Annotated in this window: 53 protein-coding genes (1 of these 53 running past the window's edge); 21 read left to right on the top strand and 32 right to left on the bottom strand. The window is 60.5% G+C overall.

The annotated features are described in order from the left end of the window. The 4 genes from BLU48_RS12255 to BLU48_RS12275 form a co-directional block, all read right to left on the bottom strand. On the bottom strand, positions 1 to 608 hold the start of the coding sequence (locus BLU48_RS12255; protein WP_057022553.1) for an efflux transporter outer membrane subunit. 844 nt of this gene lie to the left of the window's left edge; the window shows 608 of its 1,452 coding nt (coding positions 1–608); its start codon is at positions 606 to 608; its stop codon lies off the left edge, out of view. Beyond that, on the bottom strand, positions 605 to 3,781 hold the full coding sequence (locus BLU48_RS12260; RefSeq protein ID WP_057022554.1) for an efflux RND transporter permease subunit: 3,177 nt from the start codon (positions 3,779 to 3,781) through the stop codon (positions 605 to 607). The genes BLU48_RS12255 and BLU48_RS12260 overlap by 4 nt, the downstream gene beginning before the upstream one ends. Beyond that, complete coding sequence (locus BLU48_RS12265; RefSeq protein ID WP_057022555.1) at positions 3,778 to 4,944, bottom strand: efflux RND transporter periplasmic adaptor subunit; 1,167 nt, start codon at positions 4,942 to 4,944, stop codon at positions 3,778 to 3,780. Before BLU48_RS12265 ends, BLU48_RS12260 begins: the two co-directional genes overlap by 4 nt. A gap of 707 nt (positions 4,945 to 5,651) precedes the next feature. Next, positions 5,652 to 6,089, bottom strand: coding sequence for a DUF3995 domain-containing protein (locus BLU48_RS12275; protein ID WP_043050587.1), 438 nt, complete (start codon positions 6,087 to 6,089; stop codon positions 5,652 to 5,654). A gap of 93 nt (positions 6,090 to 6,182) precedes the next feature. Between BLU48_RS12275 and BLU48_RS12280 the strand changes: the two genes are divergently transcribed. Further along, positions 6,183 to 6,572 carry a DUF2946 domain-containing protein gene (locus BLU48_RS12280; RefSeq protein ID WP_046072293.1) on the top strand — a complete coding sequence of 130 codons (390 nt, stop codon included), beginning with the start codon at positions 6,183 to 6,185 and terminating at the stop codon, positions 6,570 to 6,572. A gap of 94 nt (positions 6,573 to 6,666) precedes the next feature. Beyond that, positions 6,667 to 8,793 (top strand): TonB-dependent receptor, encoded by a 2,127-nt coding sequence (locus BLU48_RS12285; protein WP_057022556.1) that lies wholly within the window; start codon positions 6,667 to 6,669, stop codon positions 8,791 to 8,793. A gap of 55 nt (positions 8,794 to 8,848) precedes the next feature. Here BLU48_RS12285 and BLU48_RS12290 read toward each other — a convergent pair whose 3' ends face one another. Together BLU48_RS12290 and BLU48_RS12295 are read right to left on the bottom strand one after the other, a co-directional pair. Beyond that, positions 8,849 to 9,856, bottom strand: a complete 1,008-nt coding sequence (locus BLU48_RS12290) for an ABC transporter substrate-binding protein (protein WP_057022557.1) — start codon at positions 9,854 to 9,856, stop codon at positions 8,849 to 8,851. A 130-nt stretch (positions 9,857 to 9,986) separates the two neighbouring features. Further along, positions 9,987 to 10,436, bottom strand: coding sequence for a hypothetical protein (locus tag BLU48_RS12295; protein WP_043050583.1), 450 nt, complete (start codon positions 10,434 to 10,436; stop codon positions 9,987 to 9,989). A 389-nt stretch (positions 10,437 to 10,825) separates the two neighbouring features. Here BLU48_RS12295 and BLU48_RS12300 point away from each other — a divergent pair, with 389 nt between their 5' ends. The 3 genes from BLU48_RS12300 (at position 10,826) to BLU48_RS12310 (ending at position 11,754) form a co-directional block, all read left to right on the top strand. Beyond that, the gene (locus BLU48_RS12300) at positions 10,826 to 11,101 is read left to right on the top strand and encodes a hypothetical protein (protein WP_057022558.1); all 276 of its coding nucleotides are present in this window, start codon (positions 10,826 to 10,828) and stop codon (positions 11,099 to 11,101) included. 110 nt (positions 11,102 to 11,211) lie between these two features. Beyond that, positions 11,212 to 11,442, top strand: coding sequence for a hypothetical protein (locus BLU48_RS12305; protein ID WP_057022696.1), 231 nt, complete (start codon positions 11,212 to 11,214; stop codon positions 11,440 to 11,442). Positions 11,443 to 11,511: 69 nt separating this feature from the next. Beyond that, entirely contained in the window at positions 11,512 to 11,754 is a 243-nt protein-coding gene (locus BLU48_RS12310) for a DUF2789 domain-containing protein (protein WP_034120024.1), read from the top strand. Between the two features lies 1 nt (position 11,755). Here BLU48_RS12310 and BLU48_RS12315 read toward each other — a convergent pair whose 3' ends face one another. From BLU48_RS12315 to BLU48_RS12370, 13 genes are all read right to left on the bottom strand, one after another. Then, positions 11,756 to 11,959 carry a hypothetical protein gene (locus tag BLU48_RS12315; RefSeq protein WP_057011180.1) on the bottom strand — a complete coding sequence of 68 codons (204 nt, stop codon included), beginning with the start codon at positions 11,957 to 11,959 and terminating at the stop codon, positions 11,756 to 11,758. Between the two features lie 199 nt (positions 11,960 to 12,158). Further along, a complete protein-coding gene (locus BLU48_RS12320) occupies positions 12,159 to 12,563 on the bottom strand; it encodes a TraR/DksA family transcriptional regulator (protein WP_003191666.1) in 405 nt (134 codons plus the stop codon). 422 nt (positions 12,564 to 12,985) lie between these two features. Beyond that, positions 12,986 to 14,008, bottom strand: a complete 1,023-nt coding sequence (locus BLU48_RS12325; protein ID WP_003191668.1) for an ABC transporter permease — start codon at positions 14,006 to 14,008, stop codon at positions 12,986 to 12,988. A 26-nt stretch (positions 14,009 to 14,034) separates the two neighbouring features. Beyond that, positions 14,035 to 15,588, bottom strand: a complete 1,554-nt coding sequence (locus tag BLU48_RS12330) for a sugar ABC transporter ATP-binding protein (RefSeq protein ID WP_057022559.1) — start codon at positions 15,586 to 15,588, stop codon at positions 14,035 to 14,037. Between the two features lie 65 nt (positions 15,589 to 15,653). Further along, entirely contained in the window at positions 15,654 to 16,589 is a 936-nt protein-coding gene (locus tag BLU48_RS12335; protein WP_057022560.1) for a sugar ABC transporter substrate-binding protein, read from the bottom strand. A 49-nt stretch (positions 16,590 to 16,638) separates the two neighbouring features. After that, positions 16,639 to 16,815: a hypothetical protein gene (locus BLU48_RS32010; protein WP_164484820.1), complete on the bottom strand. Its 177-nt coding sequence runs from the start codon at positions 16,813 to 16,815 to the stop codon at positions 16,639 to 16,641. A 128-nt stretch (positions 16,816 to 16,943) separates the two neighbouring features. Continuing rightward, a complete protein-coding gene (locus BLU48_RS12340; protein WP_057022561.1) occupies positions 16,944 to 17,972 on the bottom strand; it encodes a Gfo/Idh/MocA family protein in 1,029 nt (342 codons plus the stop codon). 94 nt (positions 17,973 to 18,066) lie between these two features. Further along, positions 18,067 to 19,092, bottom strand: coding sequence for a bifunctional inositol 2-dehydrogenase/D-chiro-inositol 1-dehydrogenase (gene iolG / locus BLU48_RS12345; protein ID WP_057022562.1), 1,026 nt, complete (start codon positions 19,090 to 19,092; stop codon positions 18,067 to 18,069). Between the two features lie 19 nt (positions 19,093 to 19,111). Next, complete coding sequence (gene iolD, locus BLU48_RS12350; protein ID WP_057022563.1) at positions 19,112 to 21,043, bottom strand: 3D-(3,5/4)-trihydroxycyclohexane-1,2-dione acylhydrolase (decyclizing); 1,932 nt, start codon at positions 21,041 to 21,043, stop codon at positions 19,112 to 19,114. Between the two features lie 10 nt (positions 21,044 to 21,053). Beyond that, positions 21,054 to 21,869 (bottom strand): TIM barrel protein, encoded by an 816-nt coding sequence (locus BLU48_RS12355; protein ID WP_057022564.1) that lies wholly within the window; start codon positions 21,867 to 21,869, stop codon positions 21,054 to 21,056. A gap of 25 nt (positions 21,870 to 21,894) precedes the next feature. Next, complete coding sequence (iolB, locus tag BLU48_RS12360; RefSeq protein WP_057022565.1) at positions 21,895 to 22,683, bottom strand: 5-deoxy-glucuronate isomerase; 789 nt, start codon at positions 22,681 to 22,683, stop codon at positions 21,895 to 21,897. 3 nt (positions 22,684 to 22,686) lie between these two features. Next, complete coding sequence (iolE, locus tag BLU48_RS12365) at positions 22,687 to 23,574, bottom strand: myo-inosose-2 dehydratase (protein WP_057022566.1); 888 nt, start codon at positions 23,572 to 23,574, stop codon at positions 22,687 to 22,689. 165 nt (positions 23,575 to 23,739) lie between these two features. Continuing rightward, positions 23,740 to 25,677: a bifunctional 5-dehydro-2-deoxygluconokinase/5-dehydro-2-deoxyphosphogluconate aldolase gene (locus BLU48_RS12370; protein WP_057022567.1), complete on the bottom strand. Its 1,938-nt coding sequence runs from the start codon at positions 25,675 to 25,677 to the stop codon at positions 23,740 to 23,742. Between the two features lie 284 nt (positions 25,678 to 25,961). On the opposite strand from BLU48_RS12370, the gene BLU48_RS12375 reads away from it, so the two are divergent. Continuing rightward, positions 25,962 to 26,870 (top strand): MurR/RpiR family transcriptional regulator, encoded by a 909-nt coding sequence (locus BLU48_RS12375; RefSeq protein ID WP_005787722.1) that lies wholly within the window; start codon positions 25,962 to 25,964, stop codon positions 26,868 to 26,870. Between the two features lie 106 nt (positions 26,871 to 26,976). On the opposite strand, the gene pdxR is transcribed toward BLU48_RS12375, so the two are convergent. Beyond that, complete coding sequence (gene pdxR / locus BLU48_RS12380) at positions 26,977 to 28,389, bottom strand: MocR-like pyridoxine biosynthesis transcription factor PdxR (RefSeq protein ID WP_057022697.1); 1,413 nt, start codon at positions 28,387 to 28,389, stop codon at positions 26,977 to 26,979. Positions 28,390 to 28,482: 93 nt separating this feature from the next. Here pdxR and BLU48_RS12385 point away from each other — a divergent pair, with 93 nt between their 5' ends. Further along, on the top strand, positions 28,483 to 29,718 hold the full coding sequence (locus BLU48_RS12385; protein ID WP_057022568.1) for a multidrug effflux MFS transporter: 1,236 nt from the start codon (positions 28,483 to 28,485) through the stop codon (positions 29,716 to 29,718). 102 nt (positions 29,719 to 29,820) lie between these two features. Here the strand turns inward: BLU48_RS12385 and BLU48_RS12390 are convergent, their stop codons facing one another. After that, positions 29,821 to 30,726: a hypothetical protein gene (locus tag BLU48_RS12390; RefSeq protein ID WP_057022569.1), complete on the bottom strand. Its 906-nt coding sequence runs from the start codon at positions 30,724 to 30,726 to the stop codon at positions 29,821 to 29,823. 410 nt (positions 30,727 to 31,136) lie between these two features. Here BLU48_RS12390 and BLU48_RS12395 point away from each other — a divergent pair, with 410 nt between their 5' ends. Both BLU48_RS12395 and BLU48_RS12400 read left to right on the top strand, forming a co-directional pair. Then, positions 31,137 to 31,820: a response regulator transcription factor gene (locus tag BLU48_RS12395; RefSeq protein ID WP_005787712.1), complete on the top strand. Its 684-nt coding sequence runs from the start codon at positions 31,137 to 31,139 to the stop codon at positions 31,818 to 31,820. Continuing rightward, complete coding sequence (locus BLU48_RS12400) at positions 31,798 to 33,189, top strand: sensor histidine kinase (RefSeq protein ID WP_057022570.1); 1,392 nt, start codon at positions 31,798 to 31,800, stop codon at positions 33,187 to 33,189. The genes BLU48_RS12395 and BLU48_RS12400 overlap by 23 nt, the downstream gene beginning before the upstream one ends. Before the next feature lie 73 nt (positions 33,190 to 33,262). Here the strand turns inward: BLU48_RS12400 and BLU48_RS12405 are convergent, their stop codons facing one another. After that, entirely contained in the window at positions 33,263 to 34,858 is a 1,596-nt protein-coding gene (locus BLU48_RS12405) for a L,D-transpeptidase family protein (protein WP_057022571.1), read from the bottom strand. A gap of 40 nt (positions 34,859 to 34,898) precedes the next feature. Here BLU48_RS12405 and BLU48_RS12410 point away from each other — a divergent pair, with 40 nt between their 5' ends. Further along, positions 34,899 to 35,627 (top strand): murein L,D-transpeptidase catalytic domain family protein, encoded by a 729-nt coding sequence (locus tag BLU48_RS12410; protein WP_046072276.1) that lies wholly within the window; start codon positions 34,899 to 34,901, stop codon positions 35,625 to 35,627. Between the two features lie 30 nt (positions 35,628 to 35,657). Beyond that, entirely contained in the window at positions 35,658 to 36,404 is a 747-nt protein-coding gene (locus tag BLU48_RS12415) for a creatininase family protein (protein ID WP_043050566.1), read from the top strand. Between the two features lie 137 nt (positions 36,405 to 36,541). Here BLU48_RS12415 and BLU48_RS12420 read toward each other — a convergent pair whose 3' ends face one another. Beyond that, on the bottom strand, positions 36,542 to 36,883 hold the full coding sequence (locus BLU48_RS12420; RefSeq protein ID WP_057022572.1) for a hypothetical protein: 342 nt from the start codon (positions 36,881 to 36,883) through the stop codon (positions 36,542 to 36,544). 45 nt (positions 36,884 to 36,928) lie between these two features. Continuing rightward, positions 36,929 to 37,573 carry a hypothetical protein gene (locus BLU48_RS12425; RefSeq protein ID WP_057022573.1) on the bottom strand — a complete coding sequence of 215 codons (645 nt, stop codon included), beginning with the start codon at positions 37,571 to 37,573 and terminating at the stop codon, positions 36,929 to 36,931. 137 nt (positions 37,574 to 37,710) lie between these two features. On the opposite strand from BLU48_RS12425, the gene BLU48_RS12430 reads away from it, so the two are divergent. Beyond that, complete coding sequence (locus BLU48_RS12430) at positions 37,711 to 37,995, top strand: hypothetical protein (protein WP_057022574.1); 285 nt, start codon at positions 37,711 to 37,713, stop codon at positions 37,993 to 37,995. On the opposite strand, the gene yfcF is transcribed toward BLU48_RS12430, so the two are convergent. The 3 genes from yfcF to BLU48_RS12445 form a co-directional block, all read right to left on the bottom strand. Beyond that, entirely contained in the window at positions 37,954 to 38,580 is a 627-nt protein-coding gene (gene yfcF / locus BLU48_RS12435; RefSeq protein ID WP_057022575.1) for a glutathione transferase, read from the bottom strand. The two genes, BLU48_RS12430 and yfcF, sit on opposite strands and share 42 nt — an antisense overlap. A 110-nt stretch (positions 38,581 to 38,690) precedes the next feature. Then, positions 38,691 to 39,809: an MFS transporter gene (locus BLU48_RS12440; protein ID WP_057022576.1), complete on the bottom strand. Its 1,119-nt coding sequence runs from the start codon at positions 39,807 to 39,809 to the stop codon at positions 38,691 to 38,693. A 242-nt stretch (positions 39,810 to 40,051) separates the two neighbouring features. Next, the gene (locus BLU48_RS12445; RefSeq protein ID WP_124356111.1) at positions 40,052 to 40,606 is read right to left on the bottom strand and encodes a DUF924 family protein; all 555 of its coding nucleotides are present in this window, start codon (positions 40,604 to 40,606) and stop codon (positions 40,052 to 40,054) included. Positions 40,607 to 40,662: 56 nt separating this feature from the next. On the opposite strand from BLU48_RS12445, the gene BLU48_RS12450 reads away from it, so the two are divergent. Next, on the top strand, positions 40,663 to 41,817 hold the full coding sequence (locus BLU48_RS12450; protein WP_057022578.1) for a DUF1624 domain-containing protein: 1,155 nt from the start codon (positions 40,663 to 40,665) through the stop codon (positions 41,815 to 41,817). Between the two features lie 1,141 nt (positions 41,818 to 42,958). Here BLU48_RS12450 and metE read toward each other — a convergent pair. Beyond that, positions 42,959 to 45,247, bottom strand: a complete 2,289-nt coding sequence (metE, locus tag BLU48_RS12460; protein ID WP_057022580.1) for a 5-methyltetrahydropteroyltriglutamate--homocysteine S-methyltransferase — start codon at positions 45,245 to 45,247, stop codon at positions 42,959 to 42,961. 286 nt (positions 45,248 to 45,533) lie between these two features. Between metE and BLU48_RS12465 the strand changes: the two genes are divergently transcribed. Together BLU48_RS12465 and BLU48_RS12470 are read left to right on the top strand one after the other, a co-directional pair. Further along, complete coding sequence (locus BLU48_RS12465) at positions 45,534 to 46,631, top strand: carboxynorspermidine decarboxylase (RefSeq protein WP_043050558.1); 1,098 nt, start codon at positions 45,534 to 45,536, stop codon at positions 46,629 to 46,631. A 28-nt stretch (positions 46,632 to 46,659) separates the two neighbouring features. Next, entirely contained in the window at positions 46,660 to 47,904 is a 1,245-nt protein-coding gene (locus BLU48_RS12470; protein WP_057022581.1) for a saccharopine dehydrogenase family protein, read from the top strand. An 881-nt stretch (positions 47,905 to 48,785) separates the two neighbouring features. Here the strand turns inward: BLU48_RS12470 and BLU48_RS12475 are convergent. After that, entirely contained in the window at positions 48,786 to 49,565 is a 780-nt protein-coding gene (locus BLU48_RS12475) for an IclR family transcriptional regulator (protein ID WP_057022582.1), read from the bottom strand. Between the two features lie 214 nt (positions 49,566 to 49,779). Here BLU48_RS12475 and BLU48_RS12480 point away from each other — a divergent pair, with 214 nt between their 5' ends. The 5 genes from BLU48_RS12480 to BLU48_RS12500 all read left to right on the top strand — a co-directional run bounded on the left by BLU48_RS12480 (position 49,780) and on the right by BLU48_RS12500 (position 53,852). Then, entirely contained in the window at positions 49,780 to 50,562 is a 783-nt protein-coding gene (locus BLU48_RS12480; protein ID WP_057022583.1) for an ABC transporter substrate-binding protein, read from the top strand. After that, positions 50,559 to 51,227 carry an amino acid ABC transporter permease gene (locus tag BLU48_RS12485; RefSeq protein WP_046072262.1) on the top strand — a complete coding sequence of 223 codons (669 nt, stop codon included), beginning with the start codon at positions 50,559 to 50,561 and terminating at the stop codon, positions 51,225 to 51,227. Before BLU48_RS12480 ends, BLU48_RS12485 begins: the two co-directional genes overlap by 4 nt. Beyond that, entirely contained in the window at positions 51,224 to 51,976 is a 753-nt protein-coding gene (locus tag BLU48_RS12490; protein WP_046072261.1) for an amino acid ABC transporter ATP-binding protein, read from the top strand. Before BLU48_RS12485 ends, BLU48_RS12490 begins: the two co-directional genes overlap by 4 nt. Continuing rightward, on the top strand, positions 51,973 to 53,241 hold the full coding sequence (locus tag BLU48_RS12495; RefSeq protein ID WP_057022584.1) for an NAD(P)/FAD-dependent oxidoreductase: 1,269 nt from the start codon (positions 51,973 to 51,975) through the stop codon (positions 53,239 to 53,241). The genes BLU48_RS12490 and BLU48_RS12495 overlap by 4 nt, the downstream gene beginning before the upstream one ends. A 371-nt stretch (positions 53,242 to 53,612) precedes the next feature. Next, on the top strand, positions 53,613 to 53,852 hold the full coding sequence (locus BLU48_RS12500; RefSeq protein ID WP_057022585.1) for a DUF6124 family protein: 240 nt from the start codon (positions 53,613 to 53,615) through the stop codon (positions 53,850 to 53,852). A 150-nt stretch (positions 53,853 to 54,002) separates the two neighbouring features. Here BLU48_RS12500 and glsB read toward each other — a convergent pair whose 3' ends face one another. From glsB to BLU48_RS12515, 3 genes are all read right to left on the bottom strand, one after another. Beyond that, positions 54,003 to 54,911, bottom strand: a complete 909-nt coding sequence (glsB, locus tag BLU48_RS12505) for a glutaminase B (RefSeq protein WP_057011214.1) — start codon at positions 54,909 to 54,911, stop codon at positions 54,003 to 54,005. A 55-nt stretch (positions 54,912 to 54,966) separates the two neighbouring features. Continuing rightward, the gene (locus BLU48_RS12510) at positions 54,967 to 55,311 is read right to left on the bottom strand and encodes a hypothetical protein (RefSeq protein ID WP_057022586.1); all 345 of its coding nucleotides are present in this window, start codon (positions 55,309 to 55,311) and stop codon (positions 54,967 to 54,969) included. Between the two features lie 73 nt (positions 55,312 to 55,384). Continuing rightward, on the bottom strand, positions 55,385 to 55,795 hold the full coding sequence (locus tag BLU48_RS12515) for a hypothetical protein (RefSeq protein ID WP_057022587.1): 411 nt from the start codon (positions 55,793 to 55,795) through the stop codon (positions 55,385 to 55,387). A gap of 109 nt (positions 55,796 to 55,904) precedes the next feature. On the opposite strand from BLU48_RS12515, the gene BLU48_RS12520 reads away from it, so the two are divergent. Beyond that, the gene (locus BLU48_RS12520) at positions 55,905 to 56,759 is read left to right on the top strand and encodes an AraC family transcriptional regulator (protein ID WP_057022698.1); all 855 of its coding nucleotides are present in this window, start codon (positions 55,905 to 55,907) and stop codon (positions 56,757 to 56,759) included. Positions 56,760 to 56,855: the final 96 nt, after the last annotated feature.

A 56,855-nucleotide genomic window follows, 5' to 3' on the forward strand; every position in this document is an offset into this window, starting at 1 on the left:
AAGCTGTCGCGCTGGCTCTGGCTGATGTCAGCGACCACCGCTTGTTCAGCTTCGATTCCTTGCAACTCAAACCAGGTGGCGGCAACGGTGGCCGCGACGCTCGCCTGCACACTGCGCAGCAACGCCTGGCGTGACCCGGCCTGGGCCTGCGCCACCTCAACCGAGCGTCGCACGCGGCCAAACAGGTCGATTTCCCAGGCCGCATCCAGGGCCGCACGGGTGGTTTCAATGGAGCGCTGCTCGCCAGATGGCGTCTCGACCTCACTGCGCCGTCGGTGCTCATAACCGAGGGCGGCACCGCCGCTGGGCAAGAACCCTTGGCGGCTTTCGCGCAGCATCGCCTTGGCTTCGTCCAGGCGTGCGGCGGCGATGCCGATGTCATGGTTGGCTGCCAACGCCTGCTGGATCAATTGGCTGAGAGCGGGCTCGTCGAACACCTGCCACCACTGTGCCTCGACCTCGCCGATACCGAGACCAGCGACGGGCGCGCCGAAGCTCGCCGGGCGCTGCGCGGCAGGCAACACAGGGGCGGAATAATCAGGGCCTACCGAGGCGCAGCCGGCCATCAGCAGCAACGGCAACAGCAACACTGGATAAGACAGTCTCATGATGCACGCTCCTCCAACTGCAACTTCGGACTCGACCCCTGACGCTCCACGCGCAGCGCCAGGCTGCGCATCACCACGTAGAACACCGGGGTGAGGAACAGCCCGAACAGCGTCACCCCGAGCATGCCGGCAAACACCGCGACGCCCATGGCATGGCGCATCTCGGCCCCGGCGCCGCTGGCAAATACCAGCGGCACCACGCCGGCGATAAACGCCAGTGAGGTCATCAGAATCGGCCGCAAGCGCAATTGGCAGGCGTGGATAACCGCCTCCAGCGGGCTGGCGCCTTCGGCTTCGAGACTGCGGGCAAACTCGACAATCAGGATGGCGTTCTTCGCCGCCAGCCCGACCAGCACCACCAGCCCGATCTGCACGAACACGTTGTTGTCACCCTCCACCAGCCACACGCCGATAATTGCGCTGAGCAGGCACATGGGCACGATCAGCAAGACCGCCAACGGCAGCAGCCAGCTGTTGTACTGCGCCGCGAGGATCAAATAAGCGAGCAACACACACAGCGGGAAAATAAACAGCGCCGACGACCCGGCGAGCTTTTGCTGGTAGGTCAAGTCCGTCCATTCATAGGTCACACCTTCGGGCAGCACCTCCTGCGCCAGGCGCTCCATCAGCGCGACAGCCTGCCCGGAGCTGACGCCCGGCATCGCCCCGCCGGAGATATCCGCCGAGGGATAGCCGTTGTAGTGAATCACACGGTCAGGGCCGGAACCCGGGGTGACGGTGACAAACGCCGACAACGGCAGCATGTCCCCGGCGGCATTGCGCACTTGCAGGCGGCCGATGGCTTCGGCCTGCATGCGGTGGTCCGCATCGGCCTGGGCGGTGACCTTGTAGGTGCGGCCGAAACGATTGAAGTCGTTGACATACAGCGACCCGAGGTAGACCTGCAGTGACTCGAATACATCCGCCAGGCGCACACCCTGGCTCTTGACCTGGGTGCGGTCGATATCCACATTCAGCTGCGGCGCGTTGACGTCCAGGCTGGTCATCAAGCCGGCGACCTGGCCCGACTCGGTGGCCTTGGTCATCAGCACCTGGGTCTGCTGCACCAACGCCTCAAGCCCTACTCCGCCACGGTCCTCGACCTGCAGCTTGAAACCACCGGTGACACCAAGGCCAGGCACCGGCGGCGGCGGGAACACGCCGAGGAAACCGTCGGGAATGCTCGCGAACTTCGCTTGCAGGCGCCCGGCGATGGCGACCGCGGCCATGTCCGGCGAGGTTCGCTCCTTGAACGGATCGAGCATTACGAACATCACCGCCGCATTCGGTACGTTGACGAAGCCGTTGACCGACAGTCCCGGGAACGCCACCACGCTTTCCACTCCCGGTTCGTCCAGGGCGATTTTCGACATTTGCCGCACCACCGCGTCGGTACGATCCAGCGACGCCGAGTTGGGCAATTGGGCAATGCCGACCAGGTAGTATTTGTCTTGCATCGGCACAAAACCCGCCGGCACAGCGTTGAAGCCGAACCAGGTCAGCGCGAGTAATCCGCAATAGGCCACCAGCGCCACGCCGCGACGGCCGACAACCTTGCGCACCGTGCTGCCATACGCCTGCGGCGCACGCTGGAACGGCCGGCCCAGCACCTCCAGCAGGCGCACGGCGCGACCGCGCAGGCTGCGCGGCTCATGTACCACGGCGGCACCTCGTGGGCGCAGCAACAGGCCGGCCAACGCCGGGCTGAGGGTCAACGAGTTGACCGCCGAGAGGATCGTCGAAATCGCGATGGTCAGCGCAAACTGCCGGTAGAACTCACCTTGCAATCCACTGAGGAACGCCGTGGGGATGAACACCGCAGCCAGCACCGAGGTAATCGCAATGATGGGGCCGGTGACCTCGCCCATCGCACGCCGCGCAGCTTGCGTGGGCTCCTCGCCGTTCTCGATATGCCGCTCGACGTTCTCGACCACCACGATGGCATCGTCGACCACAATGCCGATCGACAGCACCAGGCCGAACAACGACAAAGTATTCAGGGAAAAGCCCATCAGGTGCATGACCGCGAAGGTGCCGATGATCGACACCGGCACGGCCATCAACGGGATCAGCGACGCACGCCAGTTGCGCAGGAACACCACCACCACGATGACCACCAGCAGGATCGCTTCCATCAGGGTGATCGCGACTGACTCCAGCGAAGCGCGCACAAACACCGTGGGGTCATAGGCAATCCGCGACACCAGCCCTTCAGGGAAGTTGGCCTGCAGGCGCTGCATGGTATCGCGCACTGCCTGCGCTACATCGAGGGCGTTGGCGCCCGGGCTCTGGATGATCTGCAAGGCCACCGCCGGCTCGCCGTCCAACAGGCTGCGCAGCGCGTAGGCGTCGGCGCCCATTTCGATACGGGCCACATCACGCAGGCGCGTGACCTGGCCGTTATCGCCGGTGCGGATGATGATGTCGCCAAATTGCTCTTCGTCCGTCAGCCGCCCGAGGGTATTGACCGTGACTTGGAAGGCCGCGCTGGAATCCGGTGCCTGGCCGACCGAGCCGGCCGCCACTTGCACGTTCTGCTCGCGCACCGCGGCAATCACATCGCCGGCGGTCAAGCCACGGGCGGCGATCAGGTCCGGGTCGAGCCACAAGCGCATGCTGTATTCACCCGCGCCCCATACCAGCACGTCGTTGATCCCCGGCAGGCGCGACAGCTCGTCACGCACCTGGAGGTAGGCATAGTTGGAGATGTACAGCGGGTCATAACGTTTGTCGGGGGACAGCAGGTGGACCACCATGAGAATGTCCGGCGAGGTCTTTTGCGTGACCACGCCGAGGCGCTGCACCTCCTCGGGCAAGCGCGGCAAGGCCCGCGACACACGGTTCTGCACCTGGATCTGCGCCATGTCGGCGTTGGTGCCCTGGGTGAAGGTCGCAGTCAGGATCATGCGGCCATCGGTGGCCGACTGCGAGGTCATGTACAACATGCCCTCGACCCCGGTGATCACCTGTTCCAATGGCGCCGCCACCGTCTCGGCGATCACCTGCGGATTGGCCCCGGGATAGGACGCGGTGACCTGCACCGTGGGCGGCGTGACCGCGGGGTATTCACTCAGCGGCAGATGAAAGAAGGCCACAATGCCGCCGATCATCATCAACACCGACAGGACAATGGCGAAGATTGGCCGATCAATGAAAAAGCGTGGGAAGCTCATTGCACGCCCCCCACGGTCAGCGGCGCCTCAAGCGGCTTGCCCTCGATACTGGCGGCCAGTGGCGTCACCTGCATGCCGGGGCGCACCAGGCCCTTGACGACAATACGCTCACCCGGTTGCAGGCCCTGGTCGATGACGCGCAGGCCGTCGACCACCGGGCCCAATTCCACCGGACGGTATTCGGTCTTGTTGCCCTCACCGACCACCAGCACATAGCGGCGGCCCTGGTCGGTGCCGATGGATTGGTCGGCGATCAACACCCGCGGTTGCGCCGCGCCGGTGTCCAGCTTGACCTTGGCGAACAGCCCGGGGGTCAGGCGCCCATCCGGGTTGTCGACTACCGCACGCACGCGCACGGTGCCGGTCTTGCGGTCGGCCGCATTGGCCAGGAAGTCCACCCGCCCGGCCCGTGCATAGGTCGTATCGTTGAGCATGGCCACCATGACCTTGGCGGCTTTTTCGCCCTTGGACCCGGCATGTTCCCGCGTCGCGGCAAGCGAGTGCAGATACGTGCGCTCGTCGACATCGAAATACACATGCAACGGGTCGATGGAGACGATAGTCGTCAACGCCGTCACCCCTTGCGTCACGTAGTTGCCTTCGGTAACGAGGGCGCGGTCGATGCGGCCGCTGATGGGCGCGGTGACACGGGTATAGCCCAGGTCCAGTTGTGCCGCATCCAGTGCCGCCCTCGCCGCCTCGACCTGGGCCCTGCCGGCATTCAACGAAGCAATGGCGGTATCAAGACGATCACGCGCCACCACCTTCTTGGCGAACAGTTGCTCGGCTCGCCCGTGCTCGGCCTGGGCCAGCACCGCATTGGCCTCGGCCTCGCGCAAACGTGCCTTGGCCGCATTCAGCGCCGCCTGGAACACCCGCGGGTCAATCACAAACAACGGACTGCCCCTGGCCACGAACTGGCCCTCGGGCACGCTGACACTTTGCAGATAGCCGCTGACACGCGGGCGCAGTTCCACCTGATCGATGGCGGTCAACGAACCGGTGTACTCGACAAACGGCGTCACCGCCCGCGCAACCACCTCGGCCACCGGCACACCGGGCGGCTTGGCGGCCGCAGCCGGCGGCGCGTTGTCTGTGCATCCGCCCAGCGTCAACACCACGGCCATTGCCCCGGTGATCAGGCTTATTGGTTTGGCGTACATCGTTCACCCTCCTTGGAGTTTCAAGACAAATCGACACTGGAGGTTTTTATCGGGCTTGCCACATTGGGAAGGTCAAGTGCTATAAAACCGGGAGGTGTGTTTTTGTCTGAAGGGTGTTTGGAGGGAGGGCTGGGTGTGCTGTTTGGGTGATCTCGGCCTTTAGGCGCTTTGTTGTGGAAGGGGGCGGTGCGACGATTCGACTTGCCCTCGGTAGCGGAGGGTCAATCACAAGCAACCGTCAGTAACCACGATGCGAAGCGAGCCGCTCTTGATCTTGCTTTTGATCCTAGGCGCCCCGTTAAACCACGCTGGCCGGAATTCGACAGGGATTTGGGGGGTAAACCGGCAGGGATGCCGGTTTAGCCGCCCCGCGCCATGGATGGCGCGTGGCGGCGGCCCCCCAAATCCCTGGCGGATTACGGGCACACCGAGCCCAAGCGAGGTGCCGAGTGGTGGGGCAAGAGCGTTTTGGTTACTTTTGCGCTTTTAAAAATGACCCGCCGTAAGGGCGGAACCAATAGCGGCCGTCACCTAAACAATGGATATGTACTCGATCCAACCGAACATCCTGGTCGGCTGTGAGGCCGCCATCGGGGGCAAGCCCCCTCCCACATGGGCCGGCGGCGTACCAGAAGTTGTGTAGATACCCATGCTCATCCGGGGGCAAGTCGAATCATCGCACCGCCCCCACATGGGAGCTGAGACCATCAGGTCCAGGCCACCACCAACAACCCGGCACCCAACACCAGGCACAACGGCGAGTAGACGTACGTATCCAGGCGCGCAAACCGGGAGCCGCCGACCTTTTTGAAAAAGCCCACCAGCTCCGAATCGCCAATCGCCCGGGCAAAGAACAGCACCGCAATCGCACTGATGCCCCACTGCAACGCCCCATGGGACACCGGCGTGAAATACAACCCGGCGCGCAGGCAAACGAGCAAGGCAATTGCCACCAACCCCATAGCGACCAGAAAGGTGCCCAGCGCCGAGGGCTTGAACGCCGGTCGCGGCCCGCTGGCAAATTCGCCGGGCAGTTGCGGAATCGCCGCCAGGCTGCCGAATTTGCCGCCAGCGGCCCAGTAAAGATGCAGCATGCTGATAAAGGTAAAAACCCCGACAATCCATCGCGCAATGACAAAACTCATGGCGGACGCTCCCGAAAAATGTGGGAATCAGGATAGTCGCCCTGAGATTTTTTGCAGGCATTTCGTCGGCGGCTGATGGTAAAGTTCCGCCCCATGAAACTCGCCCGTGCCGACCGCTCGCTCATTGCCTGGATGCTTTACTGCTGCGTCCTGTTCAATGTGTTCGCCTGCAGCATTGGCCACGGGCAAATGGTGGGCATGCAGCTCAACGGCATCAGCGGCCAGTTCTGCACCGTAGATCCGCGTACCCAGGCGCCCCTGCAAAACAACTCTACGGATGAGAACCTGCCAACGCTGTCGAAAGCGTTCGGTTGCCCCTTGTGTTCGACCGGCGGCATGGGCCCCGCGCTCAACAGCCACCTGAACGTGGCGGTTTTGCCACAACCCCACGCGCCGCCTGCGGCGGTCGTGCTCGCCGCTGACATTCCTGCCCGCTTCACCTGGCCCACCGCTAACCCGCGCGCGCCACCTGCCCTCGCCTGATCCCTGCGTTTTCTGATCTGCATACCGACCGTTTCCGTGAGGAAGGACGGGCGGCCGTGCGTTTGTTTTCAAGCCAAGTTTTCAGGATTCAACCATGAAACATCTACCCCTGCTGGCAGGCCTGTTCGGCTGCCTGCCTGTCTGCGCCCCTGCCCTTGAGCTGGCACCGACCACCATTGAAGGCGAGCAAAGCGTTGAGCCCGGGCTGGCCCTGGACCAACCCAGCGGTATGGCCTCGCGGCTGGGACTGAGCGTACGGGAAACCCCGGCCTCGGTGGCCATCGCCAACCGCAACGATATCGAGCGCCATGGCGCCAAGACCTTCCGCGATGCGGCCAATACCCTGCCCGGCGTCAATGCCAGCGCGCCGCCCGGGTTTGGTGGGTTTGTATCGTACCGAGGGTTTACCAGCAGCCAGATTACTCAGATGTTCAACGGCATCAATGTTGCCACGGGCCTGGCGCGGCCAGTGGATGCGTGGGTATATGACCGCGTCGAGCTGGTGGGCGGCCCTTCCTCCTTGATCAACGGCGCAGGCTCCGTGGGCGGCTCGCTGAACTACGTGACCAAGCTGGCGAGCCGTGAGGAACAGGCTGTCGAAGGCCAGTTGACCTATGGCAGCTACGACACCGCAGGCATGGCGTTCGGCCTCAACCATGCGCTGACCGAGCCTGGTGCCGAGGTGCAGCACTACGCACGCCTGGACGTGAGCCGCAATACCAACCACAGCTATATCGACCGCGATCAACGAGATGCCTGGAGCGTAGCGTTTTCGCTGCTCAGCGACTTGACCCCCGATCTGTCCCACACCCTGGCCCTGGAATATCAGGACGAGCATGAAGACAGCCCCTATTGGGGCACGCCGGTGCTCAACCCCAAGGCCGGCGAACTTAAGATCGACAAGCACAATCGCTTCAACAACTACAACGTCGCCGACGGTCGTTACGAACAGCGCACGATCTGGGCACGGTCGATCATCGACTACCGGATAAACGACAGCACCACACTGAAAAACACCCTCTATCACCTCGACAGCCAGCGCGACTACCGCAACCTGGAGACCTACCAGTACAACGCCGATAACAGCGCGGTGAACCGCTCGACCGCCTATCAGGTACGGCATCAGGGCCAACAGAACGGCAACCAGTTCGAACTGCGCCATGACAACAGGATTTTCGGCCTCTCCACCACCTGGTCCGGCGGTTTTGAGTACAAGGTCAACAGCACCACCAACAGCCCCTTGAACGTGCCGGGAAAAAGTACCGTGGACCCGAACAACTATGACCCGGGACACTTCTATGACATCCCCGGCACCCGCCCTGGTTTCGTCAAGGACAAGACCAACCAGGTGACCACCAAGGCACTGTTCGTGGAAAACCGCCTGGGGCTGACGGATAAGCTCTCGCTGCTGACCGGCCTGCGGTATGACGCCATCGACATGGACGTGACCAACCACCGCTCGGTCACCGCCGCTAACCCACGGCACTTCAAGCGCAGCTGGGAACCGCTGACGGGGCGTGTGGGCCTGACTTATCAATTCATCCCGTCGGCCAATGTCTACGTGCAATACAGCACCGCCGTCGAACAGCCCTATACCACCACCCAGGTGTTCGATGTGTCCACCGGCAAGCAATGGGAGATCGGCAGCAAGTTCGACTACCTGGACGGTCGCGGTTCCGCCACGGTCGCGGCCTACAAGATTGAACGCAAAGACTTTGCCGTCACTGATCCGCTGGATCCGACCAACAGCATTCCGGTGGGCGCGCAGTCGTCCAAGGGCATCGAATTGGCCAGCTCACTGCGTATCACGCCAAGGTTGCTGGCTGAAGGCAACTTCGCCTGGGTAGACGCCGAGTACGATGAGTTCAATGAGAAAATGGCCAGTGGCGCAGTGGTGTCACGCAAGGGCAATACGCCGACCAACGTGCCCAGGCGCGTGGGCAACCTGTGGTTGACCTATGATTTTTCCGAGGATTGGCAAGGGGGTGTGGATGCGCGGTATGTCGCCCAGGTGTATGCAGATAATGCCAATACCCAGACGGTGCCGGCCTACACGCTGTTTGGCACCTTCCTGCGCTACAGGCTGGACGCCCACACCTCGGTGACCGGACGCGTGCGCAACTTGACCAATGAGGTGTATGCCGAGTTTGCCCATGTGTCGCCGGCGTATTACCTGGGTTCGCCGAGAACGTTTGAGGTAGCGGTGCAAACCAAGTTCTGAGCCTGAAATGCAGCCAACTGTGGGAGCAAGCCCCCTCCCACATCAAGACTATCGGTTACTTGAGACTCGCCTCAACCTTCTGCGCTACATCTTGCGTCAACCACGCCTTCCACACCTCAGGGTGTTCCTTCAGGAACGCTTGGGCCACGTCCCGCGGTGCCGTGTGGTTTTCGCTCATCGTCGCCAAGGCTTTGTTCAGCGGCTCGATGGGAAACTCAACCTTCTCGAAGAACTGCGCAATCTGCGGATGCTCCTGCTGGAACGGCGTCGATACGCCAATGCTCAACTTGGATGCCAACGACCGGGTAGGCTTGGGGTCTGGGTTATCCGCATCGGTCAGGGTCTTCCATGCATCCGCATCAAACGGCGGCTCTTCGAGCTGGATCAATTTATAGCGCCCCATCAACGGGGTCGGCGACCAGTAGTAGAACAACACTGGCTTGCCCCGGCGGATCGAAGACGCAATCTCTGCATCCAACGCCGCGCCCGAACCGCTGCGGAAGTTCACGTAGCTATCGTCGAGGCCATAGGCCTTGAGCTTCTGCTTGTTGACCACTTCGGAGGTCCAGCCGATGGGGCTGTTAAGAAAGCGACCTTTGCCTGGTGATTCGGGGTCCTTGAACACATCCTTGTAGCGCGCCAGGTCCTTGACGCTTTTCAGGTCCGGAGCCAGAGGCTTGAGGTTTTTCGACGGGTCACCCTTGACCACGTACTCCGGCACCCACCAGCCTTCGGTGGCGCCTTTGACTGTATCCCCCAGCCCTACCACTTTGCCTTCGGCTTCGGCCTTGACCCACACCGGACTGCGACCAGCCCATTCTTCCCCAATCACCTGGATATCGTTCTTGGCCAGGGCGGTTTCCAGGGTGATGGTGGTACCGGGCAAGGTGTCGGTAGGCAGGTCATAACCCTTCTCGACGATAAAGCGTAGTACTTCAGTGATCAGGCTGCCGCTTTCCCAGTTCAGGTCGGCAAAATGCACCGGTGCCTGGGCAGCAGAGACCGGCAATGACAGGCTCAAGGCCGTTAAGGACGCTGCCAACAGTGATTTCAATCCCTTCATGCGTTGCACCTCGCGTCTTCACAGTCATGGCGAACGGCTTTGCCGCCAATGCGCGAAGCCTCTGAATAGTTAAGTCAACGCAACTGTAGTAGAGGTTCCGGAACAGATCGGTACACGAAGTGTTTATCGGTTATTCGCTGGCCTTGAAAGTAACCAGTTCGCCCTTGCGCCATTTGGCAGCCTTGCCGGTCACGGCTTTCAGGGTCTTGGTCAGGCCTTCCTGCAATTGTTCATGGGCAGCAAATACCAGCATCACGCTGTGGCCTTCCTTGAACACAATGCCCTGGCCCTCGGCCGACGAAACAAAGGCGTAATCGCCCAACCCATACACGGTCAACTTGATATCGCGAAACTTGAGTTCGAACTTGCCACCTTCGCGGCTGGGTAACACCGCCGCACGGAAATGGTCGCCCACCTTGAGTTCCAGGCGTGGCTTGTCATCCACGACCAGCGCCGTTTCGGTATCGATCTCGGCGATATAGATACCTTCTGGCGTTTGTTCGGTGACGTAGACAAACCGCGATTGAAACTGCTTGACCAACTTTGCGCGCAAATCACCCAGCACGAATAACGCGTGCATATCCAGATTACTGACTGCCAAGGAAACGTCCCCACATCAAAAAAGCGCTGGCCGCTGAAGCGGGCAACACAAAAAACGGCCGTTACGGCACGATCACCCATTCGTTAAAAACTGAAGATAACCTACAAGGCTGGTACATACAGCCGCGGTGGACCTCAATCAAGGTCATCCGGTAGCACAGCAAATCACAGGTTTAGCGACCCGAGAATACAAGTCGAGCAACTTCAGAGAATAACCCAACCGAAAATGCAGTTTTCCGACGCCCAAAACAAAAAAATACCCAGGCATGGAACCAGTCGCGAACTGCCGACGACAATACTAAAACAGCAACCCGGGTTAAACCACCCGAAACGCCACTGACAGGCCAACAAGATTGACAGGAGCTGAGCATGCAACGACGTCCACACGACGCTGCGTCTTTCCACAAGCGTTCATCATGGTCAGAGGAACGCCAATACTACTGCCTGCAAAACGCTGATGGGTACTCGAACTCGGTCATTTATCAAGTTGTACCGGCTGGGAAGAACTTTTTCCACATCCTTGAAGTACCCAGTGGCCGGATCAAGGGGTTTCGCAGCGATCATAACAAGGCCTGCGAACTGGCCAAGACCCTGGAAGCCAAGTTGCAAGCCCTGTGTGACACACTCGTTTCGTCACCTGGATGACTTTACCGCGCCGTCGCCCTTCAACAACTGCCATACTGGCGCGTCCATTGAAGTTTGCCCCCTGCGGGTCAGGTTTCATCAGTGCAGTTACCTTGAAGGGAAGGCTATACGTGACGGAATTTGATATTGGCGAATTTTTTATCCACGGCGATGCCAGGGAAGTAGACGGAGAGTTTCAAGCAGTTATCGTAATGCGTGCCAAACCACCCTTGACCACCGTCACTACGCATCAGGTAGAGAAGGACCGTTGGTTCAAAACCGTGGACGCCGCTGCCAATGCCGCGAAGGACGCTGCCAAGGCGCTCAAGGCAGCCGTGGATTCAGGGGCGCTCACCTCCTGACAATCTGATAGAACTCTGCAGCGCCCCAAGCCTCCCATGCATACACACTTGAACTGCATGGAGTACGACATGGATACCACCACCCCCACGCTCGAAACCTTGTTCGATCAACTGGGCCTGGACTCGAGCCAGGAAGCCATCGAGCGCTTTACCGCCGAGCATCGCCTGCCGGATGATGTCAAACTCATCGACGCGCCGTTCTGGAGCGAACAACAGGCGAGTTTCCTCAAGGAACAATTGCATGTAGATGCCGAATGGGCGCCTGCGGTGGACGACCTCAACGCACTGTTGCACGAATCGCCCAAGGAATAATTCAATGCAGGCTGTCTGACTGTTCCATGCGCAACAGCGCTTGCCAGGCAGTCCTGCACTCCTCTGCCTCATCGCGGCTGGCAAAGGCAGTTCCGCGCTGCTCACCATTGAGCAATACCACCCAGCAAGCTTTCTGGCCCAGGGCACGCAGGGTCTCAGGTACGCCACTGCCGATCATTACGGCCACATCGACTTTGTTTTGCATGGAGCTTCTCCGCAGCATTAGTTAGCTTGCTAACAATGTTGGCCATGCTACGGTTTTATTCCAGTTGGAAAAAGCTATCTTCGGAATAGCTTCATTGCATAAACAGCAACAATCTACGCGCTGGACGCGGCCGGATGCTCGCGTAATGCTGTTGCAGGCGGGGCGGCCGGCTCACTGGCAGGCGCCCCCCTCACCCGTGTCAGGCTTGACGCTGGTGCTTGTCGATCTGCTCGTGGCGCTCTTGCGCTTCGATGCAGTACTTGGTGGTAGGGCTGATCAGCAGTCGCTTGAGGCCGATAGGCTCGCCGCTGTCATCGCACCAGCCAAAGGAATCTTCCTTGATACGCTCCAAGGCGCGCTCAAGCTGCGGCAGCATGCGCTGGTCGCGATCGATGGCATTTACCAGCCAGGTGCGCTCTTCTTCCACGGAAGCGGCGTCAGCCGGGTCGGCCGGGGTGTCCAGGCTTTCAATGGCGATGCGGTTCTGTTCAATGCGCTCGTGGTGTTCCACTTTCATGTCTTGCAGCAACTTCTCGAAAAAAGCGTGCTGTTCGGCATTCATGTAGTCATCCGCCGGCATGGCCAGCAACTTTTCCTTTGTCATTGATTTCTCTATAAAAAATACGTGCATTAAGGCGAATAAGGGAGCGTTCCGGCAGGCCTCTGCAGGTCTCGGAAGGGCGCCGTCCATTTCAAGCGCCACCCGGCACTCAATTTACGAGGGGCGGCAGTCTAAGGCCGACTTGAGGGCGCAGCAACTGAAAAGACAGGCATTTTTTCCCAATTAACCCCCAGAGGCACCAGGACGGGCTTGGCGAACGGTCATCGGAGTGCGTTTATAGCAAGAAATTCAAGTTTGTGGAGCTATATAGAAGACAAACGGTTGAAAGTGGCTGATCCCGGACTAAATGTGGGAGGGGGCTTGCTCCCGATAGCGGTGTGTCAGCTTGCACATCTGTTTCTGGCTGACCGCTATCGGGAGCAAGCCCCCTCCCACATTTGATCTGATTTGGACCTTGGATTCACTCAGCGCTTGAGCTTGCGCTTGTTGCGGTATTGGTCGATCACCACCGCTACCACAATGATCAGGCCCTTGATGATGTCCTGGATATACGCATCCACGCCGACGAAGGTAAACCCACTGGCCATCACGCCGAGGATCAGCGCGCCGATCACGGTGCCGGTGATGCGCCCTACCCCGCCCGCCAGGCTGGTGCCGCCGATCACCGCTGCGGCGATCGCATCCAGCTCATAGGACATGCCCATGCCCGCCTGGCCGGTAGCCGCACGTGCCGAAGCCACCACGCCGGCCAGGCCCGCCAGCAGGCCGGCGATGCTGTAGACGATGATCAAGTGGCGCTTGACGTTGATCCCCGAGGTGCGTGCCGCCTGCATATTGCCGCCGATGGCGTAGGTGTATTTGCCGTACTTGGTGTAGCGCAGGGCGATATGGAAGATCACCGCCACCACCAGAAAGATAATCACCGGCATCGCGCCATGGCCGATAGCCGTATAGGAATCCGAGAGCATGCTCACCGGCTGGCCTTCGGTGTAATAACGCGCCAGGCCACGGGCCGAGACCATCATGCCCAGGGTCGCGATAAACGGCGGGATGCCGGTCACCGCAATAATGCTGCCGTTGATTGCCCCGGCCAGCAGCCCTACGCCCAAGCCCATTGCCACCGGTATCCACACCGGCAGGTCGGTCAGGGACGGAAACACCGCACGGGAAAAGTCGGAGGTCTGCGCCAGGCTCGCGGCGATCATTGCTGACAAGGCCAGTACCGAGCCGGAAGACAGGTCGATCCCTGTGGTGATGATCACCTGGGTCACACCGATGGCCAGCAGGCCGATGATCGATACTTGCAGGATCATCAGCACCAGGCGCTGGGAGTTCATCAAGAAGCTCTGGTCGCGCACGATCCAGCCGAACAGTTCAAACACCAGGCCGATGCCGATCAGCACCAGGAAGATGCTCAGCTCGGTAGGCATGCGTCGACGGTTCTTGACCGGTGCCGTCGCCGGCTTGTTGTCTGTTATTGCGTTCATAACCCATCACCTTCTTATTCTGTAGATCAGTGGACCGCGGTCATACCGGAAGCCAACTGCATGACTTTTTCCTGGGTGGCCTCAGCGCGATCCAGGGTGCCCATCAGTTCGCCTTCGTGCATGACCATCACCCGGTCGCTCATGCCGAGCACTTCGGGCAGTTCGGAGGAAATCATGATCACCGCCATGCCTTCGCTGGCGAGGAAGGCGATCAAGCGATAGATCTCGGCCTTGGCGCCCACATCAATACCGCGGGTCGGCTCGTCGAGGATCAGCAGGCGTGGGTTGGTCATCAGCCAGCGTGCCAGCAAGGCCTTTTGCTGGTTGCCGCCGGACAAGGTGTCGATGCATTGTTCCAGGGACGGGGTTTTCACCCGCAGCTTCTTGCACATGTCTTCACACAACGCACGCAGGGCTTTCTGCTGGATGAAGCCGTTGCCCGAATAGTGCGGCAACACTGCCATCTCCATGTTTTCCAGTACCGACAGGCACGGGAACAGGCCGCTGAGCTTGCGGTCCTCGGTCAACAGCGCAAAGCCTTTCTCGATGGCCATGTGCGGGTCGGTAATACGCACCGCCTGGCCGTCCAGGGTGATTTGCCCACTGGTGCTTGGGGTGATGCCAAAAATCGTTTCTGCCACATTGGTGCGCCCGGAGCCCATCAGCCCGGCGATGCCGAGGATTTCTCCGGCGTGCAGGTCGAAGGATACGTCCTTGAACACGCCGTCCAGGCTCAGGTCGCGCACCGACAGCAGCAGCTCACCAATGGGCGTCTCGCGCACCGGGAACAACTGGCTCAGCTCACGCCCTACCATCATCGAGATCAGGCTGTCGCTGTTCATGCTGTCGGCACGTTGCAGGCCGATGTACTGGCCATCGCGGAACACCGCCACTTCATCGGCGATGGCGAACACTTCGTTCATTTTGTGCGTGATGTAGACGATGCCTTTGCCCTGGGACTTGAGGTCGGCAATGATCGAAAACAAGTGGGCCACCTCCTTGTCGGTGATCGCCGAGGTGGGCTCATCCATGATCAGGATGTCGGAGTCATAGGACACCGCCTTGGCAATCTCGACCATCTGCCGCTCGGCGATGCTCAGGTTGCCGACCTGTTCTTCCGGGTCGAGGTTGATGCGCAGGCGTGCCAGCAACTCGGCGGTGCAGCGATGCATTTCGCGGTGGTTGACCATGTGCAGGCTGTTGAGCTGCTCGCGGCCGATCCAGATGTTCTCGGCGATGCTCATGTGCGGCATCAGGTTGAGTTCCTGGTGGATCATCGCGATCCCGGCTTTCTGTGCCGCCAGCGGTGTGTCAAACACGATGGGCTTGCCGCGCAGGCGGATTTCCCCAGCGTCGGGCTGATAGATACCGGCGATGATTTTCATCAAGGTCGACTTGCCTGCGCCATTCTCGCCCATCAGCGCCAGCACCGTGCCGGGACGCACACGCAGTTGTACGTCGGCCAGGGCCACGACGCCGGGAAAGCCTTTGCTGATGTTGACGATTTCCAACAGGTAGGGTTCGTCCAGCGGCAACGGCTGGATACCGGGAGGCTGCGAGACAGCGGCATGAGCGAGCATAAGACGGTACTCCATCAGCAGGGCGGGCACGACCGCCCTGCCGGTTCATTGTTGTGATGTCAGGGCTACTTGAACTGGGCGACGTTGTCCGGAGTAATCAGCTGGAACGGAATGATCACGTTCTGCTCGACCGGCTCGTTCCTGGCCATCTTGCGCGCCGCTTCCACCGACCCCACGGCCTGGCCCTTGGCGTCCTGGAACGCGGAGGCGGCCATGTCACCCTTGGTGATTGCATTCAAGCCGTCCGGCGTACCGTCGACACCCGCGATCAGCACGCTGCCCTTTTCCTTGCCGGCCGATCTCAGCGCCATGGATGCACCAATGGCCATCTCATCGTTGTTGGCCAGCACTGCGTTGAACTCGCGGCCTTGGGTCAGCCAGTCGTTGACCAGAGTCATGCCCTTGTCCCGCAGCCAGATGCCGGTCTGTTCCTGTTCGATCTTGATGTCCGGGTACTTGGCGAGTACTTCCTTCACGCCCTTGGTGCGGTTGGTGGTGGAGTTGTTCGCCAGGTCGCCCAGCAGGATCACGATCTTGCCCTTGCCACCGAGTTTCTCAGCGATGTACTGCATTTGCAGGCGACCGGCCTCGACGTCATCTGAGGTCACCGCCACCACGTCCTTGGGCAGGTCTTTCTGGTCGGGCCGGCGGTTGACGAATACCAGCGGAATGCCCGCCTTGGTCGCGGCACTGATGATGTTCTTGGTCGATGCGGTATCGACCGGGTTGACGATAATCGCGTCGACTTTCTGGCTGATGAAGTTCTCGACCTGGCTCAGTTGCTTGACCACATCGGCGCGGGCATCTTCGAACTGCAGTTGCACGCCATCGCCCTTGGGGTAGGACTTGGCTTGCTTGTCCATGTCTTCGCGCAGGTAGGTAAGGAAGGTGTCGTCGAACGCGGACATCGTGACGCCCACCTTGAGATCGGCGGCGCCGGCAACACCGCTGGCCAGCAGCATGGACAGGGCCAGCGCGGTAAAACGGATCGGGGTCTTCATGAACGGTCTGTCTCCACTTTCTTGTTGGTTTTTTTGGACGTTGCGTTGATCAGGCCTCGGCCGGCACTCGCACCACCGGCGCGCCCGGAATGCAGCAGACCAGCGCGCCCTGGTTTTCGACGCACAGCACATTGAGGAAGGAGAAGTAGAACGGCCGGGCGCGGGGCAGGCCGCGAGGCGTTTGGGCGGGGCGTAAAACTCGCAGTACAGCGTTGAAGATTTTCATCTGACGGTACCTGGTTGTTTTTGATCTTGTTTTTGTTGAGTCGCCCCAAACGTGTGCGGGACGGACTTTATGCAACCTGGAAAAGACTTTATTGGAAAATAATTTCCATATCAACCTGTTTTAGAATTTTATTCTATTTTTGTCGAAACCACCTGCTGGCGCTCGGCACTCAGGCGCGCGGCGTCCAATATACGGGTGGTTTCCAGTGCGTCATAGGCGCTTACCGGCAGCGGCCCCTGGCCCTGCACGGCCGCTTGCAATTGGCGATAGAACTGGGTCCAGCAGCCCTTCTCCGACGGCACCCGCTCACGTTCCGGCCCCTGCTCGAACCAGCCCCAGCGTCGATGTTCCTCGGCGCCCCAGTGCTCGCCTTCGGTCTTCGGTGATTTGCCGGCCAGCAGCGCGTCTTCCTGACCGTCCAAGCCTTCGACGGTATAGCAACCCAAGCTGCCACTGACCCGAAAGCGTGGCGCCTGGCTGTTCTGCAAGGCGTTGCCCCATAGGTGTGAAATCACGCCATTGGCGTGGGTCAGGGAAACAAAAAAACCGTAATCCACGCAGGGGTGTTCAGGGGTGTAGTGCAGTTGGGCGAACACTCGATCCACCGGGCCGAACAGTTGCAGCGCCTGGTCCACCAGATGGCTGCCCAGGTCACGCAGCCATCCGCCGCCACTGGCATTGCCCACAGCCTCTGGGCTGTAGCGCTCCACGCGGGACTCAAACCGGGTGATGCTGCCCAGGGCACCGGCGTCGATAAGTTTGCGCAGGGTCAGGTAATCCGAGTCCCAGCGCCGGTTCTGGTAGACGCTGAGCAGCGAGCCCTGGCGCTCGGCAGCGATGATCAAGGCTTGGGCTTGTTCGGCGTTGGCGGCAAAGGGTTTGTCGCTGACCACCGTTACGCCGTGTTCAATGGCTTCCAGTACTAATGCAGGGCGGCCTTTGAGGGTGGTGGAGATGACCAGGGCATCGACGCCGGCCTCGACGATCTGGCCGATGGAGTCGAAGGCCTTCACGCCTGGAAGGTCGGTACTTAATTGCTGGCGGCGTTCGGGTGAGCGTGTGACGACGCCTACAAACGTCGCGCCTTGCAACGTTGCAATCAGCGGCGCATGAAAGAAGCGCCCTCCGTGGCCGTAGCCGACTAGTCCAATTCGCATGCATACACTCCTGACTTGAAGTGAAAACCAATCCAAATGTGGGAGGGGGCTTGCTCCCTCCCACATTGACCAGGTTCCACCTTTGAGATTGGGATCAGCCGTAGAAGTGTGGGCGATCCGACAAGCTGACTTTCACAATCTGCCCGCCGCCCTGGGCTTCAATGCAGGCATCCGCCGCCACCGCCGCCGCATACCCATCCCAGGCCGACGGCCCACCCACCTGTCCAGCGCGCACGCTGTCAATGAAGGCCTGCAACTCCACGTCATAGGCGCCGATAAAGCGGTCCTTCCAGTCCATCAGGATCGCGTTGGACAGCTTCGCACCACTGCGCAGTTGCACCTGGGACGGCTCCGGCAACTTGGCGATGCCGGTCTCCCCCACCACTTCGCACTGGATGTCGTAGCCGTATTGGCAGTTCACAAACACTTCCACGTCGATACGCGTGCCCTTGGCGGTTTCCAGCAGTACGATCTGCGGGTCGCGCAGGTGGGCCAGGGCCTTGCTGGTCTTGCGCGGGAACACCACCTGCACGGAGACATAGTCATCGTCGAGCAGCCAGCGCAAAACATCCAGCTCGTGGATCAGGGTGTCGGTGATTGCCATGCCGGTGTTGTAGTTCTCGCCCACCGTGGGGTTACGGTGCGCGCAGTGCAGCATCAGCGGCTCGCCGATCTGGCCGCTGTCGATCACCGCTTTCAAGGCACGATAGCCTTCGTCATACGGACGCATGAAACCCACTTGCACCAGGCGCTTGCCATGGGCGACTTCGGCTTCGACGATCTTGCGACAGCCTTCGGCGGTGACCGCCAGGGGCTTTTCACAGAACACCGGTTTGCCAGCGGCAATGGCGGCCAGCACGAACTCTTCATGGCTCGGCCCCCACGAGGTCACGAGGATTGCTTCGACCTGCGGCGAGCTGATCAGTGCATGGCCGTCCGGGTACACCTCTGCGTCCAGCTTCAAGTCCGCGACCACCTTGGCGGCCTGCTCAAGGTTGATGTCGGTGACCGCCACCACCTGGCTGTTGAGCAGGGTCTGGCTGCAACGACGGATATGGTCACGGCCGATGGCGCCTGTGCCGATTACACCTAACCGCAGTGAATTAGAAAGCAAAGACATGCAAACACTCCTCTTGTTATTAGTACTGCCGGGCTTTCGCCAGGTGTTCATTGAGTTTTTTCGCAGCGGCATTGGTGCGTTCGCTGGTGGACACCTGCGCCACGCCCACCCGCCACCACGACAGGTAGCCGTGGATCATGGTCTTGGGCAGCACCTTGATATCGATCAGGGTCGAGACGGACTGCGCGCGCGCATCCGCCAGGGCCGCTTCGAGCTGTTCCACCGTGCTGACCTTGTAGGTCTTGCAGCCATAGGCCGCCGCACTCATGGCGAAGTCCACCGGCACCAGGCCACCGTCGAGCTTGCCGCTCTCGGGGTTGCGGTAGCGGAACTCGGTGCCAAAGCTGTCCATGCCATTGCCGATCTGCAGGTTGTTGATACAGCCGAAAGCCATGTTGTCGAGCAGCACCACGTTGATCTTGCGCCGCTCCTGGATCGAGGTGGCCAGTTCCGAGTGCAGCATCATGTAGGAGCCATCACCGACCAGCGCATAGACCTCCTTGGTCGGCTCGGCCAGCTTCACGCCAAGGGCCGCATTGATCTCGTAGCCCATGCACGAATAGCCGTACTCGACGTGGTAGGTGTTGACGCCCTTGCTGCGCCAGGCCCGTTGCAAATCGCCAGGCAGGCTGCCGGCGGCGGCGACGATGATCGCGTCGTCGGCCAGGGTCTGGTTGAGCACGCCAAGCACACGGCTTTGGGTCAGGCATGAGCCGGTCAGCTCGATAAATTCACGCAAGACTCCAGGGTCCAGGTGGTCGTCGACTTCGGGGACAAACCCATCGCCCTGGTATTCCACCTGATGCACACGGTCCACTTCGGCATCGAGTTGCGCCTTGGCGTCAGCGATTTGCTCACCCCAGCCGGAGCGGTAATCGCCCAGGGCGTCAGCCAGCGCTTGAAGGGCGACTTTTGCATCCGCCAGCACTTGCACGCCGTCGAGTTTCAAGGCGTCGCACGGGCTGATATTGAGGTTGAGAAACTTCACCCCGGCGTGCTTGAACAGCGATTTGGACGAGGTGGTGAAGTCGGTATAACGGGTGCCGATACCGATGATCAAGTCGGCTTCGGGCGCCAGCAGGTTGGCCGCCAGGCAGCCGGTTTCGCCGATGCCGCCGACGTTCAGCGGGTGGCTGGAAACCACTGCGCTCTTGCCCGCCTGGGTTTCCGCGAAGGGAATCGCAAAGCGCTCGGCGAAGGCTTGCAGCGCGGCATTGGCCCCAGAGTACTTCACCCCGCCACCGCAGATGATCAGCGGCTTGCGCTTGCCGCGAAACGCAGCCAGCGCATCGTCGATCATCGCGGCGGTGGCCGGCCGCCGGTCGATGCGGTGCACGCGTTTTTGCAGGAAATAGTCGGGATAGTCCCAGGCTTCGGCCTGTACGTCCTGGGGCAAGGCCAGGGTCACCGCGCCGGTTTCCGCGGGATCTGTGAGCACGCGCATGGCCTGGATCGCCGCCGTCATCAATTGCTCAGGGCGGTTGATGCGGTCCCAGTATTTGCTCACGGAGCGAAACGCGTCGTTGGTGCTGATGCTCAGGTCGTGGAACTGCTCGATCTGCTGCAGCACCGGATCCGGCTGGCGGCTGGCGTAGACATCGCCGGGCAACAGCAGCAAGGGGATGCGGTTGGCCGTGGCGGTGGCTGCGGCGGTGAGCATATTCGCAGCGCCAGGCCCGACCGAAGCCGTGCACGCATAGATCTTGCGCCGCAGGTGCTGCTTGGCAAAGCCGATGGCGGCATGGGCCATGCCCTGCTCGTTGCGGCCCTGGTGCACCACCAACTCGCCGCTGTCCTGCTCCAGGGCCTGGCCGAGGCCCAACACGTTGCCATGGCCGAAAATGGTGAATACGCCGGCAACAAACTTGCTCTGCACGCCGTCGACTTCGATGTATTGGTTATCCAGGAACTTCACCAGGGCCTGGGCCATGGTCAATCGTGTGGTGGTCATGACGCGCCCCTTATGATTTTTGCAGGTGGGCGATGCTTGCCCCCACGGCCTGCTGGATATCCGCTAAACCATGCACGCTTTCGGCAAACGGCTCGAACGACAGATAGCCGCTGTAGCCGGTACTCAACAGGGTGTCGATCTGCGCCGCATTGCCGAGGATATCGCCCTCGCCCACCAGTACGCGGTGGCCGTCGCCAATCGCGCTGAGCGGCGCGTCGCGATCCTCCACCCCGGAGATATGCACCAGGCCGGTCAGTTCGGGAAAGAACTCATGCTCGCCGGCCAAGTGATGGTGGAAGGTGTCGTGCACCACACGGAACACATCCAGGCCACCGATGGACTTGATCGCTTCCACCGCCACGCGCTTGCGACGCAGGGCGGATACTTCGAAACCAAGGGGTTCGACAAAACCAAGAATCCCGTACTCGCGCAGGATGGGTGCCAATTCGCTCAACGCGGTGCGCAAAGCGGCGGCGCGCTGCGCGTCGGTGCGCGTGTCGCCGGGCTCATTGAACGGGCACATCACCAGACCCTGGGCACCGCATTCACGGGCGTAGGTGGCAAGCTCCAATGCTTGGGCACGGCGCTCGTCGTTCCACACGTCAAAGGGGTACAGCGCGTTTATCGACAGCACCGTAATACCCTGCGCCGCGCACAACTCACGTACGCGAGTGGCGGGCATGCCGTATTCGATTTCGCGGTTCTTGAGGTCGTTGCGGATCTCGATGGCATCGCACTTGAGGGCTTTGGCCATCTGGATGAAATCCGCCAGGGCCAGGTCAGGCGCGACCATGCGGTTAAGGGCAAAACGTAGCGGCGACTTCATTGTTGTTGTTCTCCGTCCAAACCGTTTAAAGGTCCAGCAGCCAGCTGTGCTGCGGGTCGTTATGGAAATGCCAGGCGCGCTTGGGGCCGGCCATCACGTTGAGGTAATACGACTCGTAGCCGTATGGCACGCTGACCGGGTGGTAACCCTTGGGCACCACCACCAGGTCGCTGTTTTCCACGGCCATGGCCTGGTCGATGCTGCGGTCATCGGTGTACACGCGCTGGAAGACAAAGCCCTGGGGCGGGTTGATCTGGTGGTAATAGGTCTCTTCCAGGAAGCTCTGGTGCGGCAGGTCGTCGGTGTCGTGCTTGTGCGGCGGGTAGCTGGAGGAATGCCCCGACGGTGTGCGCACCTCCACCACCAGCAGCGAATGGGCCGGCTCGCTATCGGGCAGGATGTCGCACACATAGCGGGTGTTGGCGCCTTTGCCACGCACACTGCGCTTGCACTGCTCGGGGCGGATCAGGCGCGGGGCAAAACCCTGGGCACCCGGAGCGGCGCAGACGGCAATCTGTACATCGCTCAAGGCGCTGACCTGGGCGTCGGTGCCGGGCGGCAGGTAGGCGGCGAACGGTGATTTGTCTTCGAACACCGACTGGCGATCACCGACGTTCTGCCAACTGAAACCTTCGCCTTCGATGTTTACCCGACCGCTGAGCAACACCAGGCACAACTCCTGATCGCCCGCGCTGATCGGCAGGCTTTCGCCCAGGCTCAGGCGGTAGGCGGCAAAGCCTACGTATTCCAGGCGCCCGGCTTCCAGGGCGACCATGGTTTGCCCGCGTTTGCTGCTTTTGACCAACAAGCTCATCACTCAAGTCCTCTGGTTGAGAAGCGCACGCAAGGTGTCATAACCTTTTTTTGCGTAGATATAGCTGGGCGCCACGGCCGGGTCCTGCTCGGCTTCCACCACCAGCCAGCCCTCGTAGTTCGCAGCCAGCAGTACGTCCAGCAACGGTGCAAAATCGATGTCGCCATCGCCGGGCACAGTGAACGTGCCGTTGACGATGCAATCGGGAAAGCTCCACATCTGGTTGCGCGCCAGTTGCACCACGGGTTTGCGCACATCCTTGAAATGCACGTGGCAGACACGGTCGATATGCTTGCGCAACACCTCGACGGGTTCGCCGCCGCCCATGTAGCAGTGGCCCGAATCGAACAGCAGGCCGACTTCCGGCCCCGTGCGCTGCATCAGCTGGTCGATGTCTTCGGGGGACTCGACATAGGCGCCCATATGGTGGTGGTACGCCAGGCGTACCCCCTGGGACAGGGTGAAGCGCGCCAGTTCGGTAAGTTTGTCGGCATAGTCCTGCCAAGCCTGCTCGCTATGGAAACGCGGGCGTTCGATCAAACGAATGCGCGAGCCCTGGATCGAATCAGCCACTTCGCCATACACCAGCACCGAGGCGCCGTTGTGCCTGAGCAGTTCGACATGGCCGGCAATCGCCTCGATTTCCTCGGCCACGGAGCGACGGGCCAGGCGGCTGGAGTACCAGCCGGAGACGAGGGCCAGGTCATAGGGGCGCAACACGTCGCCGACACCCTTGGCATCTTTGGGGAATTTGCCGTTGAGTTCAAAACCTTCGTAGCCGATGTCCTTGCCTTCGCTCAGGGCCGTGCTCAGCGGGGTTTCACCGCCGAGGGCCGGCAGGTCGTCGTTGCTCCAGGAGATCGGGTTGATGCCAATTCGGATTGCGGGCATGGCTGCACCTTTATTGTTTTAGCCTGAGATCACTGGGATCAGCCTGTGTGGGAGGGGGCTTGCTCCCGATGGCAGTGGGTCAGTTGATAAATAGGTACCTGATACACCGCTATCGGGAGCAAGCCCCCTCCCACATTTGATTGCATTGCACCTTTAGAACTGTGATTAAGCTCTGGAACTGCGCCAGGCATTGATGAGTTGTTCGAAGGTAGCCTGTACCTGCTGGATCAAGGTCTCATCATCGATCTCCCCCGCCATCCACGCCCGGCTCGGCTCCTGGAAGATCGTGCGGCCTACGGCAAACCCACGGCAGGTGGTGCTCAGGCGTGCTTGCTGGAAACCATCGGCGAGGCATTCGGCGGACGCGTTCAGGCCCAGCAGCACCACGCCCCGGCAGTACGGGTCGCGCTCCTGGATCAGTTCGTCAAGCTTCTTCCAATCCTCGGCTGACTGCGCCTCGATCTTCCACCAGGCCGGGTAGATACCCAGGTTGTACAGGCGCTTGAGGCTGCGGTAGAGCACGTCGGGATAAGTCGATGGATGATCCTTGGGCGGGATGACTTCCAGCAGCAGCTCATGCCCGCTCACGATGGAGGCCTCGTACACCGCCTTGAGTTGCGCTTCCTGCTCCAGGCGCAGCATCGGTTCGTCATCGGGGTGGAATTGCACCAGGCACTTGATGATCTGTTCCTGGGGCCAGGCAATCAGGTTGCTGCCCACCGAGCGTCCGTGTTCGAACGCCAGGGGCCGCGAGTTCTGCACTTCCACCGGGCGTGCGATCCACCAGCCGCGACCGCTGGCGGCGTTGAGGGCATCCTGGCCGAAACGTTGGTCGGCGAGCAGGCCCACGTCGGCCTCGACGCCCTGCTCGCCGAGCTTGCGCTCCACGCGTTCGATGGCCTGGATAAACAACTGCTTGATCGCGCTGATGCGCGTCGGGTCCTGACCGCCCTTTTGCGCCAGGTCCACCAGTTGCCAGCGGTGGTCGAAGGCAAACACGAACAATTGCTTCCAGGCCTTGCGCGGCACCGTTACGCGGTGCAGGCGTTGCAGGGTCACGTCCTGGTCCGGGCGGGTAATGGGCACCGGGCTGCTGAACAGGTACTCAAGCTCGGCGGGTGTCGGCATGGCCGGCGCACAGGCATGGCGCGAAACCACCAGGCCGCCACAGGCATTGGCCAACTGACTGCAACGTTCATCGCTGGCGTCATTGATCCAACCGCTGAGGAAGCCTGACATAAAGGCATCGCCGGCCCCCAGCACATTGAGCACTTCCACGCGCACACCGGGGTAGATCGCCCCGTCCTCCAGCCGCGCAGGAATCGCGCCGTGAATGACCGTACAACCCTGGGGACCCAGCTTGACTACCAGGGTCGCAGGCGTCAGTTCGCGTACGGTGCGCAACGCGGTGAGCAGGTCTTCACTGCCACCGGCGATAAGGAATTCTTCTTCAGTGCCGACGATCAGGTCGAAACGCGGCAGGATCTTCTGCACATGCTGGCTGACATTCTGGTCGGCGACGAAACGGGTTTCGCCATCGGCCTTGCCCGCCAGGCCCCACAGCACCGGGCGGTAGTCGATGTCCAGCACGCGCTTGACGTTGTGCCTGGCGGCGTAATCCAAGGCCTGGATGCTGGCCTTGTACACGCCGTCGGTGGAGAAGTGCGTGCCGGTGATCAACAGCGCTTTGCTGGAGGCAATAAAGGCCTCGCTGATGTCTTCAGCGCGCAGGGCCATGTCCGCGCAGTTTTCGCGGTAGAACACCAGAGGGAAGGTTTCACGATCCTTGAGGCCCAGCAGCACCAGGGCGGTGAGGCGCTCCGGGTCGACCTTGATACCGCTGACATCGCAGCCTTCACGGGCCAGGGATTCCACCAGGAAACGGCCCATATGGTCGTCGCCCACGCGGCTCAGCATCGCTGACTTGAGACCCAGCCTGGCGGTGCCGAAAGCGATGTTGGCGGAAGAACCGCCGAGGTACTTGGCGAAGCTGGTCACGTCCTCAAGCCGCGCACCGACTTGCTGCGCATAGAGGTCGACGCCCAGGCGCCCGAGGCAAATCAGATCCAATTGACGCCCACTGGCAAAACGAGTCTGGCCCATGCTGGCTCCTGTTATTTTTATCAGCCTGCGTTGTGCCGCCGTGGCGACGGCAAACGCTCTTGGTGGGAGCAGACTAGAACGTCCAGCGGCGGCAATCAATATTTATTCCATAATTATTTTTAGTGGAATATTTTTTCCAATACGTCAGCATAGCGGCACGCCAGCGCCCGTGCACCGTTTCAGCAGGCCACACGGGCCGTGATGCCGAGGTATTTTTTTGCGCCTACCCTGTAGACTTGCGCCACCCATCAGCGCATCAGACGAACACGCCAGAAGGATTGCCCATGTCCCGCACCGATCCCGAGACCACCCTGGAAGAAACTGTCGCCAGCCCTCCGATCAATGCCGAACGCCTGTTGCAGCTGATCACCGACGAATACGAGAGCCTGCCGCGCCAGCTCAAGCGCATCGCCAGCTACATGAGCCAGCAGAGCGACCGGATCATGGTCGACCGCATCAGCGATATTGCCCGCGAATGCGAAGTGCACCCCTCGGCCATCGTGCGGTTCTCCCAACGTTTCGGCTTCAGCGGGTTCAGCGAGATGCAGGCGCTGTTTCGCGAGGCATATACCCACAAGACCACGCCGGTGCAGAACTACCAGCAGCGCATCCGCAGCATGATCGCCAACAAATCGCAGAAGGCCAGCGGCGGCGACCTGGCGCGCGAATGCGTCAACGCGACCCTTTCCGGCATCGAGCGCCTGGGCCTGGAGCTGGACGATGCCGCCTTCGAGAAAGCCGTGGACCTGGTGGTCAATGCCGACAACATCTACGTGGTTGGCGTGCGTCGCTCCTTCGCGGTGGCCGACTACCTGGTCTACAACCTGCAGCACACCAACAAGCGCATCCACCTGATCTCTGGCCTGGGCGGCAGTTATCGCGAGCAGATGCGCAGTGTGCGTGCCAATGACCTGGTGATTGCGATCAGCTTCACGCCCTACGGCAAGGAAACCCAGCACTGCCTGCGCATCGCCCAGCATCATCAGGCCAAGACCCTGATCATCACCGACAGCAACCTGTCGCCACTGGCCAAGCGCGCGAATGCGGTGCTGTTGGTCAATGAAGGTTCCTCGTTCGCCTTCCGCTCGTTGAGCGCCACCTTGTGCCTGTGCCAGGCGCTGTTTATTGCGGTGGCGTACCGGTTGGAATTGAAGGTGGATGAGATTCATGAGCAGGTCGGGTTCGACGACTGACGCGCTCCACCTGTAGGAGCGAGCTTGCTCGCGAAAAACCCATAGGCATCGCGGCCATCCAGGATGCCCGCGTTATCGTTAACGATCTTCGCGAGCAAGCTCGCTCCTACAGTAATTGCGCCAGGGCCCGGCCGTGGAAGCGGATCTGCGCGAGGGTCAACGCGGTGTAGCCGATAATCACGGCGGGCGGCAACGTCACATAGACACAAAACTTGCCCAACGGCTGCAAGCTCAGCCCAGCGTCGGCGGCGCGGGCGCAGAAGTCCGCCTCTTGCACCCCGGCCGGCAACCACAACACAAAATGCAGCCCGGCCTGCTGGCCACTGACCGTGACACCCTCCGGCAGACAGGCAAGCAACGCATCCCGCCGCGCCTGATACGCCTGGCGCGAAGCCCGCAGGTGCCGCACGAAGGCACCACTGCCAAGAAACTCCACCAAGCCCAACTGGTCGGTTGCGCCCACTGAATGCCCGGTCAGTTGCAAGGTGCGCAGCAGTGCCGGGCGCAGGACCTTGGGCACCACCATGAAGCCGACCCGCAAGCCGGGAAACAGGTTTTTGTTGAAGCTGCCGCAATAGAGCACGCGGTCGTTCGAATCCAGGGACTTGAGCGCCGCCAGGGGTGCGCTGTTGTAGTTGTACTCGCTGTCGTAGTCATCCTCCACCACCCAGGCATCCGCCCGGTTCGCCCAGTCCAGCAGTGCCAGCCGACGTGACACCGACAGGGTCACGCCCAGCGGCGCCTGGTGCGCTGGGCTGACATAGGCCAGCCGTGCGTGTTCGGGGAGCTGGTCGGTATCGAGGCCTTCGGTGGTGACCGCGATCGCCTGGACCCGCGCCCCGGCGAGGCTGAATAAACGCCGCGCCGGTGTGTAGCCGGGGTCTTCGACACAGGCGGTGTCACCTGGCTGGAGCAGCGTGCGCGCAATCAGGTCAAGGCCATGGCGAATGCCCGTGGTGACGATCACTTCATCTGCCTCGCACTGCATGCCGCGATAGCGGCGCAGGTAATCCGCGATCAGTTCGCGCAAGGCCGGCAACCCGCCGGGGTGCGCAGCCTCCAGCACGCCGAGGCCTGCCGCCAGCAACCCGCGGGAGAGGCAGCGCGCCCAGGTTTTCAGGTCGAACAGGCTGGCATCCGGGCGTCGTGCGACAAAGGGCACGTGACTCTGCACGCCGGCGTGAGGTAAGTCGGGCTCAACCGGTCGGCGCAGGTTTTGCTTGGCCACCGGGGCTGCGATGAACTGCTCCGGAATCACCGCACACACCCGCGTGCCCGAGCCGGCCACACGCTGCACATAGCCTTCGCTGTGCAAACGGTCAAAAGCGGCCTCAAGGGTGCCACGTGAGACCTGCCAGCGCTCGGCCAGGCTGCGGGTCGACGGCAAACGACTGCCTGCCGGCAACTGTCGAGCCAGGATTGCCTCGCGCAACGCCTCGTAGGCGCCCTGCTGCTTGCCTGCATCCAGCGTATCGGGGCGCGGCAGGTCAAGGTTGGAGGCAGCTTTTCCGCGGCTCATAGTGGTCCAGTCATCCATGGCATAAGTGGTCCTGAGGATTAAACCACAAAGTCGCTAGAGTCCGGGCTCTACCCATTGCGAAGAAACCCGCCCATGACTCAACGCCTTCTCGCTCCCTGGTTCTGGCTGACTTTGCTGACGGTCCTGGTGGGCCTGCCGCGCCTTACCCTGGATTTGCATTTGCCCGCCCTGCCCGCCATGGCCGACTACTTCCACACCCAGGACAGCCAGTTGCAACTGGTCCTGACCCTGTACACCCTCGGCTCGGCGATTTCCCTGCTGGTCAGCGGCCCGCTCACCGACCGCTTCGGCCGACGCCCGGTGCTGTTGGCCGGATTGACGCTGTATGTGCTGGCGACCGTGACCTGCGCCGCGGCCGATAGCCTCGGCGTGTTGGTCATTGCGCGGCTGTTCCAGGCGCTCGGCGGGTGCTGCACCACGGTGATCGGCCGAGTGATCGTGCGCGATTATTTTGACCGCGATGAGCAGGCGCGCCTGCTGGGGTTGATCTCCATGGCGATGGCCGTATCGCCCATGGCCGCGCCGGTGCTCGGTAGCCTGTTATTGCCGCTCTTGGGTTGGCGTGGCTTGTTTGTATTGCTCGGGGTGATCGGTTGCGTGCTTTGCATAATCGTCCAACGCCGCCTGCCTGAAACCCGCCCGCCGCAAGTGGCCGCTGCACCGCCCAACCACTTGCTGCGCACCTACAGCCAACTGCTGCGCGAGCGCTACTTCCTGCGTTATGCCTTGGCGATTGGCTGCGCGTACAGCACGTATTTTCCGTTTATCAGCGAGTCTTCGGCATTGCTGCAACGGGGCTTTGATTTGACGCCGACCGCCTACGCCCTGGTGTTTGCCGCGACAATCAGCGGTTATATGCTCGGCGCCAACCTGTTCCGGCGCCTGGTGCAGCGGTTCGGGGCCGACCGCTTGATCAGCGTCGCCATCGGCTTGAATGTGCTGGGCAGCGTCACGCTCGCGCTAGCCACGGCACTGCTGCCACAGGCGTGGCTGGCCATCGTGGTACCGATGGTGGTGATCATGGTGTCGGTGGGCCTGACGATGCCTGCCTGCCAGCTGTCTGTGTTGCAGCCGTATGGTGCGATTGCCGGCACGGCGTCGGGGCTGTTCTTTTTTATCCAGATGTTTGTCACGGCGCTGAGCAGTTGGGCCACCGGACTGTTGTCGGACGGCACTTCACAGCCGTTGGTGATCATGACCTCGCTTGCCAGCGCATTACTGGTGACAAGCTGGCTGATCCTGCGCAAAACGCAAAGTGGGAGGGAACAAAGTCCCTCCCACTCTTCACCGAGCCAGGCTCGGGTTTAGTGCATGAAGATCGCGATCAGGATGATCAGCGGAATCGGCACGCCGAGGAACCACAGCAGTAATGAGCGCATCATATTCTCCTTAGAATGAACGGGCCTTGAATTAACGAACGTAGTTTTCGGTTTCTACATACACCACGGCATCCCGGCGACGACCGCCAAAGGTAGCGGCGAAACTGGCGAAGAACGCACCGATCAGCAGCGCCACGAAGGTCCACAGCGAGGTATAGGCGGCAACTTTCGCGGCGGTGTCGGCGGCTTGCTTGGCTTTTACCTTGGCATCTTCGATGGCTTTGCGGGCATCGCCGTAGACTTTGTCGATACGCGCTTCGGCATCGGCCTGGCTGAGGTTGGTGCGCTGGCTGATCAACTGGGCCAGGTAGGCACGGTCTTCAGCGGCAAGTTGGCCGTCATTGCTCAGGGTGCGGGCAAAAATGCGACCGACCACGGCGTGTGCGGCGTCATCGCTGACTGCGGCTGGGCGGTCATCGCGGAACAGGCTGTCGACGTAGTAGCCGAAGTCACCGCCGTCGGCACCCTGTGCTGCGCTGCCGGCCGCTTGGGTCATGCCACTGGCGGCGCCCGACGCGACACTGGCACCGGCTTGCACACCGCCGCTGACGACGCTGCTGACGGAACCGACCACCAACATCGCGGTGATCAGTGTCGCCACTGCCCAGGCCAGGAAGCCATGGGCGGTGTCGCGGAAGTACACCTCATCGCCATGCATATTGGCCCACTTTACCCGCAGCCGACCGGCGATGTAGCCGCCCAGGCCCGATGCAACAATCTGGGTAAAGGCCAGCCAGACAATCGTGGAAATGCCCAGGCCCTTGGCACTGATGCCACTGTCGGCCCACGGCGAGACCGCCGAAAAGCCCAGGCCGAAGCCCAGCAGCACCAGAATTAATGACAAGGCAGCCGCCGCAGCGGCCCCGGCGAAGATCGCCCCCCAGGAAACCCCGGAGAGCGTGCTCGACTCTTGCAGCGTGGATGAGGATGTGATCATTGTTGTATCGCTCCAGGCATGAAAAATAGTGTTACAAGTCCCAAAAGGGACAGTGCAGGCACCATGCCACTTGGCACGTAATAAAAAATCACTATTTTTCAACAAGTTAGCCAAATTGAACTTACCCGAACCATGCAAGTTGCAAGAAATGACTGTTCTGAACGGGCGTTATGCATTCTTCCGCCGGGCACATTTCCTTGTGGGAGGGGGCTTGCTCCCGATAGCGGTGTCTCAGTCGATGAAACCTTGGCTGACACACCGCTATCGGGAGCAAGCCCCCTCCCACATCGAATCCGTGCCAGTCATGAACAAATGGCATTTCTACTAGATGAAGTTTTATTTAGGAAACATTCAGCAACTTCTTGGCAAAATACCCGCACTTCTAGTGTGAACGCTCACCAGGTAATCCTATGACCCGCATTTTGACCATCGAGGATGACGCCGTAACGGCCCGCGAGATCGTCGCCGAGCTGAGTAGCCATGGACTGGATGTAGATTGGGTGGACAACGGCCGCGAAGGCCTGGTCCGTGCCGTCAGTGGTGATTACGACCTGATCACCCTCGACCGCATGTTGCCCGAACTGGATGGCCTGGCCATCGTCACCACCTTGCGCACCATCGGGGTGTCGACGCCGATCCTGATGATCAGCGCACTCTCTGACGTCGACGAGCGCGTACGCGGCCTGCGTGCCGGGGGCGATGACTACCTGACCAAGCCGTTCGCCTCCGACGAAATGGCCGCCCGCGTCGAAGTGCTGCTGCGGCGCAAAAGCACGGTCAAGGAGTTCGAGACCGCCCTGCGCGTGGCCGACCTTGAACTGAACCTGATCAGCCGCGAAGCCAGCCGTGCCGAGCAACCGCTGACCCTGTTGCCTACCGAATACAAACTGCTGGAATTCCTGATGCGCAACACCGGGCAGATTCTCTCGCGGATGATGATCTTTGAAGAAGTCTGGGGTTATCACTTCGACCCGGGCACCAACCTGATCGATGTGCACATCGGTCGCCTGCGCAAGAAGATCGACCCACCGGGCCTTACGCCGTTGATCCGCACGGTACGAGGTTCCGGTTATGTCATTGCTGAACCCCTCTAAGGGCTGGCGCTCTTCCAGCAGTCGCTTGTTGGCGCTGTACAGTTCGTTGTTCGTGGCCTGGAGCTGCATCCTCATGGGGGTGCTGTACTACGAGGTATCAGGTTACCTGGGCGATTTATCGCGCCACTCCCTGCTGCAGCGCCAGCATTTATTCCAGCGCTTCGACGGCGAAGAACTGGTGGAAGCCTTGACCACCAGCATGACCTTCGACATGAAGGGCGTGGACGCCTATGGTCTGTTCGATGAGCAATTTCGCCCCCTGAGCGGGCCGATCCGTACGGTGCCGGCCGACCTGCCTTTGGATGGCAAGATCCACGCGCTGGCCAATTGCGTCGAATCCGACGACCCGAAACTGCCCAAGGACAGCTGCGACGCCGTGGCTACCCGCACCGGCGACGGGCGCTGGCTGGTGCTGGTGCGCGCCAACGGTTCGCTGTTCGGCGTGACCCGGATCATCTGGCACGCCTTGCTGTGGGCCCTATCGTTGACCATCATCCCTGGCGCTGCCGGCTGGCACCTGCTGCGCCGTCGCCCGCTGCGGAGGATTCGCGGGATCCAGGCCAGCGCCGAAGCCATCGTCGCCGGTGACCTGACGCACCGCTTGCCGCTGTCCAACCGCCGTGACGAGTTGGACATGCTCGCCGCCATCGTCAACGCCATGCTCGACCGCATCGAGAAACTGATGAACGAGGTCAAGGGTGTGTGCGACGCCATCGCCCACGACCTGCGTACCCCGCTCACACGCCTGCGAGCACAGCTTTACCGCATCAAGCAGCAAGCCGAGGAAGACTCCGCCCACGCGGTAAAACTCGATGATGCGATAGCCGAAACCGACACGTTGATGGCGCGCTTTCGCGGGCTGCTGCGCATTTCCGAACTGGAGGACCACCAGCGCCGCTCAGGTTTCCTGGTACTGGACCCGCTGCCGCTGCTGCGCGAATTGCACGACTTCTATCTGCCCCTGGCTGAAGAAGGCGAAATGGAACTGGTGCTGCAGGCGCCCGAATCACTGCCGTGGGTTACCGGCGACCGCGCGCTGTTGTTTGAAGCCTTGGCCAACCTGTTGAGCAACTCGATCAAGTTCACCCCGCCTGCCGGCAAAGTCATCCTGCGGGCGGTCAATGATATGGGCAGCACCCGTATCGAAGTGCTTGACTCAGGGCCGGGGATTCCGGCGGCCGAGCGCGCTTCGGTATTCCAGCGCTTTTATCGGGTGGATGAAAGCGATCAGCACGGCGGTTTTGGCTTGGGGTTGTCGATTGTGGCGGCGATCATCAACTTGCACGGCTTCAAGCTCGACGTCGGCACCAGCGAACTGGGCGGCGCCCGGTTGGTACTGGAGTGTCGCCAGCAGTTGATACCTGACTAGATCGTCGGGGCACAGAGAACCAAATGTGGGAGGGGGCAAGCCCCCTACCACAGGGGGACCGAGGCATTGAGCGCTACAACACACTCCCCATGGCCTTGATCAACACCGGATCAAATGCATAGATATCCGGCGCGTAGACCAGGCTTCCCTCGCGATCCACCTCCACGGTCCAATACCCCAACAACACCGGCACTGGCGTGGCCAGCCTGAATTCATGGGTCACACCAGTGGCCAGCAATTCATCAGTGCGGGTGCGTTCGGCCGGGGTCACCAGCAGGTCACGTAACAGCAGCGGCTGCTCGACACGCACGCAGCCGGAACTGAACGCCCGCGGCCCCTTGGTGAACAGCGGTTGGCTGGGGGTGTCGTGCAGGTACACGGAATACGGGTTGGGGAAACGCATCACGATCTTGCCCAGCGGGTTACGCGGGCCGGCCTGCTGACGCAGCAGGATGTTGCCTGGGCGCGCCCAGTCAACTTGCTCGGGCGCCAGCGGGTGGCCTTCGGCGTCGAGCACTTGCAGGTTTTGCTGGCGCAGGTATTCGGGGTTGAGGCGGATGGCCGGGAGCTTGTCCTCGCGCATGATGGTCGGCGGGATGGTCCAGGTGGGGTTGAGGGTCAACCGTGTGATGCGCGACTTGAGCAACGGCGTCTGGCGTTCGGCGCGCCCGACCTGCAGGCGGGTTTGCCACACCGGGATGCCGCTCTGGTACACGCTCAGTTGCGCGGCCGCCACATTGACCACGACGCCTTCGGGCTCAAGGTCCTGGGCCAGCCAGCGGAAACGTTCCAGGTTGATGCGCAGTTGTTCGCGGCGCACCGCCGGGCTGATATTGAGCTCGGCCACGGTGCCCGCACCGATCACGCCGTCGGCTTGCAAGGAGTGGCTGAGTTGGAATGCCTTCGCCGCCTTGACCAGGTCCCCCTGATATTGCTTGCCGTTGGGCAACTTGGCCAGATAGCCGCCACTGTGCAGGCGCCGCGCCAGTTCCGGCACGCGCGGATCTTCCATGCCGGGGCGTAATAACGGGCCACTGCCCACCGCGTCCCAGTGCGGTAAAGGCTGTTGGCGCACGTTGGAATAGGCATTGCGCAGGCTGCGATACAAATCCGCACTGGGGCGCGCCTGGTCGAACGCCTTGACCATGTCCTGCAAGCCGGTCGCGGCAAATGCCAATACTGCAGTGTTCGGGTCTGTTGTGGGCGGTTGAGAATGCCACAGCGGTTCATAGCGCGATTGCAGCAGGCGCCCGTAATGCAAATCGTGCAGGGCCTGCAGGTACTGCTGGCTGGTCGCGATATCGCTGCACAGCACGTTAGCCGTGGCATCCACCGTGGGCAAGCTATAGTGGGTGGGGTCCAGGCCGTCGTCGGCGAGCATCAGCAGCTGGGTTTGCAAGGCTTTGCGGGGCTCGTCGGCCGACCACAGCGACGCATTGCCCTGCTGCTGGTAAAAGGCTTGCAGGCGCACCAACGCGGTGGCGTCGATCCGCGGGGCCAACTGGGGGCAGACGCTGGGCAATTGCGCCAAAGCCTGTTGCACGGGCGCCAGGTCGACCGGCGCCGGCGTGGTCACCGGCAACGGCTCCAGCGGCGGTGCATCGGCCATGGCGACCAATGGTGCAACGAGCAGGCAAATGCTCAAGTAACATGCGTGTTTTTTGAACAATTGACTGAGCTCCACTCCACAGCTTGGGGATCGACTGTAGATGCTGACTTTTATGCGCCGCCTCGGAATAACCACCGTGGGCTTGATGACCGGGAGCCTGGCTTTACTGAGCAATGTTGCGCTCGCCGCCAATGGCCCCCCTCCTTCCTTGTATAGCAGCCTGGCGCGCTCGGCTCCAGAACTCAATCCCGCCGTGCTGAAAAGCGCCTTGAGCGCAGTGCAGTGCGCGGTCAATAACGGCGAGGAACGTTCCGATCGCCTAGCGGTTATTGACTACTCCCAGCCCTCGACCGCTCGTCGGCTGTGGATCTTCGATTTGCGCAAACAGACTCTCGTGCTGCGTGACCTGGTGGCCCATGGAGCCAAGTCCGGGGAAAACTTCGCCACCCAGTTCTCCAACCTCGAGGGCAGCCACCAGTCCAGCCTCGGCTTGTTCCGCACCCAGGAAAGCTACCTCGGCACCCACGGCTACTCGCTGCGCATGGATGGCCTGGAACCCGGCTTCAATGACCTGGCGCGCGACCGTGCCATCGTGATCCATGCCGCCGACTACGTCAGCCCCTTGTGGAGCAAGCGCGAAGGCCGCATCGGCCGCAGCCAGGGCTGCCCGGCGGTGCGCCCACAGGTGGCGCGCCAGGTAGTGGACAAGCTCAAGGGTGGGCAGTTCATGTTCTCCTGGTACCCGGACCAGCGCTGGTTGAAGTCCTCGACCTACCTCAATTGCAAACCCCAACAGGTGGCGAGTAGTCGTACAATCCGTGGCGGATAGCCTGTCCCCACAGATAAAAGAGAGCGTCGCATGCTTCTACACACCTCCACCTGGATCGAAATCGGGCAGTTTCTGGAACGCAGTCGCACGGTGGTGATTCCCATCGGCTCCAACGAACAACATGGCCCTACCGGCCTGCTGGGCACTGACTGGATGTGCCCGGAGATCATCGCCCATGAGGCGCAAAAAAATGCCGACATCCTCATCGGCCCGACCTTCAATATCGGCATGGCCCAACATCACCTGGGCTTCCCCGGCACCATCTCCCTGCGCCCTTCCACCTTTATCGCCGCGATTGGCGACTGGGTGCGCTCGCTGGCCGGGCATGGTTTCGAAAAGATCCTGTTTTTGAACGGCCACGGCGGCAATATCGCCACAATCGAAGCAGCGTTCTCCGAGCTGTACGCCGAAGCCAGCTTCGCCCGCCGCCCGGCCGGCTTCGCGCTGAAGCTGGTCAATTGGTGGGACCTGGAAGGCGTAACGGACCTGGCCCACCGCCAATTTCCGGTCGGCCACGGCAGCCACGCTACGCCGTCGGAGATCGCAGTGACGCAGTGGGCATACCCGCAGTCGATCAAGTCGGCCGAGTACTCGCCGCAAATTGCCAACACCGGCCCGATCCGCGAAGCCCTGGACTTCCGCGCACGCTTCCCCGATGGGCGCATGGGTTCGGACCCGGCGCTGGCGACGGTGGAGAAAGGCGGTGAGCTGGTGGCGTTGGCGGCGCAGGGGCTGATCAAGACGGTCGATAGTTTCAGCAACGAAGCCAAACCTTGAGCCCAATGATGGTCCAAATGTGGGAGGGGGCTTGCTCCCGATAGCAGTGTGTCAGTCAGCTCATCTGTAGCTGACCCACCGCCATCGGGAGCAAGCCCCCTCCCACATTTTGAAATGCATTGCCTTTCAGAACGGGCTTACTTACAGTCCTGGGCCGCCTGCTCAAGCCGCGACGGTTTGATCGCCGAGGCCAGCGGTTTGCGCTCATACAGGAACACCTTGGTGCCGTCCTGGGACTTGTAGGCCTCCAGCACATCATCGGCAGCAATCTTGCTGGTCAACAACACCTTGGCGTGGCGCGAGTTCTGCGTCACGGTGGAGGTGATGCCGTGTTTTTCCAGCTTGGGCAATACGCACTGCACATAGCCTTGAGGAGTCTTGGCGGTTTGCAGGGTCAGTGAGGGAGCATTCGGGGCAGTGATACATCCGGTCAGCGACAGAGCAGTGAAGGCCAGGGCCGGGGCAAAAGAAGAGCGCATACAGATTCCTGAAAATAACCAATAGGGTTTACATCCATTCGCGGGTCAACCTGCGCGAACCAGGGCCTTTAGCGATACGTCGAATTGCTTCAGGGCGTCTTGCTGGACATCGCGTTGTTGCTCGATCAGCGCGGCGATCTCAGGCGCGGCCTTATCGTGCACCCACACCGACGGCACATGCTTGTCCACCGAGCCTTCAGCCTTGGCGATGTACTGCAGGTTCGCGTCATAGAAACGTGCGGCAAAGCGCGCCTCGACCCGGTCGTTATGCTGGGTCAGCAATTGGTTATGGGCATCGAGCACCACCACCACGTCCGGATGTGCCCGCACCAGGGCATCCAGGCTGCTATAGACCGTCACCGAGAGAAAAGTGCCCTGTAGCGAATTCATCAACCAGTCGATGGCCAGTTCCGGATCGGAGCTGTTGACGAACGCCTCGCGAATCCGCCCATCCAACGCGTCCTTGGCGCCGTTCAGGGCCATGGCGTGGTAGCGGTCAAGGTAATTGAGGTTCTCGCGAGTGTTTTCGCTGAACAACACTCCCACTGACTGGGCGCGCTGCAGGGAGTCTACGCCAGCGGCAAGTGGCAGCAAATGGCCTGTACGCAGTTCATCGGCAATCGCCGGGGTGGTCATGGCCGCCGTGCCCAGCATCAGGGCCATTAGTGCAAACTGGATAATTGTCCTCATCGCGCATTTCCTTGAGCCGCGTTTCGATGTGCAGATTCTGCGCGATTGGCGAAAAAACAGAACTTGTGATCCTTGATGGTGACTATCATTTGAACCGATAGTGTCAGGCAGCCGATAAAATCTATAAGGACCCCGCCATGAAGCCCTACCAGAAAACCTTCGACCGCATCCGCGAAGCCGTACTACCGGAGTTTCGCGAGCGGGTCGCCGATTACCTGGTCGATTATGAAGACGTGCTGCTGGACCCAAGCGCCGATGCTGAACAACGCTCGGCTAGCGCCCAACAACTACGCGGCTACCTGCGGGGCTTGAACACCACACGGGTGCTGGGCATGGCCCACTGGGAGGACCTCGACCGACGTATCGAGGAAGAGTGGCAGCTAGAGCACAGGCCGCTGCAGGTTGACCCACTCCCGAACTGACGGGCGTTGCCACTGGCGTTGCGCGTACGCCACCAGCTCGGTCGGTACGGCGTCTGCGTTGAGGATCAAGCGGTTGAGCATCACCGCCAGGTCCACATCGGCAATCGACCACTCACCGAACAAATACTCAGGGTTGCCTGCCAGAAGTGCCTGAGCAGCAGTGATCAACTTGCCCGCAGCAGCCTGAGCCACCGGCGATAAAGGCGGCATCTTCTGCCCGTAGAACACCACCAGCGTCGAGCGCTCCTGGCGGATCGGCAGCAAATCGCTGCGCAGCCAGGCCTGGACCTGTCGCGCCCTTGCCCGCTGCTGCAGATCAGTTGGGTAAACGCAGATCTGAGGGTACGCCTGGTCCAGGTACTCAGTGATTGCCGAAGATTCCGACAGCGTGAAATTACCGTGTTCCAGAGTGGGTACCCGTTGGGTCAGGGAGCGTTGGGCGTAATCTGCCGACTGGTTTTGTCCAGCATCCAGATCCAGAGGAACCGTCTCGAACGCCAAACCTTTTTCCCGCAGCGCGACGAACACCGACATGGCGTAGGGGCTGGTGAACAGCGAATCAACGTAGAGGCGCAGTTGGCTCATAGGCTATCTCCGGTGGATGAGCCTCTAAGCTACGAGATTCGGGTCGATAAGGACAATGCAGGGTTTTTATGGGGGCATTCCTGGTGGGAATACAAAAGCCGCCCCGGTGCCTAGCTGCTACTGTTATTTGACAGTAAAACTGTCACCAGCGCTCCCAAGACGCCTAAACCAAGGGTTAGTAATGCCACGCCATGCATGCCAACGGCAATGAGCAGTGATGCTAATGCTCCGAATAACAGAGCAACTAGCTGTTGCAAGAAGCTAAACAGCATCATTGCCTCAATACCTGGGTATTTTTTTACCGCCATGGACGCGACACAGGGGTAGATCATTGCCTGGGCATACCAGACTGCTAGATATGCCAAAAACACAAAGTGACGATCCAAGTGCTTTAAGGTTGTTAACAAAAATATCAACACCGCAAAAAGCAGCACACCGCCGGCCATAATTGAAAGTGCAGATATGCTAACCGACCTCAATGCATACCTTACAGACAGCGCCCCGCCGAAATAGGCAAGCCCCAGCCATACCCCAAACATCCCGTATTGCGCGCTATCCCACTCCAATAGCGCGTCAAAAACGTAGACACCTACACCTTGGTACACAACAAACACCCCATAACCACACCCGCCTAGTATGACCGGCAAATAAAAGCTGGGATGACTGACCATAGCTGCATACCTTGGACGTCCGACTCGCTGCTGACTGTCGATATCCAGAGCAGACAGAATCTCTCTTACAGGCAGTACCAAGATAGCGCAGATGATTGAGCCGCACGCCATGACCACTGCCACCACTTCCCAGCGAAAAAAAGAAACTAAAAACCCGCTTGCGACTTGTCCCGCCACCAACGCAAAAACAAATGAATAGGATAAAAGGGATAAAGTCCTCGCCAAGTGAGCTCCCGAGAAAACCTGCGATAACAATGCGCGTCCCAGCAACGCCGCCCCGCCGCCACCCAAGCCTTGCAGCAGCCTGGAAAAATAAAAGCTTTTATCGTCATAAGCCCACACGGATAAAAAACTTCCACAAAAGAACATGCAGCAGAACACCCACAGAACTGCCGAACGACCAAATAACCGAATAAGGTGAGCGGTGAAAGTCAATGGGACTGCGGCACCGCTTAAATACATCAGCAAAGCGTTGTAGCCTTCAGCCGCACTCATACCGAGCGCATTAACGATGTAAGGCGTGGCAGGCAGATAAAGTGTCACGCCTAGCTGGGCCATTACGGTGGTACTGCAAGCTAAAATCAGTATCCGCACATTTGGCTGCAAGTCATGCGTCCCAGGTCAGTTGTCCTGATAATGATGTTTGAGCACGCAAGAAACCTTTACAAGCACGCGAAGTATGGGATTTAACCTAAAACTTTGTAGGCGAATTCTTCAAGTGATTCAGGTCTCCTCCAAGCTAACCGACGCACCGCACTGTTGGATCAGCTGAAGGCGCTCAGCACGCCCCCTCCTACGCCTTACCCCGCAAACCCACCCTCACCCAAAAAAACCTGTTCCGCTGGTGTCGTAGCCCTGCCCAACACCGCATTACGATGAGGAAAGCGCCCAAACCGCTCAATGATAACGGCGTGTTCCTTGGCCCAGTGGTAGGTATTGGCATCCAACTGCTGGTTGAGCGTCAGCGAGCGTTGCTGGTCCTGCGGATCTTCCGAGTGTTCAAACGGCAAATAACAGAACGCACGCAACTGGGGTTCGATCTGTTGATCCAGCCCGGCGTCCACCATCTGATGTGCATACAGGCGTGCCAGCGGGTCGGTGGCGAACATATGCGCGGTGCCGCGAAAGGCGTTACGCGGGTACTGGTCCAGCAGGATCAATAACGCGAGCGCACCGTCGGCGCAGGTCAGCCAATCTTCCAGTTCGCGCCGTGCGGCCTGCATATGGGTGGTATAGAAGGTGTCGCGAAAGGTTGTGTCGAAGCCATCGTCCTTGGCGAACCAACGCTTGGGCCCCGCCTGTTTCCAGAATTCGATCACCGCCTTGGCTGATTGCGTCTTTATGCTGATCATCATGCGCCTCAAATGTTATAGGATAACGTCAATTATTTGCCCGCTTGTGATTCCCACTTATGACTGACGCTACTACCTTACGCCAACGCCTGCAGTCCATCGACGCCCTGCGCGGCCTGGTGATCCTGTTCATGCTACTGGACCATGTGCGCGAAACCTTCCTGTTGCATCGCCAGGTCAGCGACCCGATGAGCATCGACAGCACCGAGCCTGCGCTGTTTGTCAGCCGCACCCTGGCCCATCTATGCGCGCCGGTGTTTGTGCTGCTCACCGGCTTGTCGGCTTGGCTGTATGGCCAGAAATACCAGGGCCGGCGCGACGTGTCGGCGTTTCTGTTCAAGCGCGGGCTGTTTTTGGTGGTGCTGGAGTTCACCCTGGTCAACTTCGCCTGGACCTTCCAGCTGCCGCCCACGGTGATCTATATGCAGGTGATCTGGGCAATCGGCGTGAGCATGATCGCCCTCGCCGCCCTGGTGTGGTTGCCGCGTGCGTTGCTGATCAGCTTGGCCCTGGTGATCATTGCCGGGCATAACTTGCTCGATGCAGTGCACTTGGCCCCGGGATCGACGTCGCAGGCGCTGTGGTCGATCCTGCATGAACGCAGTTGGATCCAGGTGTCTGAAAACCTGCGGCTGCGCGTGACCTACCCGGTGTTGCCGTGGATCGGCGTGATTGCCCTGGGCTACAGCGTCGGCCCCTGGTTTGCCAATGTCACACCGCCGGCCAGGCGCCAGCGTTATTTGCTGACGGCGGGAATCGGCGCGCTGGTGGGGTTTGTGCTGTTGCGAATGCTCAACGGGTACGGCGACAAGCCTTGGCAGGCGTATGACAGCGGCGTGCAGACACTGATGAGCTTCTTCAACATTACCAAGTACCCGCCTTCGCTGTTGTTCCTGGCGTTGACGCTGGGCATTGGCTTGTTGGTACTGCTGGCGTTCGAACGTGTCGGGCATAAACGCTGGATCGGTGTACTGGCCGTGTTTGGCGCCGCGCCGATGTTCTTCTACCTGTTGCACCTGTATGTGCTGAAAATACTGTATGTGGCCTGTGCTGCGTTGCTTGGGCTCAACCACGGCAATTATTTCGGCTTCGACAGCATCGGCGCGGTGTGGCTGGCCGCGCTGTGGATGCCGCTGGCGTTGTACCCGCCCGTGCGCTGGTTTGCCGCGCTCAAAGCGCGTCGGCGCGACATCGCCTGGCTCAAATATCTCTGACTATCGCTACTCCAAATGTGGGAGGGGGCTTGCCCCCGATAGCGGTGGTTCAGCCAATGGATTTGGTACTGAAACTCCGCCATCGGGGGCAAGCCCCCTCTTATCAAACATCAAATAAGCTACTGATTTTACAGAGTTAAAATTTAGTCTCTAAACCAGATATTTTGGAGGCGGCCCAGTTTGCTGCGCGACAGCGTCACGTCGGCGATGTGAACGAGTGGTTGGTTGTTGGACCGGGTACATATCCGTTATTTAGGTAACGGCGGCTATTGGTTCCGCTCTTACAGCGGGTCACTTTTGAAAGAGCCCAAAAGTAACCAAAAGGCTCTTGCCCCACCACTCGGCACCTCGCCTAGGCTCGGTGTGCCCGTAATCCGACATGGATTTGGGGGGCCGCCGCCACGCGCCATCCATGGCGCGGGGCGGCTAAACCGGCATCCCTGCCGGTTTACCCCCCAAATCCATGTCAGATTCCGGCCAGCGTGGTTTAACGGGCCGCCTAAGATCAAGATCAAAAACAAAAGCGAGGCGGCCTTAGAGCCGACCTGATCGTTGAGGCGGGCGCGTTCCCCTGTGTGCGGGCTTGCTCGCGAAGGTCGTTAACGATGACGCGGGAACTCAGGATGAGCGCGGCGCACTCGGGTTTTTCGCGAGCAAGCTCGCTCCTACAGAAAAGCAGAAGCGCCGCCAGCGTATCTACGATGCGAAGCGAGTGGCTCTTGATCTTGCTTTTGATCTCAGGCGCCCCGTTAAACCACGCTGGCCGAACGCAGGCTTGAATCCGTGGGTAACCCGGCAGGACGCCGGGTTAGCCGCACTGGGCCATGGATGGCCCATTGCGGCGGCCCACGGATTCAAGCCTGCGTTCGGGCATGCCGAGCCTAGGCGAGGCACCGAGTGGTGGGGCGAGGACCTTTTGGTTACTTTTGGGTCCTTCCAAAAGTGACCCGCTGTAAGAGCGGAACCCTAAGTGGCCGTTACCGCAGCAACGGATATGTACTCGGTCAAAACCCCAACATCCTGGTCGGCTGTTAGCCCCCCTCCCACCGCTATGGCAAGCAACCCCTCTTACCAAACAGTTTGCTGCGCGACAGCGTCACATCGAAAATGTGGTGGGGACTCCCACATTTTTTAGACTGTGTCAGGCCAATTCGGCGCGCAGTTGGCGGGCGGCGGTGACCATGTGAATGAGCGCCGCCTCCGTCTCCGGCCAACCCCGCGTCTTCAAACCGCAATCGGGGTTGACCCACAGACGCTCTGCCGGAATCCGCTTGGCGGCCTTGCGCAATAAGTTGGCCATCTCCGAGGCATCCGGTATCCGTGGCGAGTGGATGTCATACACCCCCGGGCCGATTTCATTCGGGTAAGCGAAGGCTTCGAATGCGTCGAGCAGCTCCATGTCCGAACGCGAGGTTTCGATGGTAATCACGTCGGCGTCCATTGCCGCGATGGACTCGATTACATCATTGAACTCGCTGTAGCACATGTGGGTGTGGATTTGGGTTTCGTCTCGCACACCACAGGCGCACAGGCGGAACACCTCGGTGGCCCAGTCAAGGTAGTGCTGCCACTGCGCCTGGCGCAACGGCAAGCCTTCACGGAATGCGGCTTCGTCGATCTGCACGATCTTGATCCCGGCCGCTTCCAGGTCCAGCACTTCGTCACGAATCGCCAGGGCCAGTTGCCGGGCCTGCACTTCGCGGCTCACGTCTTCCCTTGGGAACGACCACATCAGCATCGTCACCGGGCCAGTCAGCATGCCCTTCATCACTTTGTCGGTCAGGCCCTGGGCGTAGCGGAGCCACTCCACGGTCATGGCTTTCGGGCGGCTCAGATCACCCACAATCACCGCCGGTTTCACACAGCGCGAACCGTAGCTCTGCACCCAGCCGAAACGGCTGAACGCGTAGCCATCCAGTTGTTCGGCGAAGTACTCGACCATGTCGTTACGCTCGGCTTCACCGTGCACCAGCACATCCAGCCCGAGGTTTTCCTGGACCTCGACGGCGTGCTTGATCTCACTGTGCATGGCCTCGACGTATTCGGCTTCGCTCAACTTGCCGGCCTTATAAGACTGGCGTGCCAGGCGGATCGACGCAGTTTGCGGGAACGAACCGATGGTGGTGGTCGGGAATAGCGGCAGGTCCAGGCCGGCCCGCTGTTTCGCAATGCGTTGGGCAAACGGCGACTGACGCTGGCTGTCTTGGGCGGTGATGGCGGCGACACGGGCTTGAACGGCAGGCTTATGGATCCGTGGCGAAGCAGCGCGGGCAACCTGTACGGCTCGGCTTTCGGCCAGGGCGACAAGTACGTTGGGGGCTTCGGGCTGGTCAACAGCCTGGGCCAGCACCGCCACTTCTTCGCACTTCTGAACAGCAAAGGCCAGCCAGCTTTTCAGCTCGGCATCCAGCTGGTCTTCACGGCCAAGGTCCACAGGGCTGTGCAGCAGCGAACAGGACGGCGCAACCCACAGGCGATCGCCCAATTTCTCGTGGGCATGCTGCAAGGTGGCCAAGGCTTTTTCCAGGTCGCAGCGCCAAACGTTGCGGCCATTGACTACGCCCAGGGACAACACTTTATAAGCCGGTAGGCGGTCGAGGATGGTCGGGTACTGGTCCGGCGCTCGCACCAGGTCGATGTGCAGGCCATCCACTGGCAGGTTGGCGGCCAAACCGAGGTTCTCTTCCAGGCCACCGAAGTAGGTCGCCACCAGTTTTTTCAGCGGGTCACGCTGGATCAGGTTGTAGGCACGCTCAAACGCGTTCTTCCACTCCTGGGGCAAATCGAGCACCAGGATCGGCTCGTCGATCTGCACCCACTCCACGCCCAGGTCCGCCAGGCGCTGGAAGATCTGGCCGTACAGCGGCAGCAGGCGCTCGAGCAGGTCAAGCTTGTCGAAATCGCCACCCTTGGTCTTGCCCAGCCACAGGTAGGTCAGCGGACCGATCACGACTGGCTTGACGGTGTGGCCGAGGTCACGGGCTTGCTTGACCTCTTCGAACAGCTGGTCCCACCCCAGGTGGAACTGCTGGTCGACGCTGAACTCCGGCACAAGGTAGTGATAGTTGGTGTCGAACCACTTGGTCATCTCCTGGGCGTGGGCACCGCCGCAGCAGCTGTCACTGACCCCACGGGCCATGGCGAACAGGGTATGCAACGTGGCCTGGCCATCGGCCGGGCGGAAGCGCTCGGGAATCACGCCGAACATCAGCGAGTGGGTGAGTACCTGGTCGTACCAGGCGAAATCACCGGCGGGCAGCAGTTCGATGCCGGCCTGTTTTTGCAGTTCCCAATGGGTCTTTCGCAAGTCACGGCCCACGGCACGCAGGCCGGCCTCGTCGAGCTCGCCTTTCCAGAACGCTTCCTGCGCTTTTTTCAGTTCGCGGTCGCGTCCAATGCGCGGAAATCCGAGGGAATGAGCGACTGCCATGACCTAAAGCTCCAATGTCGTTATTGATGGCAGCCATTGTCGGCAGAGGGTGATAATGAGACAAACTCATTATTCTATAGATCATCACAAGATCTGCTCATGTTCATGCTTCAATACGCGAACGTTAACTTGATGGGTAGTACCGCCCTCCTCCCAACGAACGGTCACACTCAGGCCCTATGCTTGAACACGGCGCGCAAAATCCGCCCGCTAACCTTTCGATCTGTTCCAAGTGCGGGCACAATGCGTGTCCTTTTTTGGCAGGCACCGCCGCAGGCTCTCAAAAATGATCAAAACGCCGTATTACCTCATCGATAAACAGAAGCTTCTGGTCAACATGCAGAAGATTGCCTACGTGCGCGAGCAGTCCGGCGCCAAGGCTCTGCTGGCACTCAAGTGCTTTGCCACCTGGTCGGTGTTCGACCTGATGCAGCAATACATGGACGGCACCACCTCGTCGTCGCTGTACGAGTTGAAGCTCGGCCGCCAGAAGTTCGAAGGTGAAGCGCACGCCTACAGCGTGGCCTGGGCCGACGATGAAATCGAAGAGATGCTGGAGAACTGCGACAAGATCATCTTCAACTCCATCAGCCAGCTGCAGCGGTTTGCCGAGCGTTCCGAGGGCAAAACCCGTGGCCTGCGTGTGAACCCGCAGGTGAGCAGCTCCGACTACCTGCTGGCCGACCCGGCGCGCCCGTTCAGCCGCCTGGGCGAATGGGACCCGGTGAAGATCGACGGCGTGATCGAGCAGATCTCTGGCTTCATGTTCCACAACAACTGCGAGAACGGCGACTTCAGCCTGTTCGACAAAATGCTTGGCACCATCGAGGAACGTTTCGGTGAGCTGCTGCACAAGGTCAAGTGGGTCAGCCTCGGCGGCGGCATCCACTTTACCGGTGAAGGCTACGCGCTGGACGCGTTCTGCGCGCGCTTGAAGGCGTTCTCCGAGAAGTACGGCGTGCAGGTGTACCTGGAACCGGGGGAAGCTGCGATCACCAACAGCGCCTCCCTGGAAGTCACCGTGCTCGACACACTCTACAACGGCAAGCACCTGGCCGTGGTCGACAGCTCCATCGAAGCCCACCTGTTGGATCTGCTGATCTATCGCCTCAATGCCAAGCTGGCGCCAAGCGAGGGTGAACACACCTACATGGTGTGCGGCAAATCCTGCCTGGCCGGGGACATCTTCGGCGAGTATCAATTCGATCGTCCGCTGGCCATCGGCGATCGGCTGTCGTTCATCGACACCGCGGGCTACACCATGGTCAAGAAAAATTGGTTCAACGGCCTGAAAATGCCGTCCATCGTAGTGAAACAACTCGACGGTACAGTCGAGGTGGTTCGTGAATTTGGTTACGACGACTACCTGTCCAGCCTTTCCTAAGCTGGCGGATATAGGAGAAATAAAGCAATTGAAAAAGAACGTTCTTATCATTGGTGCAGGAGGTGTCGCCAAGGTGGTGGCCCACAAGTGCGCGCAGCACAACGACGAACTCGGTCGTATTGCTATCGCGTCGCGCAACATCTCCAAATGCCAGGCCATCATCGACAGCGTCAAGGCCAAGGGTAGCCTCAAGGTACCCGCCGATATCCAAGCCTTTGCGCTGAACGCCCTGGACGTGGAAGCGACCAAGGCCTTGATCCGCGAAACTGAGTCACAGATCGTCATCAACGTCGGTTCCGCGTTCCTCAACATGTCGGTACTGCGCGCCTGCATCGATACCGGCGTGGCCTACCTCGACACCGCCATCCACGAAGAGCCGGGCAAGGTCTGCGAGACCCCGCCGTGGTACGGCAACTACGAATGGAATCACCTGGAAGAATGCAAACAGAAGAACATCACCGCCATCCTTGGCGTGGGCTTCGACCCAGGTGTCGTCAACGCGTACGCCGCGCTGGCGCAGCAACAGCATTTCGACCGCATTGATTCGATCGACATTCTCGACGTCAATGCCGGCTCCCATGGCAAATACTTCGCCACCAATTTCGATCCGGAAATCAACTTCCGCGAATTTACCGGGCAGGTGTGGAGCTGGCAGAACAGCCAGTGGACCAGCAACACCATGTTCGAAGTCAAACGCACCGACGACCTGCCGGTAGTTGGCTCGCAGAACCTCTACCTCACCGGCCACGATGAAGTGCACTCGCTGTCGAAAAACCTCGACGTGCCCAACGTGCGTTTCTGGATGAGCTTCGGCGAACACTACATCAACGTGTTTACCGTACTGAAAAACCTCGGCCTGCTCTCCGAGAAGCCAGTCAAGACCGCCGAAGGCCTGGAAGTGGTGCCGTTGAAAGTGGTCAAGGCCGTGCTGCCTGATCCGTCTTCGCTTGCCCCGGGCTACACCGGCAAGACCTGCATCGGCGACCTGGTCAAAGGCACCAAGGATGGCCAGCCGCGGGAAATGTTCATCTACAACGTGGCTGATCACGAAGAGGCGTATGCCGAGACCGACAGCCAGGGCATCTCCTACACCGCAGGCGTTCCACCGGTCGCTGCTGCGCTGCTGGTTGCGCGTGGCGAGTGGGATGTGAAGCACATGGCCAACGTTGAGGAACTGCCGGCTGAGCCGTTCCTAAAGGCGCTGGATGTGATGGGCTTGCCGACCCGGATCAAGGACGAGAACGGTGATCGCGCTTGGGATGCGATTGCCTGATAGGCGATAGCTGACCACACAAAAAAATGCGCCCAACCGGGCGCATTTTTTGTTTGGGTATCCTAGATATCCCCAGAACGCTGGAGAGTCAAATGTGGGAGGGGGCTTGCTCCCGATGGCTGTGTGTCAGCCAGCCTATTCTTTACTGACCCACCGCTATCGGGAGCAAGCCCCCTCCCACATTTTGATCTGCTTTGCCTGTTATTCCAGGTTACGCGCCGAGTTGCTCAGCGCTCTTGAGCGCTTCAAAGAGCTTGTGCCAACTCCCACTATATTTTTGCTTGGGTGGTACACAGATCCTTAGACCACCGAAGATCCAATGTGGGAGGGGGCTCGCCCCCGATGGCTGTGTGTCAGCCAGCCTATTCGTTACTGACCCACCGCTATCGGGAGCAAGCCCCCTCCCACATTTTGATCTGCATTGCCTGTTATTCCAGGTTACGCGCCGAGTTGCTCAGCGCTCTTGAGCGCTTCAAAGAGCTTGTGCCAACTCCCACTATATTTTGCTTGGGTGGTACACAGATCCTTAGACCATCGAAGATCCAATGTGGGAGGGGGCTCGCCCCCGATGGCTGTGTGTCAGCCAGCCTATTCGTTACTGACCCACCGCCATCGGGAGCAAGCCCCCTCGCACATTTTGATCTGCTTTGCCTGTTATTCCAGGTTACGCGCCGAGTTGCTCAGCGCTCTTGAGCGCTTCAAAGAGCTTGTGCCAACTCCCACTATATTTTTGCTTGGGTGGTACACAGATCCTTAGACCACCGAAGATCCAATGTGGGAGGGGGCTTGCTCTCGATGGCGGTATGTCAGCCAGCCTATTCTTTACTGACCCACCGCCATCGGGAGCAAGCCCCCTCCCACATTTTGATCTGCTTTGCCTGTTATTCCAGGTTTCGCGCCGAGTTGCTCAGCGCTCTTGAGCATTGCAACAACGCCGGCGCAAGCTGTTTTTCAGCCGCCGCCTGGCTCCAGCGACTGGTCGGCGCCACCACATGCACCGCCGCTACCGGTCGACCGTTGGCGCCCAGCACGGGGGCGCCGATGGTCATGTCGCCCAGGAACAGTTCCTGGCCATTTACCGCATACCCCTGCTCGCGCACTTGCTGCAGCGACTCCAGAATTCGGTCGACGTCTGTCACGGTATGGCTGGTGTGCGCTACTCGCTGACTGTTCTGAATCAGTGCCAGCGCTTCATCCTGCGGCAAGGCGCTCAAATAAGCCCGCCCCGACGCGGTGCAGTACATCGGCACCCGCGAGCCGATCGGCATGTGCACCGGCACAAACCCGGCACTGACAAACCGCGCAATGTAAGTCATGTCCTGGCCCGCCGGCTCGGTCAGGCACGACGTCTCACCGGTCAACCGCGTCAACTCGGACAAGAACGGGTTGGCCACTTCAATCAGCGAATGCGCATCCAGGTAACTGAACCCCAGCTCCAGCACCCGAGGTGTGAGTTGGTAATGCCGTGTGCGCGAGTGTTTCCGAAGGTAACCCAGGCTTTCGAGGGTAAACACCATGCGCTGGGCCGAGCTTTTGGTCATGCCAGCAGCCTCGGCCACCTCTGCAAGGCTCATGCTGCGGCGCTGGGCGCTGAATGCCTTGAGCACCGACAGGCCTTTTTCCAGGGATTGGTTGTGCAAACTGTTGCGGTCTTCGGGCATGGCGAACTCGCGGGCTGGTCAATCAGGCGTGGCGATATTTCTACCTTAAAAGCTATGAAATGACCACAAAATATCGCATAGCGATACGATAAGTTCATTTCTACAACTTTATTAGGTCGTTTACGATTTTTCCGATTCAAAATGGCATAGAGCTTGCGGTTTTATCAGCATTCGCTTGCGCAACTGACTTCTGTTTTTCTTATGGAGCAACCCGATGAACAGTCTTTCGCCCTTGTTTCGCCGCCTTGCCTTCGGTGTGTGTGCCGCGCTTTGTATCAGCGTTGCGCACGCCGAGAGTGCGTCCTCGTACAAAGTCGGGGCAACGGCCAGTGGTTCGCCGTTTACCTTCCTCGATATCAAGAGCAATAGCATTCAGGGTGTGATGGTCGACGTGGCCGAAGCCGTGGGCAAGGCCGGTGGGTTCAGCAGCCAGATCGAGCAGACCAACTTTGCCGCGCTGATCCCGTCGCTGACTTCCGGCAAGCTGGACTTTATTTCCGCCGGCATGCTCAAGACCGAAGAACGCACCAAGGTGGTCGACTTCAGCGCACCGGTGTATGCCTATGGTGAGGGCCTTATCGTCAGCGCCGACGACAATGGCGCTTATCCCGACCTCACCCCGCTGAGAGACCAGGTGGTCGGCGTGCAAGCCGGGACGATCTTCTACGACCGATTGAAAAAACTGGGCATTTTCAAGGAAATCCGCACCTACGACTCCATCGGCGAGATGGTCCGCGACCTGTCCCTGGGCCGCATCAAAGCCGCCGTTGGCGACCAACCGGTGGTGGCCTACCAGATCCGCCAGAAGCTGTTCAAAGGCGTGAAACTGGCGCCTGACTACCAGCCCACCAATGTCGGCGAAGTGTGCCTGGTGGTGCGCAAGGGCGATGTCGCAACCCTGGAGCGCCTGAACAAAGCCATCGCCAGCATCAAGGCCGATGGCACCCTGGACAGTATTCTCAAGAAATGGGGGCTGGATACCCAGGCGCGCCCATGAACCTGGCTGAGTTCCTGCAGAACGCCCAGGACTTCCTGCCGATCCTGCTGCAAGGCGCCTGGGTGACAATCCAGATCACGGTGTTGTCGTTCCTGCTCAGCAGCGCCATCGGCCTGGTGCTGGCGTTGCTCAAGCTGTCGCCGATCCGTGCGTTGTCGTGGACGGCCAGTACCATCATCAATGTGATCCGTGGCCTGCCGATCATCGTGCAGCTGTTCTACATCTACTTCGTGCTGCCGGACATGGGCATCCACCTCACCGCGTTCTACGCCGGAGTAATTGGCATGGGCATAGCCTATTCGGCGTACCAGGCCGAGAACTTCCGCACCGGCATCATTGCCGTCGAACAGGGCCAGCGTGAAGCCGCCGAGGCCCTGGGCATGCGCCCGATGCTGATGATGCGCCGGGTGATCCTGCCCCAGGCATTTCGCATCGCCCTGCCGCCCTACGGCAACACTTTAGTGATGATGCTCAAGGACTCGTCCCTGGTGTCCACCATCACCGTGGCGGAGATGACCCGCCAGGGCCAACTGATCGCCTCATCGACCTTCCAGAACATGACCGTCTACACCCTGGTCGCCCTGCTCTACCTGCTGATGAGCTTGCCGCTGGTATATGGCCTGCGCCGCATGGAGCAGTACCTGGGCCGGAGGAAAAAAGCATGATCGAGATTCGTCAGCTGCAAAAACACTACGGCGACCACCGCGTGCTGCACGGCGTCGACCTCGACGTGGCCAAGGGCGAAGTGGTGTGCCTGGTCGGCCCCTCGGGCTCGGGCAAATCAACCCTGCTGCGCTGCATCAATGCACTGGAAGCCTACGACGGTGGCCATATCAAGGTGTTCGGTGAAACTGTGCAGCGCGCCAGCAAGACCGTGCACACTCTGCGCAGCCGCATGGGCATGGTGTTCCAGCGCTTCAATCTGTTCCCCCACCGCACCGTGCTGGAAAACGTGATGGAAGGCCCGGTGTACGTCAAAGGTGAGCCGCCGCGGCAAGTGCGCGAGGAAGCCCTGGTGCTGCTGGAGAAAGTCGGCCTGAGCGCCAAGGCCGACGCCTACCCGGAACAACTCTCCGGCGGCCAACAGCAGCGCGTGGCCATCGCCCGCGCCCTGGCGATGAAACCCGAGGCCATGTTGTTCGACGAACCCACCTCGGCCCTCGACCCGGAGCTGGTCGGCGATGTGCTGGCGGTGATGCGCACGCTCGCCGATGAAGGCATGACCATGATCGTGGTCACCCACGAAATGGGCTTCGCCCGTGAAGTAGCCGACCGTGTGTGCTTCCTGCATGGCGGCTACATCGTCGAAAGCGGCCCCGCCGAGCAGGTGCTGGGCAACCCACAGCATGCGCGCACCCAGGACTTCCTGCGGCGCGTGCTGCACCCCACCGGCAACACGCGGAGCCTGTCATGAAGTCGTTGTGGTCGGCGACTGCACCGTCAGTAGTGCCCACGCCCGCGTTGAACGAGTCAGTGAAGGTCGATGTGGCGATTGTCGGCGCTGGCTATACCGGCTTGTCGACAGCGCTGCACCTGGCCGAGCGTGGCGTGGGCGTGTGCGTGCTGGAAGCCCATGAGCCAGGTTGGGGCGCATCGGGGCGTAACGGTGGGCAGGTCAACCCCACGCTCAAATATGACCCGGAGCAACTGGTAAGGATGTACGGGCCGGAGCGCGCCGAGACGCTGATCTCCACGGTGTCGGGCTCGGCAGACCTGGTATTCAAGCTGATCGAGCGACATGGCATCGATTGCGCCCCAGTGCGTAAGGGCTGGATGCAGGTGTCTTACAACGAAAGAGGCGTGACCAGGCTGCATGCGCGTGCGGACCAATGGGGTCGGCGCGGCGTGCCGGTGCAACATCTGGATGCCCGTGCAGTGGCGGCGCGCATGGGCAGCTCGGCGTTTGCCGGCGGCTGGCTGGATGGGCGTGCCGGCGCGATCCAACCCTTGGCATACGCCCGTGGCTTGGTCGCAGCGGCATTGGCGGCCGGTGCGCGGGTGCATGGCCACAGCGCGGTGACAGGGTTGCAGCGCCAGGGTTCGGCTTGGCAGTTGCAAACAGCGGGTGGCGCGCAGGTCACGGCCGATCAAGTGGTGCTGGCGACCAATGGCTACAGCAGTAACCTGTGGCCCGGCATGGCTCAGAGTGTGCTGGCGGCCAACAGTTTTATCGTCGCCACCAAGCCATTGAGGGGTCACGCGGCCGAAAGCATCTTGCCCGGCCAGGAAACCGTGTCTACCGCACAGAGGTTGCTGCTGTATTTTCGTAAAGATGCCTATGGGCGTCTGCTGATGGGGGGCCGTGGTTTGTTCAACGATCCCACCGGGCCAGAAGACTTTGCCCACCTGGAACGCTCACTGGCACTGCTGTTTCCGCAGTTGGGACCGCTGCAATTCGACTACCGCTGGGCCGGGCGTATCGCGATCACGCGGGACTTCATGCCCCATGTCCACGAACCGGCGCCGGGGCTGACCTTGGCACTGGGCTGCAATGGGCGTGGGATCGCGCTGTGTACCAGCCTGGGCCAGCAACTGGCCGGGCGGCTGTGCGACAGCCATGCAGAGTTTGCCTACCCGGTGACGCCGTTGCAGCGGTTGCCGTTGCATGGGTTGCAGCGGTTTTATATTGGAGCTGGGGTGGCTTGGTACAGCTTGTTGGATCGGTTGAATGTGAGCTGACCCCGACTCGACCGAACAACACAAAACCCGTGCGGAATGGGCTTCGTGCCACTGTGGGACCGAGCAACCGCTCAGACTTTTCCCACAGTTGTTTCAGGTTGTAGATCGGAACTTCACTGACTAACCTCTGGGCCGTCGCTGCCAATTCAGCGGCCGGATTTGACCGTCCGACCTTGTTAACGAACTGCTACGCCCTGCACCTCTTCAGGCGTTTTTTTTGTGCCTGAGGTATCGTGTCGCGGCAGTTGTGCGCGGGATACCTTCGGGTATGCCGGGTTCGTTGACAACCGGTCGGTCAACCCGCGTACAGCTGCCACCCTCTTCGTTTGACCGCGAACGCTGGCGGCTCCACTTGTCGACGGAGTTTCACCATGATCAAAAACACCCCAAATCCCCCAGAAACCCTTTTCACTGTCTGCCCCAACCTCAGCACTGAAACCCTGCTGGTCAATGCGTCCCAAGACCTGGCATCCATCACCGACATAGCCACCCAACTGGCTTTCGAAATCGACGGCGCCCACCGCAATGTAGCGCTGGGCATCTGCCGAATGCTCGAAGGCGTGCAGCTACTGGTAGGCAAGGTGCTGGATGAAACCCACCCCGTCGCGTAAAGACAAGACCGTATGAAGACCTCCAAACCATTGGAGATCCAAATGTGGGAGGGGGCTTGCCCCCGATGCAGTGTGTCAGGCGCTACATTTATTGCTGACACTACGCCATCGGGAGCAAGCCCCCTCCCACATTTTGCTTTGGTGATGTGCTCAGAACACCGACCACCCAATCCGCTCACTCAACAATTCCAACGCCTTCATCCCCGCCAGCGAGTTCCCCGCCGCGTTCAACTCCGGCGACCACACGCACACCGTAAACTGCCCCGGCACCACCGCGACGATCCCGCCACCTACCCCACTCTTGCCCGGCAACCCGACGCGGTAGGCAAAATTGCCCGCCTCGTCATACAGCCCGCTGGTGGCCATGATCGAGTTCACCTGTTTTGTCTGACGCGCTGTCAAAATCTGCTCGCCACTGTGGGCGCTCACGCCTTCGTTGGCCAGGAAACTGAACGCCCGGGCCAGGTCCAGGCAGCTCATCTGCAAGGCGCAGTAGTTGAAGTAGCTGTGCAGCACCGCGTCCACATCGTTGTGAAAGTTGCCGAAGGATTTCATCAGGTAGGCCATGGCCGCATTACGTGCGCCATGCTGGGCCTCGGACTCGGCGACCACGCTGTTGACCAGGATCTGCGGGTTGCCCGACAGGCGCCGCACAAAGTCACGCATCGACAGGATCGGCACGGCGAAGCGCGATTGGTTGATGTCGCAGATCACCAGGGCGCCGGCATTGATAAACGGGTTGCGCGGGCGGCCGCGTTCGAATTCCAGTTGCACCATGGAGTTGAACGGCTGCCCCGACGGTTCATGGCCCAGGCGTTCCCAGATGCTCTCGCCGCCGTGATCGATGGCCTGCACCAAGCTGAACACCTTGGAAATGCTCTGCACCGAGAACAGGGTGTCGGCGTCACCGGCGCAATAAGCTGCGCCGTCATTACCGTATACCGCGATGCCGAGCTGCTGGGCCGGCACATCGGCCAGCGCGGGGATGTAGTCGGCCACTTTGCCGAGGCCGATCAGGGGGCGCACTTCGTCGAGAATTGACTCGAGCAGCGCCTGCATATCTTGTCCTGTCATCTTTGTTTGAATCAGTAAAAAACCAGGCGCGCAGGATACGTTAATGGGCGCGGAAGCCCCACACAATCTCTACCACCCGCTCGGCAACCACCACGTACATCAGGATCAACAACAGTTGCAGCGCCAAGTGATAGCGCAAGTTGGCCAGCCTTCGAATGCCATCACTGACGTTCAGCAACATCAATAGCGTCGACAGGATAATCAACCCCCAACCGGCGACGTTGGAGGCGAACACCCCGATAAACAACTCACGTTGCCCCACCAGCGTATTGGTCCCCGCCGCGAACAACAGCGCGCACACCAGCAGATTCTTTACGTTGTCGAAGATCTGTGTGCTCAGGTCGTTGTCCAGCAACGCCAGATACCGCGTCCATAACGTGCGCATGCTTGAGTACCGAGTGGGAAGGCTCGTCAATCAAGGTAGTTCAATTGTGGGCGCTGTCGAGCGTTGGCCAGGCTTAGAAATGCGCCACATCCGAGACCTGCTCATCCAGCACATCCCGGGCCAGCGCCCAGGCGCGGTCCTTGGACTCCACCACCAGCAACGGGTAGCCCCAGGCCTTGCCGAATGTCACGGCAAAGGGCTTGAGGGCCAGGCGCTTGGCGGCGCTGGGTTCGACCTGGATCATGCCTCTGACGTAAGCGCGTAACACCGCCTTGTGCGTCTTCATCCAGATCGAGGCCTGCTTGCGTTCTTCATGGGAGTGCGCGTGATTGTTTTCATCCACGGCTTTCTCGTGCAGCAGCACGAAGGGCTGCTTGCGGGCCAGCAGGCGTTCGAAGATCAGGAAGGCATCTTCGGGCCCGCCTCGATTGGGCGCGTCGAACACGATTTTCACCACGGGGAAAGCAGAACTGTCGAGTCGCATGGCAAAGCTCCTTGGATGAGATTGGTTCTCATCATAAGCGCCAAGTTGCTGGACGGCATTGCACACAATAGCCAGAATGTTTCGCAAACCAGCCAAGGTAGCCAGCACCATGGTTCATCACCGCCTCGACCATTACGACCCCAGCCGGGTACGCGATGCCGCTGCCATCCCGCGCCCGATAGTTGCCGTGGGTGCATCCAGTACCTCCGAGCGCTGGGAACATACCCCCCACCACCATCAGCACGGGCAATTGATCTACACCTTGCGCGGCGTGGTGCATTGTGTGATCGAGGCCGGTATCTGGATCGTGCCGCCACAGTGCGCACTGTGGATACCCGGCGGTGTGACCCACGCGGCGCGGGGGGCCGGGGAAGCCGATGTGTATTGCCTGCTGATCGACCCTGGCGCTGCCAGCGCCCTGCCCCACCAATGTTGCACTCTGTCGGTGTCGCCATTGCTGCACGCGCTGATCGGCAAGGCGGTCAGTTTTCCGCCGCTCTACGACGAAGACGGTGCCCAGGGCCGGCTGGTGGCGACCTTGCTGGATGAGCTGGCCGAGGCCCCCATCGAGGCCCTGCATTTGCCAATGCCCCAAGACCCACGCTTGACCCGATTGGCCAATAGCTTGCTGGCCAACCCCGGCGACAAATCCACCTTGGGCGAGTGGGCCATGCGCATCGGCATGAGCGAGCGCAGCATGACGCGCCTGTTGCTGGAGCAGATCGGTTTGAGTTTCGGCCGCTGGCGCCGCCAACTGCACGTGATCCTCTCGCTGCAGCGCCTGGCCAACGGCGAAAGTGTGCAGAGCGTGGCCCTGGACCTGGGCTACGAAAATGCCAGCGGGTTTATCACCATGTTCCGCAAGGCGATGGGCCAGCCGCCGGCGCGCTACCTGGCGGACCGCATGGGTGCGACGAGTCAGGGCGCGCAACCCGGCATTGCGATGCGCGAGGCCGCGAACTAAATGCATTTTTCTGATATTGAATAAATATCAACATTTTATATTTTAATAATTAGGTTAGAACCAAACGGCATTTTACAGGCTCGGCCGCTGGCTCTA

It is taken from the genome of Pseudomonas synxantha (assembly GCF_900105675.1).
GTDB lineage: Bacteria > Pseudomonadota > Gammaproteobacteria > Pseudomonadales > Pseudomonadaceae > Aquipseudomonas > Aquipseudomonas synxantha.

Bases quoted from the DNA above. Each gene is read 5' to 3' on its own strand.
- BLU48_RS12310 (WP_034120024.1), top strand. From the start codon at position 11,512: ATGGATACCACCACCCCCACGCTCGAAACCTTGTTCGATCAACTGGGC.
- BLU48_RS12370 (WP_057022567.1), bottom strand. From the start codon at position 25,677: ATGGGCCAGACTCGTTTTGCCAGTGGGCGTCAATTGGATCTGATTTGC.
- BLU48_RS12355 (WP_057022564.1), bottom strand. From the start codon at position 21,869: ATGAAGTCGCCGCTACGTTTTGCCCTTAACCGCATGGTCGCGCCTGAC.
- BLU48_RS12280 (WP_046072293.1), top strand. From the start codon at position 6,183: ATGAAACTCGCCCGTGCCGACCGCTCGCTCATTGCCTGGATGCTTTAC.
- BLU48_RS12515 (WP_057022587.1), bottom strand. From the start codon at position 55,795: ATGCGACTCGACAGTTCTGCTTTCCCCGTGGTGAAAATCGTGTTCGAC.
- BLU48_RS12440 (WP_057022576.1), bottom strand. From the start codon at position 39,809: ATGGCCCAGCTAGGCGTGACACTTTATCTGCCTGCCACGCCTTACATC.
- BLU48_RS12510 (WP_057022586.1), bottom strand. From the start codon at position 55,311: ATGCGCACGTTATGGACGCGGTATCTGGCGTTGCTGGACAACGACCTG.
- BLU48_RS12320 (WP_003191666.1), bottom strand. From the start codon at position 12,563: ATGACAAAGGAAAAGTTGCTGGCCATGCCGGCGGATGACTACATGAAT.
- BLU48_RS12475 (WP_057022582.1), bottom strand. From the start codon at position 49,565: ATGCCCGAAGACCGCAACAGTTTGCACAACCAATCCCTGGAAAAAGGC.
- iolB (WP_057022565.1), bottom strand. From the start codon at position 22,683: ATGAGCTTGTTGGTCAAAAGCAGCAAACGCGGGCAAACCATGGTCGCC.
- BLU48_RS12375 (WP_005787722.1), top strand. From the start codon at position 25,962: ATGTCCCGCACCGATCCCGAGACCACCCTGGAAGAAACTGTCGCCAGC.
- BLU48_RS12400 (WP_057022570.1), top strand. From the start codon at position 31,798: ATGTCATTGCTGAACCCCTCTAAGGGCTGGCGCTCTTCCAGCAGTCGC.
- iolD (WP_057022563.1), bottom strand. From the start codon at position 21,043: ATGACCACCACACGATTGACCATGGCCCAGGCCCTGGTGAAGTTCCTG.
- BLU48_RS12485 (WP_046072262.1), top strand. From the start codon at position 50,559: ATGAACCTGGCTGAGTTCCTGCAGAACGCCCAGGACTTCCTGCCGATC.
- BLU48_RS12260 (WP_057022554.1), bottom strand. From the start codon at position 3,781: ATGAGCTTCCCACGCTTTTTCATTGATCGGCCAATCTTCGCCATTGTC.
- BLU48_RS32010 (WP_164484820.1), bottom strand. From the start codon at position 16,815: ATGAAAATCTTCAACGCTGTACTGCGAGTTTTACGCCCCGCCCAAACG.
- BLU48_RS12465 (WP_043050558.1), top strand. From the start codon at position 45,534: ATGATCAAAACGCCGTATTACCTCATCGATAAACAGAAGCTTCTGGTC.
- BLU48_RS12290 (WP_057022557.1), bottom strand. From the start codon at position 9,856: ATGAAGGGATTGAAATCACTGTTGGCAGCGTCCTTAACGGCCTTGAGC.
- BLU48_RS12450 (WP_057022578.1), top strand. From the start codon at position 40,663: ATGACTGACGCTACTACCTTACGCCAACGCCTGCAGTCCATCGACGCC.
- BLU48_RS12410 (WP_046072276.1), top strand. From the start codon at position 34,899: ATGCTGACTTTTATGCGCCGCCTCGGAATAACCACCGTGGGCTTGATG.
- BLU48_RS12285 (WP_057022556.1), top strand. From the start codon at position 6,667: ATGAAACATCTACCCCTGCTGGCAGGCCTGTTCGGCTGCCTGCCTGTC.
- yfcF (WP_057022575.1), bottom strand. From the start codon at position 38,580: ATGAGCCAACTGCGCCTCTACGTTGATTCGCTGTTCACCAGCCCCTAC.
- pdxR (WP_057022697.1), bottom strand. From the start codon at position 28,389: ATGAGCCGCGGAAAAGCTGCCTCCAACCTTGACCTGCCGCGCCCCGAT.
- BLU48_RS12275 (WP_043050587.1), bottom strand. From the start codon at position 6,089: ATGAGTTTTGTCATTGCGCGATGGATTGTCGGGGTTTTTACCTTTATC.
- metE (WP_057022580.1), bottom strand. From the start codon at position 45,247: ATGGCAGTCGCTCATTCCCTCGGATTTCCGCGCATTGGACGCGACCGC.
- BLU48_RS12420 (WP_057022572.1), bottom strand. From the start codon at position 36,883: ATGCGCTCTTCTTTTGCCCCGGCCCTGGCCTTCACTGCTCTGTCGCTG.
- BLU48_RS12395 (WP_005787712.1), top strand. From the start codon at position 31,137: ATGACCCGCATTTTGACCATCGAGGATGACGCCGTAACGGCCCGCGAG.
- BLU48_RS12300 (WP_057022558.1), top strand. From the start codon at position 10,826: ATGCAACGACGTCCACACGACGCTGCGTCTTTCCACAAGCGTTCATCA.
- BLU48_RS12340 (WP_057022561.1), bottom strand. From the start codon at position 17,972: ATGCGAATTGGACTAGTCGGCTACGGCCACGGAGGGCGCTTCTTTCAT.
- BLU48_RS12500 (WP_057022585.1), top strand. From the start codon at position 53,613: ATGATCAAAAACACCCCAAATCCCCCAGAAACCCTTTTCACTGTCTGC.
- BLU48_RS12330 (WP_057022559.1), bottom strand. From the start codon at position 15,588: ATGCTCGCTCATGCCGCTGTCTCGCAGCCTCCCGGTATCCAGCCGTTG.
- BLU48_RS12295 (WP_043050583.1), bottom strand. From the start codon at position 10,436: ATGCACGCGTTATTCGTGCTGGGTGATTTGCGCGCAAAGTTGGTCAAG.
- BLU48_RS12445 (WP_124356111.1), bottom strand. From the start codon at position 40,606: ATGATGATCAGCATAAAGACGCAATCAGCCAAGGCGGTGATCGAATTC.
- iolG (WP_057022562.1), bottom strand. From the start codon at position 19,092: ATGTCTTTGCTTTCTAATTCACTGCGGTTAGGTGTAATCGGCACAGGC.
- BLU48_RS12520 (WP_057022698.1), top strand. From the start codon at position 55,905: ATGGTTCATCACCGCCTCGACCATTACGACCCCAGCCGGGTACGCGAT.
- glsB (WP_057011214.1), bottom strand. From the start codon at position 54,911: ATGCAGGCGCTGCTCGAGTCAATTCTCGACGAAGTGCGCCCCCTGATC.
- BLU48_RS12265 (WP_057022555.1), bottom strand. From the start codon at position 4,944: ATGTACGCCAAACCAATAAGCCTGATCACCGGGGCAATGGCCGTGGTG.
- BLU48_RS12495 (WP_057022584.1), top strand. From the start codon at position 51,973: ATGAAGTCGTTGTGGTCGGCGACTGCACCGTCAGTAGTGCCCACGCCC.
- BLU48_RS12385 (WP_057022568.1), top strand. From the start codon at position 28,483: ATGACTCAACGCCTTCTCGCTCCCTGGTTCTGGCTGACTTTGCTGACG.
- BLU48_RS12430 (WP_057022574.1), top strand. From the start codon at position 37,711: ATGAAGCCCTACCAGAAAACCTTCGACCGCATCCGCGAAGCCGTACTA.
- BLU48_RS12490 (WP_046072261.1), top strand. From the start codon at position 51,224: ATGATCGAGATTCGTCAGCTGCAAAAACACTACGGCGACCACCGCGTG.
- BLU48_RS12425 (WP_057022573.1), bottom strand. From the start codon at position 37,573: ATGAGGACAATTATCCAGTTTGCACTAATGGCCCTGATGCTGGGCACG.
- BLU48_RS12480 (WP_057022583.1), top strand. From the start codon at position 49,780: ATGAACAGTCTTTCGCCCTTGTTTCGCCGCCTTGCCTTCGGTGTGTGT.
- BLU48_RS12390 (WP_057022569.1), bottom strand. From the start codon at position 30,726: ATGATCACATCCTCATCCACGCTGCAAGAGTCGAGCACGCTCTCCGGG.
- BLU48_RS12325 (WP_003191668.1), bottom strand. From the start codon at position 14,008: ATGAACGCAATAACAGACAACAAGCCGGCGACGGCACCGGTCAAGAAC.
- BLU48_RS12335 (WP_057022560.1), bottom strand. From the start codon at position 16,589: ATGAAGACCCCGATCCGTTTTACCGCGCTGGCCCTGTCCATGCTGCTG.
- BLU48_RS12315 (WP_057011180.1), bottom strand. From the start codon at position 11,959: ATGCAAAACAAAGTCGATGTGGCCGTAATGATCGGCAGTGGCGTACCT.
- iolE (WP_057022566.1), bottom strand. From the start codon at position 23,574: ATGCCCGCAATCCGAATTGGCATCAACCCGATCTCCTGGAGCAACGAC.
- BLU48_RS12415 (WP_043050566.1), top strand. From the start codon at position 35,658: ATGCTTCTACACACCTCCACCTGGATCGAAATCGGGCAGTTTCTGGAA.